At 46.4% G+C, this 57,671-nt stretch carries 55 protein-coding genes; 7 read left to right on the top strand and 48 right to left on the bottom strand.

Going from position 1 to position 57,671, the window contains the following annotated elements; translation table 11 throughout:
* Positions 1-6: 6 nt before the first annotated feature.
* Complete coding sequence (gene smrB / locus AACR11_RS14090; RefSeq protein ID WP_017817810.1) at positions 7-537, top strand: endonuclease SmrB; 531 nt, start codon at positions 7-9, stop codon at positions 535-537.
* Between the two features lie 103 nt (positions 538-640).
* On the opposite strand, the gene sixA is transcribed toward smrB, so the two are convergent.
* Positions 641-1,105, bottom strand: coding sequence for a phosphohistidine phosphatase SixA (gene sixA, locus AACR11_RS14085; RefSeq protein WP_029790287.1), 465 nt, complete (start codon positions 1,103-1,105; stop codon positions 641-643).
* Between the two features lie 377 nt (positions 1,106-1,482).
* Here sixA and AACR11_RS14080 point away from each other — a divergent pair, with 377 nt between their 5' ends.
* A complete protein-coding gene (locus AACR11_RS14080) occupies positions 1,483-4,260 on the top strand; it encodes an insulinase family protein (protein WP_029790286.1) in 2,778 nt (925 codons plus the stop codon).
* A gap of 70 nt (positions 4,261-4,330) precedes the next feature.
* On the opposite strand, the gene fadJ is transcribed toward AACR11_RS14080, so the two are convergent.
* The gene (fadJ, locus tag AACR11_RS14075) at positions 4,331-6,445 is read right to left on the bottom strand and encodes a fatty acid oxidation complex subunit alpha FadJ (RefSeq protein WP_029790285.1); all 2,115 of its coding nucleotides are present in this window, start codon (positions 6,443-6,445) and stop codon (positions 4,331-4,333) included.
* Positions 6,445-7,752 (bottom strand): acetyl-CoA C-acyltransferase FadI, encoded by a 1,308-nt coding sequence (gene fadI / locus AACR11_RS14070; protein WP_005433092.1) that lies wholly within the window; start codon positions 7,750-7,752, stop codon positions 6,445-6,447. The genes fadJ and fadI overlap by 1 nt, the downstream gene beginning before the upstream one ends.
* Positions 7,753-8,383: 631 nt before the next feature.
* On the opposite strand from fadI, the gene AACR11_RS14065 reads away from it, so the two are divergent.
* The 4 genes from AACR11_RS14065 to AACR11_RS14050 all read left to right on the top strand — a co-directional run bounded on the left by AACR11_RS14065 (position 8,384) and on the right by AACR11_RS14050 (position 12,861).
* Positions 8,384-8,959, top strand: a complete 576-nt coding sequence (locus AACR11_RS14065; protein WP_026000239.1) for a sigma-70 family RNA polymerase sigma factor — start codon at positions 8,384-8,386, stop codon at positions 8,957-8,959.
* The gene (locus AACR11_RS14060) at positions 8,952-9,683 is read left to right on the top strand and encodes a DUF3379 domain-containing protein (RefSeq protein ID WP_005447994.1); all 732 of its coding nucleotides are present in this window, start codon (positions 8,952-8,954) and stop codon (positions 9,681-9,683) included. The genes AACR11_RS14065 and AACR11_RS14060 overlap by 8 nt, the downstream gene beginning before the upstream one ends.
* A 298-nt stretch (positions 9,684-9,981) precedes the next feature.
* Positions 9,982-11,259, top strand: coding sequence for an outer membrane protein transport protein (locus tag AACR11_RS14055; protein WP_029790284.1), 1,278 nt, complete (start codon positions 9,982-9,984; stop codon positions 11,257-11,259).
* Between the two features lie 309 nt (positions 11,260-11,568).
* Positions 11,569-12,861 carry an outer membrane protein transport protein gene (locus AACR11_RS14050; RefSeq protein ID WP_029790283.1) on the top strand — a complete coding sequence of 431 codons (1,293 nt, stop codon included), beginning with the start codon at positions 11,569-11,571 and terminating at the stop codon, positions 12,859-12,861.
* A gap of 90 nt (positions 12,862-12,951) precedes the next feature.
* Here AACR11_RS14050 and AACR11_RS14045 read toward each other — a convergent pair whose 3' ends face one another.
* From AACR11_RS14045 to AACR11_RS13895, 31 genes are all read right to left on the bottom strand, one after another.
* Positions 12,952-13,731 carry an MlaA family lipoprotein gene (locus tag AACR11_RS14045; protein ID WP_009698566.1) on the bottom strand — a complete coding sequence of 260 codons (780 nt, stop codon included), beginning with the start codon at positions 13,729-13,731 and terminating at the stop codon, positions 12,952-12,954.
* A gap of 198 nt (positions 13,732-13,929) precedes the next feature.
* Positions 13,930-15,147, bottom strand: coding sequence for a c-type cytochrome biogenesis protein CcmI (gene ccmI, locus AACR11_RS14040; RefSeq protein WP_029790282.1), 1,218 nt, complete (start codon positions 15,145-15,147; stop codon positions 13,930-13,932).
* A complete protein-coding gene (locus tag AACR11_RS14035; RefSeq protein WP_005447981.1) occupies positions 15,147-15,632 on the bottom strand; it encodes a cytochrome c-type biogenesis protein in 486 nt (161 codons plus the stop codon). The genes ccmI and AACR11_RS14035 overlap by 1 nt, the downstream gene beginning before the upstream one ends.
* Complete coding sequence (locus AACR11_RS14030; RefSeq protein ID WP_005447979.1) at positions 15,629-16,183, bottom strand: DsbE family thiol:disulfide interchange protein; 555 nt, start codon at positions 16,181-16,183, stop codon at positions 15,629-15,631. The genes AACR11_RS14035 and AACR11_RS14030 overlap by 4 nt, the downstream gene beginning before the upstream one ends.
* Positions 16,184-18,169, bottom strand: coding sequence for a heme lyase CcmF/NrfE family subunit (locus tag AACR11_RS14025; RefSeq protein WP_079324800.1), 1,986 nt, complete (start codon positions 18,167-18,169; stop codon positions 16,184-16,186).
* Entirely contained in the window at positions 18,166-18,651 is a 486-nt protein-coding gene (gene ccmE / locus AACR11_RS14020) for a cytochrome c maturation protein CcmE (RefSeq protein WP_005447975.1), read from the bottom strand. The genes AACR11_RS14025 and ccmE overlap by 4 nt, the downstream gene beginning before the upstream one ends.
* Positions 18,648-18,854 (bottom strand): heme exporter protein CcmD, encoded by a 207-nt coding sequence (gene ccmD / locus AACR11_RS14015; RefSeq protein ID WP_005447974.1) that lies wholly within the window; start codon positions 18,852-18,854, stop codon positions 18,648-18,650. Before ccmD ends, ccmE begins: the two co-directional genes overlap by 4 nt.
* A gap of 11 nt (positions 18,855-18,865) precedes the next feature.
* Entirely contained in the window at positions 18,866-19,609 is a 744-nt protein-coding gene (locus tag AACR11_RS14010; protein WP_005447972.1) for a heme ABC transporter permease, read from the bottom strand.
* Positions 19,610-19,718: 109 nt separating this feature from the next.
* Entirely contained in the window at positions 19,719-20,387 is a 669-nt protein-coding gene (gene ccmB, locus AACR11_RS14005) for a heme exporter protein CcmB (RefSeq protein ID WP_005447970.1), read from the bottom strand.
* Between the two features lies 1 nt (position 20,388).
* Positions 20,389-21,006 (bottom strand): cytochrome c biogenesis heme-transporting ATPase CcmA, encoded by a 618-nt coding sequence (gene ccmA / locus AACR11_RS14000; RefSeq protein WP_029790281.1) that lies wholly within the window; start codon positions 21,004-21,006, stop codon positions 20,389-20,391.
* A gap of 199 nt (positions 21,007-21,205) precedes the next feature.
* Positions 21,206-21,697, bottom strand: a complete 492-nt coding sequence (locus AACR11_RS13995) for a DUF2802 domain-containing protein (protein WP_005447967.1) — start codon at positions 21,695-21,697, stop codon at positions 21,206-21,208.
* A gap of 14 nt (positions 21,698-21,711) precedes the next feature.
* Positions 21,712-22,206: a chemotaxis protein CheW gene (locus tag AACR11_RS13990; RefSeq protein ID WP_005438733.1), complete on the bottom strand. Its 495-nt coding sequence runs from the start codon at positions 22,204-22,206 to the stop codon at positions 21,712-21,714.
* 36 nt (positions 22,207-22,242) lie between these two features.
* Positions 22,243-23,328, bottom strand: a complete 1,086-nt coding sequence (locus AACR11_RS13985; RefSeq protein WP_079324798.1) for a chemotaxis protein CheW — start codon at positions 23,326-23,328, stop codon at positions 22,243-22,245.
* Positions 23,318-24,097: a ParA family protein gene (locus tag AACR11_RS13980; RefSeq protein ID WP_005448395.1), complete on the bottom strand. Its 780-nt coding sequence runs from the start codon at positions 24,095-24,097 to the stop codon at positions 23,318-23,320. Before AACR11_RS13980 ends, AACR11_RS13985 begins: the two co-directional genes overlap by 11 nt.
* An 8-nt stretch (positions 24,098-24,105) precedes the next feature.
* Positions 24,106-25,221: a protein-glutamate methylesterase/protein-glutamine glutaminase gene (locus tag AACR11_RS13975; RefSeq protein ID WP_029790279.1), complete on the bottom strand. Its 1,116-nt coding sequence runs from the start codon at positions 25,219-25,221 to the stop codon at positions 24,106-24,108.
* 29 nt (positions 25,222-25,250) lie between these two features.
* Positions 25,251-27,497, bottom strand: a complete 2,247-nt coding sequence (locus tag AACR11_RS13970) for a chemotaxis protein CheA (RefSeq protein WP_029790278.1) — start codon at positions 27,495-27,497, stop codon at positions 25,251-25,253.
* A gap of 9 nt (positions 27,498-27,506) precedes the next feature.
* Entirely contained in the window at positions 27,507-28,247 is a 741-nt protein-coding gene (locus AACR11_RS13965) for a protein phosphatase CheZ (protein ID WP_005448392.1), read from the bottom strand.
* A 119-nt stretch (positions 28,248-28,366) separates the two neighbouring features.
* The gene (cheY, locus tag AACR11_RS13960; protein ID WP_017635949.1) at positions 28,367-28,735 is read right to left on the bottom strand and encodes a chemotaxis response regulator CheY; all 369 of its coding nucleotides are present in this window, start codon (positions 28,733-28,735) and stop codon (positions 28,367-28,369) included.
* 45 nt (positions 28,736-28,780) lie between these two features.
* The gene (locus AACR11_RS13955; protein ID WP_005448391.1) at positions 28,781-29,515 is read right to left on the bottom strand and encodes an RNA polymerase sigma factor FliA; all 735 of its coding nucleotides are present in this window, start codon (positions 29,513-29,515) and stop codon (positions 28,781-28,783) included.
* On the bottom strand, positions 29,508-30,395 hold the full coding sequence (locus AACR11_RS13950; RefSeq protein WP_009696006.1) for a MinD/ParA family protein: 888 nt from the start codon (positions 30,393-30,395) through the stop codon (positions 29,508-29,510). Before AACR11_RS13950 ends, AACR11_RS13955 begins: the two co-directional genes overlap by 8 nt.
* A gap of 14 nt (positions 30,396-30,409) precedes the next feature.
* Positions 30,410-31,921 carry a flagellar biosynthesis protein FlhF gene (flhF, locus tag AACR11_RS13945; protein WP_005448389.1) on the bottom strand — a complete coding sequence of 504 codons (1,512 nt, stop codon included), beginning with the start codon at positions 31,919-31,921 and terminating at the stop codon, positions 30,410-30,412.
* A gap of 29 nt (positions 31,922-31,950) precedes the next feature.
* Positions 31,951-34,050 (bottom strand): flagellar biosynthesis protein FlhA, encoded by a 2,100-nt coding sequence (flhA, locus tag AACR11_RS13940; RefSeq protein ID WP_005448388.1) that lies wholly within the window; start codon positions 34,048-34,050, stop codon positions 31,951-31,953.
* Between the two features lie 226 nt (positions 34,051-34,276).
* Positions 34,277-35,407, bottom strand: a complete 1,131-nt coding sequence (gene flhB / locus AACR11_RS13935; RefSeq protein WP_005448387.1) for a flagellar biosynthesis protein FlhB — start codon at positions 35,405-35,407, stop codon at positions 34,277-34,279.
* 9 nt (positions 35,408-35,416) lie between these two features.
* Complete coding sequence (gene fliR / locus AACR11_RS13930) at positions 35,417-36,199, bottom strand: flagellar biosynthetic protein FliR (RefSeq protein WP_079324796.1); 783 nt, start codon at positions 36,197-36,199, stop codon at positions 35,417-35,419.
* A gap of 8 nt (positions 36,200-36,207) precedes the next feature.
* On the bottom strand, positions 36,208-36,477 hold the full coding sequence (gene fliQ, locus AACR11_RS13925; protein WP_005433008.1) for a flagellar biosynthesis protein FliQ: 270 nt from the start codon (positions 36,475-36,477) through the stop codon (positions 36,208-36,210).
* Between the two features lie 27 nt (positions 36,478-36,504).
* A complete protein-coding gene (gene fliP / locus AACR11_RS13920; protein ID WP_017817802.1) occupies positions 36,505-37,374 on the bottom strand; it encodes a flagellar type III secretion system pore protein FliP in 870 nt (289 codons plus the stop codon).
* A complete protein-coding gene (fliO, locus tag AACR11_RS13915) occupies positions 37,361-37,774 on the bottom strand; it encodes a flagellar biosynthetic protein FliO (RefSeq protein ID WP_005448379.1) in 414 nt (137 codons plus the stop codon). Before fliO ends, fliP begins: the two co-directional genes overlap by 14 nt.
* A 1-nt stretch (position 37,775) precedes the next feature.
* Positions 37,776-38,186: a flagellar motor switch protein FliN gene (fliN, locus tag AACR11_RS13910; protein WP_005448377.1), complete on the bottom strand. Its 411-nt coding sequence runs from the start codon at positions 38,184-38,186 to the stop codon at positions 37,776-37,778.
* Between the two features lie 100 nt (positions 38,187-38,286).
* Positions 38,287-39,333, bottom strand: coding sequence for a flagellar motor switch protein FliM (gene fliM / locus AACR11_RS13905; protein WP_005448375.1), 1,047 nt, complete (start codon positions 39,331-39,333; stop codon positions 38,287-38,289).
* A gap of 7 nt (positions 39,334-39,340) precedes the next feature.
* Complete coding sequence (gene fliL, locus AACR11_RS13900) at positions 39,341-39,841, bottom strand: flagellar basal body-associated protein FliL (RefSeq protein ID WP_029790275.1); 501 nt, start codon at positions 39,839-39,841, stop codon at positions 39,341-39,343.
* Between the two features lie 39 nt (positions 39,842-39,880).
* A complete protein-coding gene (locus AACR11_RS13895; protein WP_079324806.1) occupies positions 39,881-41,995 on the bottom strand; it encodes a flagellar hook-length control protein FliK in 2,115 nt (704 codons plus the stop codon).
* Positions 41,996-42,256: 261 nt separating this feature from the next.
* On the opposite strand from AACR11_RS13895, the gene AACR11_RS13890 reads away from it, so the two are divergent.
* Positions 42,257-42,571 (top strand): NIPSNAP family protein, encoded by a 315-nt coding sequence (locus tag AACR11_RS13890; protein ID WP_029790273.1) that lies wholly within the window; start codon positions 42,257-42,259, stop codon positions 42,569-42,571.
* A gap of 28 nt (positions 42,572-42,599) precedes the next feature.
* Here AACR11_RS13890 and fliJ read toward each other — a convergent pair whose 3' ends face one another.
* The 14 genes from fliJ to AACR11_RS13820 form a co-directional block, all read right to left on the bottom strand.
* On the bottom strand, positions 42,600-43,043 hold the full coding sequence (gene fliJ, locus AACR11_RS13885; RefSeq protein ID WP_005448369.1) for a flagellar export protein FliJ: 444 nt from the start codon (positions 43,041-43,043) through the stop codon (positions 42,600-42,602).
* A 6-nt stretch (positions 43,044-43,049) separates the two neighbouring features.
* Positions 43,050-44,369, bottom strand: coding sequence for a flagellar protein export ATPase FliI (fliI, locus tag AACR11_RS13880; protein ID WP_005448368.1), 1,320 nt, complete (start codon positions 44,367-44,369; stop codon positions 43,050-43,052).
* A 3-nt stretch (positions 44,370-44,372) separates the two neighbouring features.
* Positions 44,373-45,173, bottom strand: a complete 801-nt coding sequence (fliH, locus tag AACR11_RS13875) for a flagellar assembly protein FliH (RefSeq protein WP_005448367.1) — start codon at positions 45,171-45,173, stop codon at positions 44,373-44,375.
* Between the two features lie 116 nt (positions 45,174-45,289).
* Positions 45,290-46,345 carry a flagellar motor switch protein FliG gene (gene fliG, locus AACR11_RS13870; protein WP_005448366.1) on the bottom strand — a complete coding sequence of 352 codons (1,056 nt, stop codon included), beginning with the start codon at positions 46,343-46,345 and terminating at the stop codon, positions 45,290-45,292.
* Positions 46,338-48,080: a flagellar basal-body MS-ring/collar protein FliF gene (gene fliF / locus AACR11_RS13865; protein ID WP_005448365.1), complete on the bottom strand. Its 1,743-nt coding sequence runs from the start codon at positions 48,078-48,080 to the stop codon at positions 46,338-46,340. Before fliF ends, fliG begins: the two co-directional genes overlap by 8 nt.
* A gap of 14 nt (positions 48,081-48,094) precedes the next feature.
* Positions 48,095-48,406 (bottom strand): flagellar hook-basal body complex protein FliE, encoded by a 312-nt coding sequence (gene fliE, locus AACR11_RS13860; RefSeq protein ID WP_005448364.1) that lies wholly within the window; start codon positions 48,404-48,406, stop codon positions 48,095-48,097.
* Positions 48,407-48,532: 126 nt separating this feature from the next.
* The gene (locus tag AACR11_RS13855; RefSeq protein WP_005448355.1) at positions 48,533-49,942 is read right to left on the bottom strand and encodes a sigma-54-dependent transcriptional regulator; all 1,410 of its coding nucleotides are present in this window, start codon (positions 49,940-49,942) and stop codon (positions 48,533-48,535) included.
* Positions 49,942-50,979 carry a sensor histidine kinase gene (locus AACR11_RS13850; RefSeq protein WP_005448353.1) on the bottom strand — a complete coding sequence of 346 codons (1,038 nt, stop codon included), beginning with the start codon at positions 50,977-50,979 and terminating at the stop codon, positions 49,942-49,944. Before AACR11_RS13850 ends, AACR11_RS13855 begins: the two co-directional genes overlap by 1 nt.
* A 193-nt stretch (positions 50,980-51,172) precedes the next feature.
* A complete protein-coding gene (locus tag AACR11_RS13845; protein ID WP_005448351.1) occupies positions 51,173-52,639 on the bottom strand; it encodes a sigma-54 dependent transcriptional regulator in 1,467 nt (488 codons plus the stop codon).
* Positions 52,640-52,925: 286 nt separating this feature from the next.
* Positions 52,926-53,336 (bottom strand): flagellar export chaperone FliS, encoded by a 411-nt coding sequence (gene fliS, locus AACR11_RS13840; RefSeq protein ID WP_005438665.1) that lies wholly within the window; start codon positions 53,334-53,336, stop codon positions 52,926-52,928.
* A 12-nt stretch (positions 53,337-53,348) separates the two neighbouring features.
* Entirely contained in the window at positions 53,349-53,654 is a 306-nt protein-coding gene (locus tag AACR11_RS13835) for a flagellar protein FliT (RefSeq protein ID WP_005448349.1), read from the bottom strand.
* Positions 53,655-55,667, bottom strand: a complete 2,013-nt coding sequence (gene fliD / locus AACR11_RS13830; protein WP_005448347.1) for a flagellar filament capping protein FliD — start codon at positions 55,665-55,667, stop codon at positions 53,655-53,657.
* A 20-nt stretch (positions 55,668-55,687) separates the two neighbouring features.
* Positions 55,688-56,116, bottom strand: coding sequence for a flagellar protein FlaG (gene flaG, locus AACR11_RS13825; RefSeq protein ID WP_005448345.1), 429 nt, complete (start codon positions 56,114-56,116; stop codon positions 55,688-55,690).
* 79 nt (positions 56,117-56,195) lie between these two features.
* Positions 56,196-57,326 (bottom strand): flagellin, encoded by a 1,131-nt coding sequence (locus AACR11_RS13820; RefSeq protein ID WP_005448343.1) that lies wholly within the window; start codon positions 57,324-57,326, stop codon positions 56,196-56,198.
* Positions 57,327-57,671 lie beyond the last annotated feature (345 nt).

Below are 57,671 nucleotides of genomic sequence, written 5' to 3'. Positions count from 1 at the left end.
TACCTAATGAGCAAAAAAGACACCGAACACGATGACGATTTCGCCTTGTTTAAGGATGCAGTACAGGGCGTAAAAAAGTTGCGACAGGATACCATAATCCAGCAACCAAAAAAAAATTCTAAACAAAAAGAAATCAAACGCTCAAACCGTGAAGCGAGTGATTCTGAGTTTTACTTTTCTGATGAGTTTGTTCCACTTCTTAATGAAGAGGGACCAACTCGTTATGCGCGTGACGATGTCTCCACTTATGAAGTGAAACGTCTTCGTCGTGGCGTGTACGTGCCTGACGTCTTCTTAGACATGCACGGCATGACACAGCAAGAAGCCAAGCGAGAACTCGGTGCGATGATCGCGTACTGCGTGAAAAACGAAATCCACTGTGCGTGTGTACAACACGGCATCGGTAAGCACATTCTGAAGCAGAAAGCGCCGCTTTGGTTAGCTCAACACCCAGACGTAATGGCATTCCACCAAGCGCCTCTAGAGTTTGGCGGCGATGGTGCCCTACTGGTGCTGCTGTCTATTCCAGAAAAATAACTCACCAACTTCGAGAAGTACTTCTCGAACGAGCAAGAACGACAAAGGCAGGTTAACCCTGCCTTTTTGTTTTTCTCGAGCCATCATCCCGAGAGGTTTTGCTCTATGGCGTGATATGCCAAAGCACTTCCCCGCGTTGTGTTTGCGGATCAAATTCAATGCACACCAAGCCAGATGTCGGGAACATTGGCGGCGTCATGTCTTTCACAAATTCCGAGGTAAGGTAGCCCACCAGCGGCAAGTGCGACACAACCAAAAGAGATTCAAGCTTCTCAACTTCAATCAACGCATTAGCGAAATCAAACACTTGGTCGGATTGACCGTAAGGCGTGATGTCTTCACACGTTTCGATGCCCTTAGCCGAAAAGTGTGCGCTGATTTCTTGCCAAGTTTGCTGCGCTCGAATGTACGGGCTCACCAGTACTTTGTCGAATTGAGCAAAACCTTGCTCTTTACATGCTCGGGCAACTGCTTCCGATTCAGTTCTGCCTCTTGGGGTCAGTTGTCTTTCTGCGTCGGTGTTCGCAAAATGCTCTGCTTCACCGTGACGCAAGATAAATATTTTCATGTTATTTCCTAGGGATAGCTAACGCTACCAAAAGGTTGACTGCTATCTTTATACGGATAGCGGGCTAACTTTAATAATGTCGAAACAAAAATACTGATATAATTATCGGTTCATTATACCAATTCGCTTGCTAAAGATAGCGACTTTCTTAACAATCTATTAAAAAGAATATACTCAGTTCATCACATTCTACGATGAAGTTATGAACTCAGTGCATTCCTTCAAATAGCTCGAACCCCATAGCAATTTGCTGATGGGCTTATGCAGTACTCTTACGAATAACAAAAATGCGGCAAGCAGTATTTGTCGAAGCGCAAACTTTGCGCCTCCCCACTCGGGGATCATAATTACTGTAATGCGAAATCTGGAGACGCATCGTGCACCTAAGTCCAAACGATTCAAATCAATACCGCTACATTACATTGAGTAATGCCCTGCGCGTGTTGCTGATTCATTCCGACACGGCTCAACAGTCGGCAGCAGCCCTAGCAGTAAACGTTGGACACTTCGATGATCCGATGGATCGCCAAGGTCTGGCACACTATCTAGAACACATGCTTTTTTTGGGTACGGAAAAATACCCTAAAGTGGGCGAGTTTCAAAGTTATATTAGTCAACATGGTGGCACCAACAACGCTTGGACGGGCACCGAGCACACCTGTTTCTTCTTCGATGTCACACCAACTGCTTTTGAAACCGCGCTTGATCGCTTCAGCCAATTCTTTACTGCACCACTGTTTAACGAAGAAGCGTTAGACAAAGAACGCCAAGCGGTTGATTCCGAATACAAGCTCAAACTGAACGACGATTCTCGCCGTCTGTATCAAGTCAACAAAGAAGTCATCAACCCAGAGCACCCGTTTTCAAAATTTTCTGTCGGCAACTTAGATACACTTGGCGATCGCGATGGCAAATCCATCCGCGACGAGATAGTTGAATTTCACCACTCGCAGTATTCTGCCGATTTGATGACGCTGACTTTGTTTGGTCCGCAATCTCTTGATGAGCAGCAAGCGTGGGTAGAAACCATGTTTGCCGACATTCCAAACCACCAGCTACGCGGCAAGTCGATCGATGTGCCTATTGGCACCGAAGACAGCACAGGCATCTTGGTTCAAGTCGAGCCAATTAAAGAATTCCGTAAACTGATTCTCACGTTTCCAATGCCGGGAATGGATGCGCACTATAGCGTGAAGCCCCTCTCCTACTTTGCTCACCTGTTGGGTTATGAAGGCGAAGGCAGTCTGATGCTTCAACTCAAAGAGAAAGGCTGGATTACCTCCCTCTCAGCAGGTGGCGGTGCGAGCGGCAGCAACTACCGCGACTTCACCGTAAGTTGCACCCTGACGCCGAACGGCTTGGATCATATCGATGACATCGTTCAAGCGGTATTCCAATATCTCTCCATGATCAAACAAGATGGCATGGATGAGTGGCGCTATTTGGAAAAACAAGCGGTATTAGAGTCTGCTTTTCGCTTCCAAGAGCCATCGCGCCCAATGGACTTGGTCAGCCATTTGGTGATCAATATGCAGCACTATCAACCGGAAGATACGGTTTATGGTGACTACAAAATGGCAGGCTATGATGAAACGCTTCAACGCTCATTACTTCAATATCTTTCGGTTGAAAACGTTCGCGTTACATTGATAGCGAAAGGCTTGGAATACAACCAAACCGCAGAGTGGTACTTCACGCCTTACTCGGTAACGCCGTTCAGCGAAGAGCAGCGCCGTTTCTATCAACAAATCGACCCAAGTTGGCAATTCGTTCTCCCAGAAAAGAACCCATACATTTGCTACGAACTCGATCCAAAGCCGTTTGAAAACGGTGGCTCATTGCCGGAGTTGGTGGAAGATGTTGAAGGCTTCCGTTTATGGCATTTGCAAGACGATGAATTCCGAGTACCGAAAGGTGTCGTTTACGTCGCTATCGATAGTTCACACGCGGTAGCATCACCGAAAAACATTGTAAAAACGCGCCTATGTGTTGAGATGTTCCTCGATTCTCTAGCCAAAGAGACGTATCAAGCCGAAATCGCAGGTATGGGTTACAACATGTATGCTCACCAAGGCGGCGTCACGCTGACATTATCGGGTTTTAGCCAAAAGCTGCCTCAGCTATTGGAAATGATTCTGCATCGCTTTGCTGCACGTGAGTTTAGCCCAGCTCGCTTCGAGACAATTAAGCAGCAACTGTTACGTAATTGGCGAAATTCATCGCAAGATCGTCCAATTTCACAGCTTTTTAATGCATTAACAGGCTTACTCCAACCGAACAATCCTCCATTCGCAACATTGGTTGAAGCATTGGAAGAGATTGAAGTGGATGAGCTGTCAGTGTTCGTCGAATCGATTCTGGCTGAGCTACACGTTGAGATGTTCGTTTATGGCGATTGGCAGCGTCAGCAAGCTCATGACATGGCAAACACATTGAAAGACGCATTGCGTGTGAAAGAACAACGTTACGAAGAGGCGCTTCGCCCACTCGTCATGCTAGGTGAAAACGGCAGTTTCCAACGCGAAGTACACTGTAACCAGCAAGACTCAGCAGTAGTGATTTATCATCAATGTGAAGACATCTCGCCGCGTAATATTGCACTTTACTCGCTAGCAAATCACTTAATGTCGGCAACCTTCTTCCATGAAATCCGAACCAAACAACAGCTAGGCTACATGGTTGGCACGGGGAACATGCCGCTGAACCGCCACCCGGGCATTGTGCTTTATGTGCAGTCACCGAATGCAGCACCAGCCGAACTGGTAACCTCAATCGATGAGTTTTTAAATGCGTTCTACATGGTGCTGTTAGAGCTCAATGAATACCAATGGCACAGCAGTAAACGCGGATTGTGGAACCAAATTGCAACGCCTGACACTACATTACGCGGGCGAGCGCAGCGCCTATGGGTAGCAATTGGTAACAAAGACACCGACTTTAATCAGCGCGAAAAAGTGTTGGAAGAGCTTAAAGAGTTAACTCGCACTGACATGATTCGCTTTGTGGTCAATGAGCTTAAACCTCGTACTGCTAATCGTTTGGTAATGCATTCACAAGGCATCGCTCATGCAGACGAACCCCGTATCAATCTCGGTTTAGAAGTGGGCTCGATCGAAGAGTTTCAACTGCGTCCAAAAGACTTCGGTCTCGGGTAAATCATTGTAATTAGCACTGATACAAAAAAGGCTTGCATCACGCAAGCCTTTCTATTTTTGGCGCTAGCCATTAATCGTAGAAGTTACGACCTTCACCCGCACGAGTGAGTAAGCCATCACATGGCGCGTAACGATCACCGTATTTCGATGCAAACTCGTTCATTTTCTCAACCAGTTCTTTCAAACCGAATTGATCCATGTAACGGAATGGACCACCTAAGAATGGTGGGAAACCAATACCAAAGATCGCGCCGATATCACCATCGCGTGGAGAACGGATAATACCGTCGTCTAAACAGCGAACCGCTTCGTTTAGCATTGGCAGTACACAACGCAATGCAATGTCGTTGTCGCTCAGTTTAGATTCTGGCGTCAGGTTCAATAGCTTGTACACGGACTTATCGACTTCTTTCTTCTTACCTTTGTAGGTGTAGAAGCCTTTCCCACTCTTACGACCTTTTCGACCGTCATTCAGTAGTGTGTCGAATACGTCTGGACCTTTAAATCGTTCGCCTAATTCGTTAACCAAGATCGGCATGATCTTAGCACCGATATCAACACCGACTTCATCCAACAATGTGATAGGACCAACTGGGAAACCAAAATCAAGCAGCGCACCATCAAGTTGTTCGATTGGCTCATTTGCCAGCAAGATGTGCGCAGCTTCGTTCATGTAAGGCGCAAGAATGCGGTTTACATAGAAGCCTGCTTTATCTTTCACGACAATTGGTGTCTTGCCCTGCTTCTTCGCTAGTGCAACAACGGTAGAAATGGTCTCTTCTGACGTGGTTTCGTGAGGAATCACTTCCACCAATGGCATTTTTTCTACCGGACTGAAGTAATGCAGACCGACGATGTTTTCTGGACGCTCTGCTTTTTCTGCAATTTTGTGAATTGGTAACGAAGACGTGTTGGTCGCAAAGATGGTCTCTGGTTTTGCATTCGCTTCAATATCCGCAACCATCGTCTGTTTAAGGTCAAGATCTTCAAACACCGCTTCAATAACCACATCAATATGATTGAAGCTTGTGAAATCAACGCCCCCAGACAGTTGCAGCATTTTCGATTGCAGGCCCGCTTTAGAGATAATACGGCGCTTACGCTGCTTTTCGAACAACTTGTAGTTGTAGTTCAACGCATTAAGCACGCCATCATTGCTGACGTCTTTAATACGTACCGGCACTTTCGCCTTCGCAACAGATACATGGCTGATGCCTGCCCCCATTAGACCACCACCCAACACGCCAACTCTGTTGACAGCTGCTGGCTCGGCTTCCGCACCGTTTTCTTTCTTCATTTCAGTGGTAGCAAAGAAAATAGAGCGCAATGCTTTCGATTCCGAGCTCATCACCAATTCGCCAAAGCGCTTTGCTTCAAGCTCTTGACCTTGAGCAAAGCCTTTTTCAAGACCGTGCTGAATGACTTCGAGAATCGCAACTGTTGCTGGGTAGTTACCGCGGGTCTTCTCATTGGTTTTCTTCGCGGCTTGCTCAAACACAAACTTACGACCTAAACCACTGCCCGACATCAACTTCTCTTTTGTCGATTGCTTCTTCTTACCTTTGTTCTTCCCTTTTTCGATAAGCTGCTTAGCTACATCAAGAAGAATCGTCTCTGGTACACACGCATCAACAACGCCAAGTTTTTTCGCTTTCTTGGCACGCAGTTGTTTACCTGTAAGGATGAGGTCTAACGAAGGCAACAGACCAATCAGACGAGGAAGGCGCTGAGTACCACCAGAACCAGGCAACAAACCAAGTTGCACTTCAGGCAAACCAAGACGCGTTTTATCGGAATCGGTACACACACGGTAGTCACACGCTAACGCAAGCTCTAAACCACCGCCTAAACATGGACCGTGAATCGCAGCAACAACTGGATAAGGCAGATCAGACAGTTGCTGGAATAACTCTTGCCCCTGCTTAGCTAATGCTTCAGCTTCACTCGCCGTTGTGCACGCTTCAAGCATACGAACATCGGCACCGGCAACAAAGTTATCTGGTTTTAGGGAATGAATGATCACCCCTTTCACGCCGCTGGTGTCTTTTAGTTGAGCGAAGATCTCTTTCATCTCATCTGCAAACGCCGCTTGCAGCGTGTTCATTTTCTCATTTGGCACATCGATGGCTAGCCAAGCAATGTTCTGCTCATCAATCTTTAGACTAAATGCTTTTTGCTCGCTCATTACTCAACCTCCAAAATCATTGCTGCACCAAGACCACCTGCGGCACATGCAGTATTCAACGCAAGACCACCGCCACGACGTTTAAGCTCACGCAGCGTTTGCGTCATCATACGTGCACCAGTTGCGGCAAATGGGTGACCGTAGGCAATGGAACCGCCAAGGACGTTGAACTTATCCATATCGATTTCACCTATCGCTTTCGAGCGACCTAGGTTTTCTTGGGCAAATTTATCAGAAGCAAACATCTTTACGTTCGCCAATGCTTGGGCAGCAAAGGCTTCGTGCATATCGATAAGCGTCAGGTCTGAAAGCTCGAGACCTGTGTTCTCCAACACTTTTGCCGTCGCGTATGTTGGTCCCATTAGCATGTCCATTTCCACACCAATGGCTGAGAACGCATAACCGCGGATGTAGCCAAGTATTTCCATACCAAGCTCTTTCGCTTTGCCTTCACGCATTAGCATCACCGCCGCACCGCCATCGGTTAATGGTGTACTGTTCGCCGCTGTTACGCTGCCGTATTGACGGTCGAAAGCCGGACGCAGTTTTGCGTAGCCTTCTAATGTCGAATCATGACGAATGTTGTTATCTTCAGAGATCCATTTTTTGTAAGGTTCTGGGAAAGCCGTCATCACTTCGTCTTGGATTTTGCCGTCTTTCCAAGCTTGCGAAGCTAGAGAGTGAGAACGGTGCGCCAAAGCGTCTTGTTCTGCACGAGTAATGCCGTGTGACTTCGCCATTTGCTCAGCAGTTTGACCCATTGAAAGCCCAGTCGAGTACTCGGCTACCGCTGGCGGTACTGGCATTAAATCTTTAAAGCTGAGTTTTTTGAGAATGTTGAGCTTTTGACCCAGCGTTTTGGTTTTACTTAGCGCAAGCAAGTTCGCGGCAAGTTTCTTAGAAACACCAATTGGTAAAACAGATGAAGAGTCCGCACCACCCGCGATACCAACATCAATGCTGCCCGCCATAATGCTCTCAGCAACATTGACTGCAGCTTGGAAGCTAGTCGCACACGCGCGAGTAACACTGTAAGCGTCAGTGTGGATGTGCATTCCTGTACCAAGCACAATTTCACGTGCAATGTTTGGCGCTTCTGGCATTTGAACTACTTGTCCAAATACCACTTGTTCGATGAGTTTCGGATCGATGTCTGTGCGAGCAAGCATTTCGCTCACTACCATTTTGCCTAAATCGACCGCTGGCACCTGGCTGAACTCAGTGCTTTGACGAGCAAAGGGGGTTCGTAGCCCTGCGACAATAGCAACACGTTCACCGTGGCGTGTTTTCACTTCCTGCTTGCCCATTGTTTCTCCTTAAATACAAGAGGTCTGACCTGATGCATTGTAATCAGTTTGTTAAATTTATCAAACATGCGTTTAAATAAACGTGAAGCGAGTAGATCTATTGCTCTAGTTCGTTGATTCTTAGGCGATTAAGAATGATTAACTATAGTGAGTTAAAATGAAGAGAAGTGTGCGGAAGGTAAAATTGAAGCAAAAAAAAACCACACAAAACTGTGTGGTCGGAATATCTATAAAACAATTAACATACGCCAATTGTAAAATTAATCAGTTTCCTGATTAGGAGAAAGTAAAGTCAGCCTTCAAAAGGAAGTGTCATCTTGCTCAACATGTTAGTCGTCAATGACTAACTAGATGACAAGATGTACTATAGCCCCTTCACTGCATCAGATTTTGAAATAGATCAATTTTATGGTGATTTTATAGTTTCTGAACGTATCAAAGTACGAAAGAGTCTTGATCACTCTAAAATAGTTGCATGAAAACGCTTATTAAAACTATATAGAATAATTTATCATCACTTCAAATAAGTGCTTGATCATTGAAGAAGTATATTGTGCTGCTGCGACACTACATCTCGATGTAGTCGGATCGTTCATAAATACAATCGGTATATATGACCTCACAGAGCAAGATGGAGGCTCCTGTGGCAATATTTAAAATGTTTGGAAAGAAAAATTCCAACAGTCCGGTCAACTCTGATATGGACAGACAAAGAAAATACGAAGCTCTTGTTCGGGGCTATCACAGAGACTTGTATCGCTACGCTTACTGGTTATGCAAAGACAAGGCGATTGCAGAAGATTTGGTTCAAGAAACCTGTTTGCGCGCATGGAAGTCACTGGATAGTCTTCAAGATGAAAAGGCAGCAAAATCTTGGCTTATTACTATATTGAGACGAGAAAACGCGCGCCGCTTCGAGCGTAAACAATTTGATTTGGTTGATATCGATGACTACGGCAATGATGCTAAAGTTAGCGATGACCCACATCATCAGCAGGAATGGCTACAAGCTCAGATAATGAAGCTTGACGTCGAATACCGTGAGCCTTTGTTTCTTCAAGTTGTTGGTGGTTTCAGTGGAGAAGAAATCGGCAGCATTCTTGATCTAAACAAGAACACGGTAATGACGCGCCTTTTCCGCGCCCGTAATCAATTAAAAGAGATGTTGGATTCTCAAGATACTCAGAGAGGACAAAAAAATGGATGATTTAGAATTTCGTCGTCGTATTTTGTCGGATCCAAAACAGAAGGATGAAGAGATTCTTCAAGCTTTAGCTGAGAACGACGCTAACAGTAAGTTTGTTGATGACGTTTTGGATCTCGACCTTAAAATCAAGCAAGCCATGAATGTGGATGTGCCTGAAGATCTAGCCGACAAAATTCTGTTTAATCAAACGTCGAATGCGCTTGATAACGATAATGTGGTTAGACCGAACTTTGCTCGCAAAGCAATGGCGTTGGCTGCATCGGTTGCTTTTACTGCTGGTTTATTGGTAGGTCAAATCAACTGGGGGAACGTTATTGTCTCTCCAGCTCAAGCGAGCCTAGCAGATACCGCAATGAAACACGTGGTGGCGGAAGAGTCATTTGTACGCAACCTCGATGAGGATGTTTCAAGCAAGCAAGTAAACGCGAAAATGATGCCGTTCCATTATCAACTTAACGGTAGCTTTCCGTACCATGTTTACTACTTAAACCATTGCGGCTTTGGTGAGTCAAACGCCCTTCATATGGTTTTTCAAGGTAAAGAAGGCAAAGTAACCATGTTTGTTACTGACGTGAAGAGCGACCAGAAAGTCGATTTTGATAAAGATGGTATGAGCGGTGTTGTGAAGCCTGTGGGTAAAGCCAGCATGATTCTTGTTGGTAACAGCGGTGAAGACATCGATGCGATTGCAGCAAAACTTGCTCCAATGATGGAGCCGATGTAATAACTTCAGCGAAACGACACTACTAGCTACTAAAAAGCCGCTAAATTTCGAAATTTAGCGGCTTTTTGTTTATGAATAATACAAAAAGCATTCACGCTAACTATTGAGTTTAGAGTCAAAACTCTAAATTATGCACTTTAGATGCAATTTCCCGACATTTAGACATCATTTCTGCAATTTTTATTCAAATTTATCCAATGGTCGGATTTGTATGGTCCACTCTTAATACTACTATCTGCGCCACTGAGCAAAAGCTCAACTTATCGTCCAAAGAGACGAAACTAATAAGGAATAAAAAATGACTCAGAATACGCGTCTGTTTAAAAAGACTCTCCTAGCAGTGACGGTTGCAATGGCATCTGGTCAAGCAATGGCGGCTGGTTTCCAGCTAAACGCACAATCAGCGACTGGTATCGGTCGTGCATTCGCCGGTGATGCGGTAATTGCAGATAACGCTTCTGTAATGGCTCGCAACCCTGCGGCAATGGCTCTATTTGACAAAATGGAACTGTCAGTAGGCTTTGAAAGCATCACTTCGATGATTGAAGTTAAAGATGCAAAATACTGTGGTGTTCAATGCCAAGCAACAAACGGCTTGGTTAAACCAACAGATTCAAATTATGACGATGCTGGCGATACTTCTATTGCACCAAATATCCACCTTATCGTGCCAGTTAACGACAAGTTTGCATGGGGTGTAAACGCATACTCTAACTTTGGTACTAAAACAGAATTCGGTGATAGTTTTGTTGCAAAAGAATACGGCGGTCTTACCGACGTTAAAAGTGCAAACTTCGGCGTTGCGGGTTCTTACCGCCTAAACGATCAATGGAGCTTTGGTGCTGGTCTGGACCTAATCTATGGTGAAGGTACGATGAAGCGTGAACATGGCATGCTTGGTACACTTGTAGACGTAGATAAAGCTGATGGTTGGGCTGTAGGCTTCAACCTAGGCACTGTGTATGAATTAGATGAGAACAACCGTTTTGGTTTGTCTTACCGCTACAGCCCAGAAATGGAAGCAGAAGACGACAAAGGTCAGAAGATCACATTGCCTCTACCAGATATGGCTGAGTTCTCAGGTTTCCACAAAATCACCGACACTAAGTTTGCAGTTCACTACTCTATCCAATACATTGGTTGGAGCGACTTTGACCAAATTGAGTTCCGCAACCTTAAAGGTTCTCCACTTGGCTCAAGCTACGACAAGCAGTATGCATGGCAAGATGGCTGGCACTACTCAATCGGTGGTACTTACTACCTAAACAATAGCTGGACACTTCGTACTGGTTACATGTACGACACAAGTGCTCAAGATTCACTAACTTCAGTATCAGTACCTGACTCAGACCGTCAATGGTTCTCTGCAGGTTTCACATACCATATCGATAGCAAGTCTAACGTCGACTTCGGCTTTACTTACTTGATGGGTAAAGATGTGAAAGTCAATGAGTCAACACCAAATCCAAAGTACGATCCAAGCAACCCTCTAAGTCCTGCAAATATTTCATCATTGTCAGCGACAACGCATGCAGATGCTATCCTATTCGGCTTACAATACAGCCGCAGCTTCTAAGCATCACGTAGCAAGCTAATATAAACACTCTCTATATAAAAGGCTGGAATTCCAGCCTTTTTTCTTATCTATCGTTTTACATTCACCCAATTTGGGCGCACACGTGTAATCAAAATTCACGATTATGACTCACAAGTGTTCGCTGAGTTTTTTTCACACTGCCATTACAGTTAGTTAGATCTTCTGTATAGATTGAAATATATAGATAATTTACCTGAAAACACTGTTTTATTGGCTTTTCATTTTTAAAGTAATAACTCTAGACGTAAACTTTCGCCCCACGTTATAAATAACTCAGCGAACATTACAATGAAAACCAACAAGACTCTCCTATCAACAGCAGTGGCATTCGGTCTACTTAGTACTTCAGGCGTTGCAAACGCAGCAGGTTTCCAACTTGCAGAATACTCTGCGACTGGTCTAGGTCGTGCATACGCTGGTGAAGCGGCAATGGCTGATAACGCAAGTGCACAATGGCGTAACCCAGCTATGCTAACTTACCTAGAAGGCACACAAGTGTCTGTTGGCGCTATCTATGTAAACCCAAACATCGATGTTGATGGCACGTCGACTTACGTGAATGGTCCAAACGCTGCAAACTCTCATGACTTTGCACACGATGCTGTCATTCCGAACTTCTACTTTTCTCACCAATACAATGACAAATTTGCTATTGGCTTTGCCCTTGGCACTAACTACGGTATGGAAACGGACCTAGGTAAAGATTTTGCCGCAGCTAACTTTGGTAACGAAGCTAGCGTATTCTCAATGGAAGCGAACCTAAATGCAGCATACAAGCTAAACGAAAAGCTTAGTGTTGGTGGCGGTATCCGCTATGTCATGGCAGATGGCAGCTTCGGCGCAGTTATGCCACCACAGATGGGTGACAAGCTAGCAGGAACCACTCTTAAATACATGGAAGGTGACGATACGGCATGGGGCTGGCAAGTAGGCACTGCATGGCAAATCAACGCTAATAACCGTATTGGTTTTGCTTACAAATCTGAAGTAGATCTAACACTAGAAGGTTATGCAAAAGGTCTTGGTTTCAACCCAGCAGATCCAAATGCTCATAAAAATGGCTCGATGGACCTAGCTCTGCCAGCAACAGCGGAACTAGCAAGCTACCATCAGTTAAATGAACAATTAGCGATTCATGCGAGCATCAACTGGACTAATTGGAGTAGTTTTAAAGAGCTAGTAGCCGACTTCCCAGGTGAAGCATCAAATTTGATCAAAGAAGAAAACTGGGAAGATAACTACCGCTTCGCTGTAGGTACTACTTACAAACTTGACCAAAAATGGACGCTACGCTCAGGTGTTGCATACGACACTTCTGCTGTGAGTGACGAAAACCGTACAGCTACTATCCCTGAAACGGATCGTCTATGGTTAAGTATTGGTGCTGGTTACGAATGGTCTAAGAATCTAACACTAGACGCTGGCTTTACCTATATTTTTGCGAAAGATGCTTCAATGTATGAAGGTCGCACTGATGGTATGCCACCAATGAAAGATCCTGCTACATTTGGTGGAGAATTCTCTGGTGAAGTAACAGGTAACGTATGGCTAATCGGTGTTCAAGCGAACTACAAGTTCTAATCTGAACGCTATTTATCGATAAAAGAAAGTTACCGATAAAAAGAAAGGCTTGGTTTTCACCAAGCCTTTTTGTTTTTCTGTATAAAGCGATTAAAAGTCTTCTTCTAAATACTCGTCTAAGTACGCTTCTTCTTCCGCATCTACTTCATCAGTCGTACTGATTTCTGCTTTAAAGTTTTGACGTTGAATGTAAACGTCACGAGTTAATACATATGGATCAGGCGATGCTTCAAGCTGTGCTTCTTGTGGTACTAACAGAGCACGTTTTTCCATACCTTCCAGCGCCCATTTACCTAAGCCTGCCCAGAAGTTTAGGTATGAAAGTGGCAAGTACATACCATCCACAGTGTCTGTCACTTCACGCAATGTATATGGACCGTAGCCCGGTACCATAAAATATGGACCGTTACCTACACCATAGTGACCAACCACACTACTAAACTCTTTGTTGTCGTACTTGGTGATACCAGCAGCCGTTGCAACGTCAAACAGACCTAAGATACCGAATGTCGAGTTAATCCAGAAGCGGTTAAAGTGATCAACGGCTTTAGTGCCATTTCCCATAACTAGGTTATTCACCACACTCGCAGGTTCGTCTAAGTTAGCTAGGAAGTTAGCAATACCAGAGCGAATTGGCACAGGCGTGTAATCAACATACGCAAGAGACACTGGGCGAACTAAATACGGGTCAAGATAATCGTAGTTCAGTTCCCACATTGTGCGGTTGAAACTTTCCAATGGGTCATAAACATCAGAAGTTGTTTGATTAGTTTCGTTTTCTTCTGTTACCGCTTCCTCGGGTGCAGTTGAACAGCCAACCAGTCCAACAGCGAACAGCAACAAGAAGATGGATTTACCCTTGTTATACATTCTACGTTCCATAACGACGATTAATACCCCTAAATGACCTGTGTTTTACGTACGTTTAGTACTTTGGAAAAAGTCATTTGGGTATATAAGTAAAGGCCAGCATGTGCTGGCCTTTATTATTCTACTCGATAGTTGGTAGTCATACCACAAAACCGTCCTAACAATCCTTAAGTGTCAATTATTAGAGACGTTCATGAATTATTGATACTGTTTATCGATCATCACTTCTACTAGCTGACCAAAATCAACGACTTGGCTTTCACCATGCCAATCTTGGTCACGAGTTGCAACGTTACCATCCGAGTCAACACGAACGCGAACCATCAACTTATCTAAAGAAGATAGCTTCTGACCGTCCATCATCGCATTACCATCATCCAGTACGACTGTACGAGGGAACGTACCTAATGGGTAGCGAGCTGCCGCGACAGGCATCGGAGAACCATCTGCGCGATGTACTGACACAATCAATACCGCATTTGGATCAAGTTGAGCTTCTGGAGCTACGTTAATAGTCACTGCCACACTCTTGTCTGGAGAAACCGCTTCACCCATTTGCTTACGTGCACTTTCGATACTGCGACCTAGCATTTCATAGCGGCTGTCTTCAGGACCGATCATTTGCTGCATGATACCCCAATACTTAATCGCTGCTGGGAAATCTTGGCGCTCAAATGCATCAAACGCAAGTAGAGAGAAGACACGTAGGTCAACGTAATCTTGTTGCATCAGTTTACCAAGCAGAGAACGAGCCGTTGCTTGATCCATCTCGTCTTGGGAAAGCATCAGAGCTTGTGCGTAACCAAGTTGAACATCTGGATCTTTTGGTTCTAGCTTGTACGCTTTTTCCATTGCATCAATGGAAGTCGTCACATCTCGGTTCGCCAAAGCAATACGACCTAATAACAACCAACCGGTTGAGTCTTCAGGTTGGTAATGCAGGCGTGTGCGCAGAGCCAAAGAGAGATCAGCCATTTCATCATCACTGAGTGGCTCAGATGCTGCAGACATTAGCTTTTTAGAAAGTTCAGGAAGGTTATCGTTTACTTCCTGCCACTTCACAACGTCTTGAGATGCGCCAAACTTGTAGTAAAGACCGTAGCTCAATACCACTGTCAATATCACTGATGGGATCAAAACAGCAATCGGAGAAACATGTGTTTCCTTTTGCTTTTTATCACCAGGGATATCGTCCAGAAGAGATTGCTTCAGATCGGAAATCAAATCATCTTGGCTCTCGACTAGACCTTCGTCTGTTTCTTCAGCAAGCTCAGATAGGCGGTCTTTATAGAACGCTTTGTTAAGCTCATCACGTAACACTTCATCGTTGTTGGCTTTTTGCTTAAGCAGCGGCAGAGCAACTAAGACACAAGCTATCAGCGTAAGAACAACGGTAGAAACCCAAAATAGTGTCATTACTTCTTATCTCCGTTGTTCTCTTCATCAAGCAATGATTTGAGACGCGCTTCTTTTTCTTCGTCCCATTGTTCGTTACTTGCTTGAACTGCTTTTGCTTTTGATTTACGGCTACGCAGCACGATTAAACCAAAGCCACCTAATACCACTGCTAGTGGACCTAGCCACAGAATTGCAGTCGCAAAAGTAAACGGAGGATTGTACGTTACGAAGTTGCCGTAACGAGCAATCATGTAGTCCACGATCTCATCTTTCGACTTACCTTCTTTGGTCATTTCGTACACCTTATGGCGTAAGTCTTGAGCCAATTCTGCATTCGAATCAGAGATGGTGTTGTTCTGACATTTAGGACAACGAAGAGTATGACCAAGCTCTTTGAACTGCTGTTCTTGTTCTAGATTGTCAAACTCATACACTTCAATCGCTGCATGAGCAGCAAGAGAAAATGTCATCGCAGCAAAAGCCGCTAAGAAAAACTTTCTCATTGCTTCGCCTCCTCAACCAACTTGGTGTACAGCGGCTCCAACGTTTCCGCCCAGTTGCGAGGGTTTACATCACCAACATGACGGTAACGGATCACACCGTTTGCATCGATGATAAATGTCTCTGGTGCACCGTACACACCAAGGTCTAGACCTAGCATGCCGCTACCATCAAACAAGCTGATCAGGTATGGGTTACCCAAATCGTTCAGCCAACCTACCGCTTTATTGCGATCATCTTTGTAGTTCATGCCGATGATCTTCACACCTTTCCCTGCAAGCTCATTGAGGTACTTATGTTCAGCGTAACAAGTCGGACACCAAGTCGCCCAAACGTTAAGCAACAGTGGTTCGCCTTTAAAGATCGACTGATCGTACTGTTTACCAGGTTCAGCTAAATCCTCTAGATGGAACTCAGGTACTGGCTTACCAACCAGTACTGACTCAAGTTTTGTTGGATCGTCACCCTCTTGGTTTCGAACCAACTGAGTTGCGAAGATACCCGCCAATACCATGAAAGCTACCAACGGGATAAATAAGACTTTCTTATTCATTTATTTTGCCTCCTGCTCCGCTAGCTTTGACTTATCGCCTTTCTTAGCCGTTTTGCGGAAGCGGTAACGTCTATCAGAGATAGCAAGAGCACCACCCAAAGACATGATCAATGAACCAGCCCAGATCCAACGAACGAATGGTTTGTAGTAAATACGAACCGCCCAAGAACGGTTATCTTCTAGACGCTCACCCATCGCAATATATAGGTCGCGAGTGATACCGCGGTCGATTGCCGCTTCAGTCATCATCGACTTCGCCGTACGGTAGAAACGTTTTTCAGCGTGCAACGTGTTCACATACTTACCATCATTCGTGATTTCAAAGTCCGCGATGTAACCATCGTAGTTTGGACCATCTTTGTCACGTAGACCTGAGAAGTAGAAATCATAGCCGTAAATCTTGAAGTGCTCACCCGGAGCCAAACGCACGTCACGTTCGATACTGTAGTTTTGCACCATCGTAATACCAATCACAGTAACGGCTAGACCAATGTGACCAAGCATCATTGCCCAGTGGCTACGTTGAAGTTTACGAACACCTTCGCCGAAGCTGTGACGGTGAGTAGCACGCTCGTACAGTTCAAAGCCATGCATTGCAATGATCCAGATTGCCATTACCCAACCGATGTAAGCCATCGCTGAGAAGAAATCGGCGAACAGGAATACACACACAGCACCTAGTGCGAAAGCAAGCACACCAGAAACAATCATTGGCTTAATAAGCTTAGATAGATTGTCGCGCTTCCAACGAATCATAGGACCAATACCTAGTAGGAAGGCGAACGGCATCATCAACCACGCAAACAGCATGTCGAAGAATGGTGCACCGATAGATACTGAACCAAGACCAATTTGTTTGTGAACCAACGGCAACAAGGTACCAACCAATACTACGACTAGCGCAGCAATCAGAAGCACGTTGTTAGCAAGTAGCGCGTTCTCACGCGACACCAAATCGAAATTACCACGTACGCGAACCGCTGCCCCTTTCACTGCGAATAGCAGGAGTGAGCCGCCGATAACAAAGACTAGGAAACCTAGGATAAACATACCGCGTGATGGATCAGACGCGAACGCGTGTACCGATACCAAAATACCGGAACGCACTAAGAAGGTACCTAACAAACTCAAAGAGAACGCAGAGATAGCAAGAAGTACCGTCCACGCTTTAAATGTACCGCGTTTTTCGGTTACCGCTAGAGAGTGCATCAGCGCTGTACCCGCTAGCCAAGGCATGAATGATGCGTTTTCTACTGGATCCCAGAACCACCAGCCACCCCAGCCAAGTTCGTAATATGCCCACCAAGAACCTAGTGCGATACCTAGTGTTAGGAATACCCAAGCTGCCGTAGTCCAAGGACGAGACCAACGAGCCCAAGCCGTATCAAGACGACCAGTCATCAAAGACGCAATCGCGAACGAGAAGGCAACCGAGAAGCCTACGTACCCCATGTAAAGCATAGGTGGGTGAACAATCAAACCCGGGTCTTGAAGAAGCGGGTTCAAGTCACGACCATCTACCGGGAAGAACGGCAAAGTGCGTAGGAACGGGTTCGAAGTCAGGATGATAAATAGTAGGAAGCCCACTGAGATCATGCCCATTACCGCAAGTACACGCGCAACGGATTCTTGTGGCATACCACGGCTGAAAGTAGCGACCGCGACTGTCCACGCAGCTTGGATAAGTACCCAAAGCAGTAGTGAGCCTTCGTGCGCGCCCCAAACAGCCGTTAAGCGGTAGTACCAAGGCAGTTGGCTATTTGAGTTACTTGCAACGTATTGGAGCGTAAAGTCGTTGGTGTAGAATCCCCAACATAAAATCGCAAATGAGAAAAACAGCATGACGAACATCGACCATGAAAGTGGTCGTGCTGTGTTCATCAGCATAGTGTTGTTATTTGATGCGCCCCATAACGGCAATATGCTTAGCAACAATGCCATTGCTAGCGAAAGTATGAGGGCAAAGTGACCGATTTCAGCAATCATTGGCCGCTTCCTTGTTTCTGTTCTGATGTGTACTGCAGAGGCTCGTGAGTCTTCTTCATTGCTTCTGCAATTTCAGGTGGCATGTACTCTTCATCGTGTTTTGCCAACACTTCAAAAGCTTTTACGGTTGTTGCGTCTTCAAGAACACCTTGAGCAACAATACCCTGACCTTCGCGGAACAAATCAGGAAGAATACCTTCGTACACGATCGTCACTTTAGGGCCCACGTCGTGCAGATCAAAGCTCACTTTTAGTGACTCTGGGTCACGGCGAACTGAGCCTACAACCACCATGCCGCCGATACGCAAACGCTGACCAACTTCTGGTTTAGTACCGTCAGGTTTACCATTTACCAATTCCGTCGGCGTGTAGAATAGATCCATATTTTGGTTCAACGCATAAAGCATCAAACCAATGGTTGCACTAATACCGATAAAGATCGCCAGAACGATGCCTAGCCTCTTTTTACGTCTCGGGTTCATAACGTGTTCTCCATATTCTTCGCCGCGTCGACTCGCGCTTGACGATCAATTTTCGCTTTCACTTCTTTTAACAACGCATCCCCACGGCGGATACTCGAAATTAAAAGAATGATCATAGATAAGAAAGTAATACCAAACGCGCTCCATACGTAACCTGCGTAGCCACCCATGGCAAAGAGTTCGCTCAGAGATTCAAAATGCATATTCAATTACCTCACTGAGTTTTTTCAGCCGCGAGTTTTTGCACCCAAGGGCGATGACTCTCTTTGCTGATAATTTCGTTACGGAAGCGCACCATCGTTACCGCGCCAAAGAAGAACGCAAAACCAAAAATGTTTAGCAGCAACGGCCAAAGCATATTGGATGAGATGGATGGTTTTTCAAATTTAGTGATTGTCGCGCCTTGGTGAAGCGTATTCCACCACTCAACAGAGAAGTGGATAATCGGTAGGTTGACCACACCAACGATTGCCAAAATACCCGCCGCTTTTGCCGCTGTCTTTTGATCGTCAAACGCGTGGTAAAGTGCAATAACACCAAGGTATAAGAATAGAAGAATAAGTTCAGAGGTTAGACGAGCATCCCATACCCACCAAGTGCCCCACATAGGTTTCCCCCAAACGGCACCCGTTAACAGAGCAATAAAGGTGAATACCGCACCAATAGGCGCCATGGCCAGTGCTGCCATGTCAGATAGACGTACTTGCCAAACCAAGCCGATAAATGCAGCTATAGCCATCGACATGTACACGCCCATAGACCAAATAGCCGAAGGTACGTGGATGTAAATGATTCGGAAACTATCGCCTTGCTGGTAATCCGAAGGTGCAAATGCGAGCCCCCAGACGGTACCAACCGATAGGCATACGAGGGCCAATACAGAAAACCAAGGAAGAAACTTACCGCTCAGGTGATAAGCTGCTTCTGGCTTGGCATAAGGATGTAGCCATTTCCACATGTTAAGTTCTCACTCTTACTTCAGGGACACTGTCCAGAGGGTCGAGACCGTAGCAGTGCTTTAATAATAATTCTTTGATCAAACGTCGCTAAACGCGCACTTTACTGAGTTAGTTAACACTAACTCTCAATGCTGCGCTGATGGCGAATGGTGTGAGAGTGACAGCCCCCATCAACATTGCGCCTAAAATCGCTAATTGCCCGTTATACGCCATACCCAGTGCTGCGGCATCAATCGCGGACGTAGCGAAAATTAAAATTGGGATGTAAAGCGGGAGAATTAGCAAACTTAAAAGAACGCCGCCTTTTTGTAACCCAACAGTCAATGCTACACCAATAGCACCGATAAAACTCAACGTCGGTGTACCGATGACCAATGTCAGTACAACAGACAGCCAAGTATTAAAATCAAGAGATAATAGAATCGCCAACAATGGACTGATTAAGATCAGAGGTAATCCCGTTAACAACCAGTGAGCTATGACCTTGGAAATCACAACAAGTTGCAGTGGGATCGGCATTAGCATCATTTGCTCAAGCGCACCATCTTGATAATCATCACGGAATAGACGTTCTAATGATAATAAGGCGGATAGCAACGCAGCAACCCAAACAATGCCTGCTGCAATACGTGCTAACAAATTAGGCTCTGGACCGATGCTAAGAGGGAAAAGTGTGATAACAATGATGAAAAACCACAAAGGGTTCAAGATGTCTGCTTGACGGCGAAATGCAATCAAAAGCTCGCGGCGGATAATGGTCGACATTGCCGAAATCATATTAGTCACCCAGTTTTATTTTTCTAAGTTTCGGGCTGTCTGCAAACATATCTTGGTGTGTCGTTAAAATCACAATGCCACCATTGTCTGCATGATTTGCAAACAACGATTCAAGCACCTTCACACCTTGCTTATCGATTGCAGTTAACGGTTCGTCCAAAATCCATAAAATTTGATTACTTAGCCACAGTCTTGCCAATGCAACGCGACGCTGCTGTCCTGCAGAAAGTTGTGCTACAGGCACATCTTCTCTGCCTGCAAGACCCACTTGGGTTAAAGCAGCAAAGATTTCTTCATCTGAGGAACGATTATTATGGATAGATTGGTAAAAGCGTAGGTTTTCAAACGCAGTAAGTTCGCGTTTAACGCCAGTTTGATGCCCTAGGAACAAAAGGTCCTGATGGAAAACATCACGATACTTTTCAACCTCTTCGCCTTTCCATTTGATGATGCCTTCTTCTCTGTCCCCTAACCCTGTCACAATACGCAGCAATGTGGTTTTGCCTGTACCGTTACGTCCTTCAATCTGGACCAACTCTCCAGGTTTAATTTCGAATTGCAGGTTTTCAAACAGGACCCTGTCATCACGGATCGCAGTTAGGTTAGAGACTTCTAACATAGGGCTTCAACTAAAAAATGAACGAGTCGCTATATTAGCACAGCTTAGTTGTGACAAAACAGGATAAGAAAGCGATGATGTATGTAAGTTCGTGAGTTTTTGTTAACTTATAGTCACATTTTAATAAAAATAACCATAAGTGATTATAAGTTTTTATTTTAAAAATAAAAAAAGAAGCCGAGGCTTCTTTTTTCATTCTTTATCGACGTCGTCCACGAGGTGGGTATGTCGGATCATCTGATGGTTGACCGCTAAGTGGAGGGATCTTCTCTTGACCTGCCAGTTTTTTCTGCAGAGAAAGCATCAATTCTGCTTCTGCTTTTGGCAATTCACACTCTTCAATCAACTCATTGATGTCAGCGCCAAGTTGAACCATTTTAGAAGCACGGCTGTACAAACGACCATCTGTATCTGCGTGCTCAAGTTCACGAATGCGCTCATTAAGATGTTGAATCACATCTTGTTGCTCAGTGACCTTTTGACCTAAACCAACGACCACTGAACGCACTTCCAACAATTGCTTGTTTAGCTTTTGCACTTCTTTTTCTGCGTGACGTGCTTGCGCACGCTGCTGGTCCATTTGCTTTTGCAGACCCGCACGAACGCGAATTTGCAACAAAAGCAAAATCAAGAAGGCAAATGCTAGACCGCCCACTAAGAGCGGTAAAGATAGGAAGGTTTCGTCAGCCATGATTCATCAGCCAATTATAGGTGAGCCATCTCATCCCATTCGTCATCAGTTAGCAGCTTGTTCAGATCAACAAGAATAAGTAGCTTGCCATCACGGTTGCTTACACCCTGGATGAATTTCGCGCTTTCGTCCGTACCTACAGAAGGCGTAGTGTCGATCTCAGAAGAACGTAGGTAAACAACTTCAGCGACGCTATCTACTAAGATACCGATAACTTGACGCTCAGACTCAATCACGATGATGCGAGTGTTGTCAGTAACTTCACCTTCCATCAAACCAAAACGTGAACGTGTATCGATAACCGTTACGACATTACCACGTAGGTTGATAATACCCAGTACGTAATCTGGCGCACCTGGAACCGGAGCGATTTCTGTGTAGCGAAGAACTTCGCGAACTTGCATTACATTAATGCCGTACGTTTCTTCTTCTAGTTGGAACGTCACCCACTGAAGAACTTCGTCGTTCGATGTATCTTTCTTCACTTCTACTTCAAAAGCTTGAGACATAGTTAATCCTCGTAATTGTCGTTCCCGACCAAAAATCTAATTCAGTGATTTTACATCTAAACCAGCGTTTAGCATGTCTATAAGTGCTTGGACATGAATTAAAGCACACATTTTTTCTTTCACCATGCCCGCTAGCCAAGGGCGCTTACCTGCTTGTTCACGCCAACGGACTTTGTCGATATTGAGAGTCTCAGTACCCATTAATTGGTTACTTGCCAACCCCCACATGCTTTCACCAAGCATAACGACGTATTGGTAGTTATCTTTGTACTCTTCGTCATGAAGCTTATCAGCCATCACCCACCTCGCAGTGTCGACAACATCAAATTGTTGCTCACGACTGGTTTGCAAACCTAGGTACCATGCAGGACGACCAATCAAATGGTTCAGTTCCGTAATTTGATGGATACCACCGAGCTCATCAAGTGGAACGGCAAATGTCACACCATTAACATCAAAGTACAGCACCTGAAAATCTTCGCTACGTTGCGTGCTTTCCCAAGTGTTTGGCAACAGTGAGCCTGTTTCCGTTTCCAGTTCGGCTTCTGTCTCAATGTGCTGTTCGACTTCCACATCGGCTTCAACGTCAACTTCAGGCTCAAACGCTTCAGTTTCAGGTTGAGTCCAAACTGGTTCTGGCTGCTCGGTCTCAACAGCAGGAATCAATTCTTCTTCGATATCCCACTCTTGAATTTCATCCACGGCAACTGCCGCAGCTTCGATTTCAATTTCTGGTTCGATTGATTTAGCTTCGGCTGCGATATCAATCGTGTTTTGATCCAAAATGTCATCGATATCCAACTCTGCCACTACATTGGTGGATTCCAGCTGGCTTAACAATCGTTGAACGTCTTCCAAATTAGGCGCTTCTAACTCAGGTGAGTAAGTATCGCTGTATTGGTACGACTCTGGTTCCGCGTATTGTATTTGTAATTTTGGCTCTGGCTCTGGCTCTGGCTCTGGCTCTGGCTCTGGCTCTGGCTCTGGCTCTGCAGATGATAGTTCTTGAACGAGTAAGTCAAGCTCTTCTTCTTGCTCAATGACCTCGACCTCTTCGCCAAGCAATGCGCTGAAGTAATCATCGAGCGCCTGTTCACTGGAAAGTACGTCGTTATTGCTCATCGAACGCCAACCTCTCCAAGTAAATCAGCAGTTGCTTGTAAGCAAACACACCACGACTACCAGAAGCAAAGTGTGATGCTGGTAAATGCTTTAAGCTTGCATCACGGAATTTCGTGTCAATCGGCACCGCAGAAGTCCATACCTGATTCGGATAATCTTTCTTAAGCTGAGTCAGTGTCTGCAACGAAGCTCTTGTGCGCTTATCGTACATGGTTGGTACGATCGTCACTTTAAAGCCACCTGGACGAGACTTCTGCATAATGGTCAAAGTGCGCATCATACGCTCAAGACCTTTCATCGCTAAGAACTCAGTTTGAACAGGGATAAGGATACGATCACTGGCTGCTAGCGCATTGACCATCATTACGCCAAGAATTGGCGGGCAGTCGATCAACACATAGTCATAATCTTCTGCTACGGCTTGAAGCGCTCGTTTTAAGATCAAGCCCATGCCGCTGCGGTTTCCCATCACGCGGTCAAGCGTTGCAAGTGACATATGTGCCGGGATGATGTCCATTCCTTCAAGTTCTGTCTCGACGATTAACGGCTTTACTGTCTCACGTGAAAACGTCTTCAATTGGAACAAATCAAACAAGCTCGACGTTACTGCATCCGGATCATAACCAAGGTAAGTCGTCAGTGACGCATGAGGGTCTGTATCAACCATCAATACACGATGACCTTTTTGGCTCAATAGCCCAGCCAACGTCACAGTTGATGTCGTTTTCCCTACCCCACCTTTTTGGTTAGCAACACTCCAAACGATCATGATCTTTCCTACGCTAAGCCCACTTCTACCAACATGCGTTCCGCAATGCGGTCGAGAGGTAAATCTTCTGTAGAGATGCCCGCTTTCGCAACCGCTTGTGGCATACCGTAAACCACACAACTATCTTCATCTTGAGCCCAAATTGTTGAGCCTGCTGATTTCAACATGCGTGCGCCTTCACGACCGTCAGCCCCCATACCTGTCAGTACCATCGACAATACTTTGTCACCGTATACTTTTGCAGCAGAGCCAAACGTAACATCCACACAAGGTTTGTAGTTCATGCGGTCGCCGCCATCGATAATGCGCAGACGAGCAGCACCTGCACGACCGTCGATCATCATTTGCTTACCGCCTGGCGCCAAATAGGCAACGCCAGCTTGCAATACATCACCATCTTGAGCTTCTTTTACTTGGATCTTACAAAGCGTATTTAAACGACTTGCAAAAGCAGCAGTAAAAGTAGCTGGCATATGTTGGATCAGCACAATTGGATGCGGATAGTTTACGGGTAAACGAGTCAGAATTTTTTGCAGAGCAACAGGACCACCAGTGGAAGTACCGATAGCTGTTAACTGATATTTCTTACCTGAAGCGCGGTATTTTGCTGCCACAGGGCGACTTGCAGTTGCTGCGACAGGCGCAGTATTGCGTGATGCTAATGGGCGAGTTGTTGAGCTCGGTGCAGTCGCAGCAGGTTTCGCCATTGGGCGACGCATAAATGCGCGCTTAGAAGCAATTTGAATGACACGTTGTTGGAGTAGCGATACCGCTTCATCACGGTTACGAGCAATATCTTCAAATTTCTTCGGTAAGAAGTCCAATGCACCAGCGTCTAGTGCGTCAAGCGTAGCCTTCGCCCCATCATGAGTCAGGGACGAAAACATTAGGATTGGCGTAGGAGACGTAGCCATAATTTCACGCACGGCAGTAATACCGTCCATGACTGGCATTTCAATATCCATAGTGATGACGTCAGGTTTTAGAGTTTTGGCTTTCTCAACCGCTTCTCTGCCATTAACCGCAACGTCTATCACTTCTAGGCGCGATTCTGAGTTGATGATTTCGCTAACGCGACGACGGAAAAAACTCGAATCATCAACGACTAGTACTTTAATCGCCATCTTATTCCTTTTTTCAACTCCAGCTTCGCTTAAATGCGCGAAGCTGCAGCGTATTGCTTAAGTAGATCTGGCACATCAAGAATCAATGCGATGTGACCGTCACTGGTAATCGTTGCACCTGCCATACCTGGCGTGCCTTGCAATAGGTTATCCAGTGGTTTGATAACCACTTCTTCTTGACCGATCAATGTATCCACCACAAAGCCGACACGTTGGCTACCAATTTGAACGATAACAACATGACCATGACCAATGCGCTCTTCTACACGTGGCGACTTAGAAGCTAACCAGTTTTGTAGGTAGAACAGTGGGATAGACTTATCACGTACGATAATGGTTAGTTGACCATCAACAACGTTGGTACGGCTAAGATCTAAGTGGAAGATTTCATTAACCGATGCAAGAGGCAGTGCGAACGGATGACCGCCAACACCAACCATTAGTGTTGGTAGGATCGCAAGCGTCAGTGGTACTTTGATGGTGATCTTAGTGCCTTTACCCAACTCTGAATCGATATCGATAGAACCGTTCAAGGTGTTGATCGCCGTCTTAACCACGTCCATACCTACACCACGACCAGAGATATCAGAAATCTTCTCTTTGCTCGAGAAGCCTGGTGCAAAAATGAGGTTGAAACACTCTTTATCCGATAAGCGTGCTGCTGCGTCTTCGTCCATCATGCCGCGTTTTACTGCGATACCACGGAGTTTATTTGGATCCATACCGCCGCCATCGTCAACGATAGCCAGTTCTATATGGTCACCTTCTTGCGATGCAGACAGAATCACTTTACCAGTACGAGATTTACCCGCTTTCGCGCGGTCGTCTGGCATTTCGATACCATGGTCAACCGAGTTACGCACCAAGTGGATCAATGGATCTGCAAGTGCTTCTACTAGGTTTTTATCAAGATCGGTTTCTTCACCGCGCATTTCAAGCACGATGTCTTTATTTAGGTTACGCGCCAAGTCACGAACAACGCGTGGGAAGCGACCAAACACTTTCTTGATTGGCTGCATACGCGTTTTCATTACCGCACCTTGAAGGTCTGCGGTAACAACATCTAGGTTTGCTACTGCTTTCGACATTTCTTCGTCGTTGCTATTTAAACCAAGACTTAGTAGACGGTTACGCACCAATACAAGCTCACCCACCATGTTCATGATGGTGTCTAGAGTTGAAGTATCAACACGCACTGTGGCTTCTGCTTGTGGTTTCTTAACCGCAGGCGCTGCTGCTTTTGCTTCTTCTTTTACTGCAACCGGTTTTGCTTCTGGCTTAGGTGCCGGAGCTGGCGCTGGAGAAGGCGCAGCCGCTACTGGAGCAGGCTGAGGTGCTGGAGCTGGAGCTGCTTTTGGCGCTTCAGGCGTAATATTTTCTGATGCTGGTTTAGTCGCAAAATCTAACTCTTCGATAGATGGACCTTTACCCGAACCATGTAATTCGTCGAGAAGTTTTTCAAACTCTTCATCGGTCATCAGATCGCCGTCAGTTGATGCTGACGCAGTAGGAGCAGCAGGCTCTGGCGCTTTAGGCGTTTCTACTGGTGCCACTTCTGATGCCGATGGGCTCTTACCTACGCCATGCAGCTCGTCAAGAAGACGTTCAAATTCATCATCAGTGATATCACCACTGTCTAATGAAGGTGCACTTACTGGCGTTGGAGCCACTGGTGCTGCTGGCGCAGATGCACCCGGAGCAGAACCTTTACCGTGTAACTCATCCAGCAGTTTCTCAAACTCGTCTTGAGTGATTTCATCAACAGAACCCACGCTAGAAGGTGCTGCTTCTACTGGCGCTGCTGGTTGTTCGATAACTGGCTCTGGAATAACTGGTTCTGGCTCAGCAACTGGCACTTCAACCGCCGCAACGACTTCGTCTTCAGACTCAGGTTTGCATAAACGATGAAGTTCTTCCAACAGTGCAGGATCGGCTGCATCCAGTGGTTCACGGTCTTGAACCGCTTGGAATTGATGGTTAACCGTATCAAGCGCTTTTAGCATGGTGTCCATCAAACTTGGCGTGACTGAACGCTGACCGTTTCGCAATACGTCGAACACGTTCTCAGCACCGTGACAAGTGTCAACCAGCTCTGCCAATGATAGGAAGCCTGCACCACCTTTTACAGTGTGAAAGCCGCGGAAAATCGCGTTTAGGAGATCTTTGTCTTCTGGATTATTTTCCAGTTCAACCAACTGCTCAGACAGCAGCTCAAGAATTTCCCCAGCCTCAATTAGAAAGTCCTGAAGAATATCTTCGTCTAAATCGTAGCTCATACGTTACCTTTAAAATCCAAGACTGGACAACAAGTCGTCGACTTCGTCCTGCGATGAAACCGCATCTTCCCTGAGTTCAGGGTGAAGAATCGGGCCTTCTGCTTCGCTTGATTGTTTAATCTTTTTATCTGACGGTTCTGGCAAAACTTGAGTCTGTTCTTCTGGTTTATTTCCAGAAAACACGGTCAAGATCTCAACCAGGCGATCTTCCACTTCATTGACAAGCGTGATCACGCGGCGAATGATTTGACCCGTTAAGTCTTGGAAGTCTTGTGCCATAAGAATTTCGGTCAGCTGACCGCGCAATTCAGTGCTATCGCCTTCGACTTGAACTAACAGCCCATCGATACGGTGGCAAAGTGCTTTGAAATCGCTTAATTCGATGCGTCCGTGCATGAGTTCGTTCCACTGAGGGCGAACTTGTTGAAGGCACTCATGCAGGTTGTCGGCGATAGGTAAGCAGCAATCAACCGCATCCATCGTTTTATTCGCTGCCAACTCAGTTTTATCAATCACGTATTGCAGACGGTCCCTTGCGTCCGGGATTTCCGCTTTCGCAATTTCTGTCATGCGTTGATCGATGTTGAAGTGCTTAAGTGAATCATGAAGGTCGCGGGTTAATGTTCCGATTTCTTTTAGCATCGGATTCCCATCGCTTTCATATATCGAGGCAACAAGCTCATTGGCTTGGTCCTGTTCCCCGTTTTCTAGCATCTGAACGAGCGACTTCGCCTGCTCTAGTGAGATCATCCTGAATAGACCCTTTTTTACGTTTAGTTCTTTCTTATCGCTTTTTAAACGTCAAGCGAGCCACCCTTTAGTAGTAGGTATTAGAAGTGATGACTCGATTAACAAAGAGAAAGAGAGAGTTATAAACGTTCGAAAATTTTATCTAATTTTTCTTTAAGCGTTGCAGCTGTAAATGGCTTAACGATGTAGCCGTTAACGCCTGCTTGCGCTGCTTCGATGATCTGCTCACGCTTTGCTTCCGCTGTGATCATTAGCACAGGCAAGTGCTTCAGTTCAGCGTCAGCACGGATGTGTTTCAGCAAGTCGATGCCTTGCATACCTGGCATGTTCCAGTCGGTTACAACAAAGTCGAAGTCACCTTTTTTCAGCATAGGTAATGCAGTTAAACCATCGTCCGCTTCTTGAGTGTTATTGAAACCCAAGTCACGAAGCAGGTTTTTAACAATACGGCGCATTGTTGAGAAATCATCAACAATAAGGATCTTCATGTTTTTATTCAAAATTGCCTCCACTGAATCGTAAAATCAGTGTGTTTAGTCATTTTGTGTCCACGCACTGAGCTTGGTGCGTAAACGTTGCATCGCTTGACTCAGTATTTGGCTTACGCGAGATTCGCTCACACCCAACACATCGCCAATCTCTTTCAAATTGAGTTCTTCGTCATAATAAAGCGAAAGTACTAAAGCTTCACGCTCTGGAAGCTGTTTTATTGATTCAACCAGTGCTTTTCTGAACGATTCATCAGCTACGCCCTTAAACGGGTTGCTGTCATCGGTCTCATCAGCCGGTGAAATCACATCATCAGAGACGCCTAAATCTTCAATTCCCACTAATTTTGAACAGTTTATATCGGTGAGAGCACTATGATATTGGTCTAGTGTCATACCAAGATGCGCTGCTACTTCAGCATCAGATGGGTCGCGATTTAGTACACCTTCCAGCTCTGCGATCGCTTGGTTAATTTCGCGATTGTTCTTATGAACAGAACGAGGTACCCAGTCGCCTTTGCGAATGTCATCTAACATTGCACCGCGAATACGGATACCCGCATACGTTTCAAAGCTCGCACCTTTAGAACCATCATAATTCTGCTGAGCTTCGATAAGACCGATCATGCCGGCCTGAATTAAATCCTCTACCTGAACACTCGGCGGTAAACGGCCTAACAGGTGGTGAGCAATACGCTTAACCAACACCGAGTAACGTTCAATGAACGCCTGCTGGCTATTAAATTTGCCATGTTGGTTATAGGTAATCGCTTTATTCACCAAAAGGGTCCTCTGCGAATTCAGTACGATTTAGCAACCTTTCCACAAAAAACTCTAGGTGTCCACTTGGTGTTTTAGGTAGTGGCCACGTTAGTGCTTTGTTCGCTAATGAGCTGATCGCTAAAGCCGCAGGAGAACGTGGGAATGCGTCCACAACGATCTTCTGTCTTTTCACGGCTTGACGTACTTTGTCATCCAATGGAATACATGCTACGAGTTCAAGGCTGACATTCAAGAAGCGCTCTGTGACTAGAGTCAACTTTGCGAATAATTCTCTGCCTTCACGGTAGCTTCTGACCATATTTGCAACAACTTTGAAGCGCTGAACCTGGTGTTCTTTACTCAACAGCTTGATTAATGCATATGCATCAGTGATTGAAGTTGGCTCATCGCAAACCACAACCACAACATCTTGAGCTGCTCGTGAAAAGCTAATCACCATGTCAGAAATGCCCGCAGCTGTATCAATCAACAGTACGTCCATTTCCTCTTCAAGACTACCAAATGCACGGATGAGTCCAGCATGTTGAGCGTGAGACAGCTCAGTCATGCTTTGTGTGCCAGAAGTTGCAGGGACTATCTTTATACCATAAGGGCCTTCAACAATCGCATCTTTTAGCTCACATTCACCCGCAAGGACATGCCCTAGGTTACGTTTTGAACGAATTCCGAGCATAACGTCCACATTAGCTAGACCTAAATCTGCGTCGAGAACCATCACTTTTTTGCCTTGGCGTGCCATGCAGATCGCCAGACCCAGTGTTACGTTTGATTTACCCACACCACCTTTGCCGCCAGTAACAGCGATTACTTTAGTCAATGATGGTTGTGTTAAGCGACGGAGGCCGCTTGCTTGATCGTGTATCATATTCTCAGTCATAGTAGTCCGCCGCCCTAGAGTCCTTCGTTATCACTATTCCAAAAGTGAGGTTCGTTCTCTGTCGACTTCTCTAACAGTTCATTTGCTTTCGCAATCATGTATTTTGGTTGTGCTATCACAATGTCTTCTGGTACGCGCTGACCGTTGGCAATGTATGCCACTGGCATCGCGTTCTGAATCACCACGCTGATGAATTCGCCTAGACTTAACGACTCGTCAAGCTTAGTCAAAATACAACCCGACAGCGGAATGCGTCGGAAGTGATCCAGAGTTTCCTGCAGAACTCGACGTTGTGCAGTAGCTGGCAAAACAAGGTAGCTGTGAATCACTTCTCCGCTTTCTTGCATTAAGGTATCGAGCTGCTCAGAGAGTCTTACGTCTCGTTGCCCCATCCCTGCCGTATCGACCAAAATCAGTCTTCTGTTTCGTAGCTGATATATAACATCGGCTAACTCGTTAGAATCTTTAGCAACTCTTACAGGACAACCCATAATTCTTCCATAAATTGAGAGCTGCTCATGTGCACCTATACGATATGTGTCCGTTGTCACAAGGGCAACATTATCGGCACCAAACTCCATTGCCGCACGTGCCGCTAACTTAGCCACCGTAGTCGTTTTACCCACTCCAGTTGGACCAAGTAATGCGACGACACCGCCACGCTTCAGAATGTCTTGTTTCGGAATGTTGATCTGATCCGCCACAAGAGACAGCAGTGCTTTCCACGCTCGCGCTGGTTTCGTATCTTCTGGAATGTAGCAAGCCATTTGGTCGGCAAGTTCAGGTGAAACACCCATACGCTCCAAACGCTTAATCAGCATTGCTCTTAATGGCTCGCGGCGTTCGACCTCTTGCCACATCAAACCCGACACTTGATGTTCCAACAAACGACGAATCGACGTCATCTCTTCACGCATGTTCTCTAGCTCATCGGCAGAGTCATCGCGTTCATCCGATGGACGGCGACGGTCATAGCGCGTTGGATCCAACTTAGGAGTTGGGCGGTCAAATCGGTTGTCTTGCGCAATCAGTTTCGCCAGTGGCGAGTCTGGTTGGTAAGGCGCAGGTTTCTCTTGGTTATAGCTTTCACGGTGCTTATTTTGGCGCTGCAGCAATGCGGACAAAGAATCTTCATTCTCTGCGACATGGTCATCTGACTCGGCTGCACCGCTGCTGTATTGCTTGAGCATGTTCGCGAAACGTTGCGTCATTGAGCCTGATTTATCTTTGTTCGCGTTTAGGCTAATTCTGTCATCATCTAAACGGCGATCTTGGAAACGCTCTGAAGCAGATGACGGCATTTGACGTTGTTCGCTATAACGATTTGATTGAGCTGCGCCACGGTTAGGAAGCGATTGCGCTTGTGAGGTTGGTGCTGCGTTAGACTCACCGTCAATCGCTGCAACGATCTCTACACCGCCCGCCACTTTCTTGTTCGACATGATCACCGCTTCTGCGCCAAGTTCTTCTTTCACTTGGAGCAACGCAGTTCGCATGTCTTTGGCAAAAAATCGTTTAATTTTCAAACTATGAATCCATTAATGATGCGAAGGGCTTAGTTGCCCACCGCTTGCACAATTCTGATCTGTTTCTCGTCCGGTATTTCTTGGTAAGACAGTACGCGGAGGTTAGGTATTGTGTTCTTAACGAACTTAGCCAGTGTTGAACGCAATACACCAGATGTCAGCAGAACCGCAGGTTCCCCTTTCAGTTCTTGCTCTTGTGTCGCTTGGCTCAGAGAGGACTGAAGTCGCTCTGCCAATCCCGGTTCGATACCAGCAGATTCGCCACCTGATGCCTGCATTGTTTGATGCAATATTTGTTCCAGTTCAGGTATAAGCGTTATCACTGGTAACTCTGGCTCTATACCATTGATTTCCTGAACAATTAGACGTTTCAAACTGATACGAACGGCAGCAGTCAAAATGTCAGGTTCTTGACTCTTGCTTGAGTACTCCGCCAAGGTTTGCACAATGGTTCGAATATCACGAATCGGAATGGCTTCGTTAAGTAAGTTTTGCAGTACTTTCACTACCACACCAAGCTGAAGTTGGTCTGGGACAAAATTCTCAACCAACTTAGGTGCACTGCGCCCTAGCATTTCCAATAGGTTCTGTACTTCTTCGTGACCAATCAATTGCGACGCGTTATTGGTAAGCAATTGGCTTAAATGCGTCGCTAGCACGGTTGAAGAGTCAACCACCGTGTAACCTAACGCTTGAGCATGTTCACGCTGCTCTTCACGAATCCAAACCGCTTCCAGACCAAATGCCGGGTCCATGGTTGGCTCACCTTCGATCATGCCGTAAACCTGTCCAGGGTTAATCGCCAGTTCTTGGTCTGGGCGAATTTCTGCCTCACCAACGGCAACTCCCATTAGCGTGATACGATAGCTATTAGGTGTCAGCTCAAGGTTGTCACGAATATGAACCGCAGGGATCAAGAAACCAAAATCTTGCGAAAGCTTCTTACGTACCCCTTTTACACGTTCTAGCAACTCACCGCCTTGGTCACGGTCAACCAAAGGAATCAAACGGTACCCAACTTCTAGACCGATGATATCGACGGGTTGCACATCATCCCAAGACAGTTCACGTTGAGAGATCGGCTCACTGCCATCTTCAGCTTTCGCTGGTAATGCTGGCTCTTTGGCTTTTTGTTTCTGTTTTTTGTCCAGCCAATAGGCACCACCACCCGCGATTGCCGCCAGTGACAAGAACGAGAAGTGCGGCATGCCCGGAACGATACCCATCACGCCAAGGATAGCAGCAGTAATCATCAATGCTTTTGGGTTGTCGAACATCTGAAAAATCAGCTGCTCACCCATATCTTCATCGGTATTTTGACGCGTTACCATCATCGCCGCAGCGATAGAAAGTAATAGCGATGGAATTTGCGCCACCAAGCCGTCACCAATGGTCAGCAAGGTATAGATTTGCATCGCTTCAGAGAAGCCCAAACCATATTGCGCCATACCAATCGACAGACCGCCAATAATGTTGATAAACAGGATTAAGATACCTGCAATCGCATCACCTTTTACGAATTTTGATGCACCATCCATTGAACCGTAAAAGTCGGCTTCTTTGGTAACTTCAAAACGGCGTAAACGCGCTTGGTCTTGGTCAATCAAACCGGCGTTCAAGTCCGCATCGATCGCCATCTGCTTACCCGGTAAGGCATCCAAGGTAAAGCGAGCACTTACCTCAGAAATACGACCAGCACCTTTGGTAACAACCATAAAGTTAATGATCATCAAGATGAGGAAGACCACAAGACCGACGGCGTAGTTACCACCGATAACTACGTTACCAAACGCTTCGATAACATTACCCGCAGCGTTACCCCCTTCATGACCATAAAGCAGTACCACACGAGTAGATGCAACGTTCAACGCCAGACGTAATAAGGTTGCAATAAGCAGCACCGTTGGGAAAGCCGCAAAGTCGAGTGGACGACGTGTGTAAACGGTCACTAACAACACCACCATGGCTAAGGCGATGTTAAAAGTGAAGAACAAATCCAACAGAAACGCTGGTATGGGTAGTACCACCATTGCAAGGGTGGCCAATACCATAACAGGCGCACCAATGGCAGGCATGGAGCGCTGTGGGATTCGTGGTAATTTATCTGCAAAAGGCAGGCTTAACTTCATACTGCGAGGTGTCTCAATCGGTCTGGAGCATCACGTTAGTACAAACATACTATTAGTATTACGCGACAGCTTTCGCCTAAAAGTTTAGGTATTGTTGTTGATTAGGGCGATATAAGCAATGTGTGTACCATGATTAACGCCAAAATAATGACTAGTTGCTCAAAGAAATTACAATCCTTTGATCTAATGTGAATTTTTGTCTAATCCATCAATGCAATTATTTTCATTAGTGGCGATGTTCAGGAGGGATAGGCAGGTCATAATCTTGAATCTTAGGTCGTTGACCGCCACGTTTGCGATACTGCTTAAGTTGGAACACAAACGCGAGCACTTGTGCTACGGCAGTAAACAGTCCATCTGGGATTTCTTGTTCCAACTCTGTGGTGTGGTAAAGCGCACGCGCCAAAGGTGGAGCAGGAACAATAGTAATGTCATGTTCGCGCGCCACTTCTCGAATCTTCATCGCCATATGGTCGGTACCTTTGGCGATCACTACAGGCGCACGGTCGGTTTTCTGTTTATAACGCAGTGCGACGGAAAAGTGCTCCGGGTTGGTAATGATAACGTCCGCCTGAGGGACATCAGCCATCATTCGACGCTGAGCCGCTTCTCGTTGCAGCATACGAATACGACCTTTGACCTCCGGTTTACCTTCGGTCTCTTTGTATTCGTCTTTGACTTCTTGCTTAGTCATTTTTAGTTGATCGGCGTGCTGCCAAATCTGAAACGGAATATCGATCGCAACAACGATAAGCAACGAGCAACTGATCAGTAAAATAAAGTTAAGCAAGATATCCAGCGCATGGAATATGTTCTGCGGATACACGTCCATACTAAGTTGAATCAAATCCGCTTGTGAGGCTTGGATGAGGTATATCGCCATTCCCGTCACAAGTGCGACTTTTAAGATGGACTTGATAAGCTCTACCCAACTCTGCATGCCCACCATACGCTTTAAGCCGCTAAGCGGGTTCATTTTGGAGAGTTTTGGCATCGCCGCTTCAGCAGAAAAGCTAATGCCCCCCACACCAGCCGCGCCAATCATAGCAGCAATAAACAAGGTAATGAGGATAAGAAAAAGCGGAAACAGCAGATCGCCCATCGCACCAAATGCAATATCGAACAACTTAGCCGTATCAAAAATCTCATCGCGTTTGAGATCAAATAAGCGGCTCATAATGGAAAACAACGAGCGTGCCAAAGACTCGCCAAACCACATTAAGGCGATAGCACCAACAATCAATACCGATGCTGATGCGAGCTCTTTAGACCGAGCAACCTGTCCCTTTTCTCTGGCTTGTTGTAACCGTCGGGGCGTGGCTTCTTCGGTGCGTTCTTGACCGTCTGACTCTGCCAATCCAGCCTCCTAGCAATCTAAGCGAATGAGGTTACAAATCTGCTCCTCACCCACTGCCCAGAACAATTCATAATGACTGTACAAACCCGCCAAAATGTACCAACAAAGCAATAAACCGACCATCAAGGCAAACGCAAAACCAAGCGAGAAGATATTCAACTGAGGCGCGGCACGGGTCATTACACCAAATGATAAGTTAATCGTAAGCAGCGCGATAATGCCGGACAACGACATACTCAAAGCGGTCTTAAACATGATGCCAAGCCAGCCCGCCATTTCGCGAAAATCCACCGCATTAAGCGAGCCAGAACCTATCGGCAAGGTTTTAAAACTGAACACCACCAGTTGCAGCATTTTCAAATGCCCATCGGTAGCAAGGAAGAACATGGTTGCTAAAAACATAAACAGCTGACCAAGCAAAGGTGTGTTTTGGCCGTTCGCTGGGTCGACCATGGACGCAAAACCCAAGCTCGATTGCATACCCAAGATCTGACCAAGTAGAACAAAGGTTTGAATCATAAACTGGGTCACCATGCCCATCGCAACACCAATTATGATTTGTTCCGCAATAGTCATGAAACCACGAAAAGAGAGCAGCTCAATATCCTGCGGCACAGCTGGAATCGCCGGAGCAACGGCAAAAGTGATCGCTAAACCTAGGTAGAGTCGAATTCGAGGCGAGACAAAACGTGCCCCTGTCACCGTCATCACCATCAACATGGCAAAGATACGTGTGTAGGGCCAGAAGTAATTCGCGATCCAGTCGAGGACTATATCGGTAGGATACTCCATATGCGCCTCTAGTAGAGCACCTGTGGAAGACGTTCAATCAGACCGAAGAAATATTCCATCAACATCTGCGTCATCCAGTGACCAAATAACATCAACGCCAATAAAGTCACAATCAAACGAGGTAAGAAACTCAACGTTTGTTCGTTGATAGAGGTTGCCGCTTGGAAAATCGCGACAACAAGACCGATAAGCAAGCTTGGGATAATAATGGCACAGACCATGATCAGCACCATCCAAAGTGCATCACGGAAAAGCTCGACAAACATTTCAGGAGTCATGTCTTACCCTCTTCTCTCTGTGCCAATCTAAAGGGCAAAACTGCCGGCGAGTGTCGACAATATCAGGTTCCACCCATCCACCAGCACAAACAGCATCAGCTTAAATGGTAGCGATACGATCATTGGTGATAGCATCATCATACCCATAGCCATCAACACCGACGCAACAACTAGGTCGATGATCAAGAATGGTAAGAACAGCATGAAACCAATTTGGAAAGCGGTCTTAAGCTCAGAAGTAATGAAAGCAGGAATCAACACCGCCATCGACACATCTTCTGGGTTTGTCACCTCTTCGCCAGACATATTGACGAAAGTTTCCAAATCTTTGATTCGAGTCTGCTTGAGCATGAACGCTTTCATCGGCACTTGAGCCGCATCAAAGGCTTCACGCGCCGTCACTTGTTCATTCAAATAAGGCTGAACCGCTTTATCGTTGATCTCATTTAACACCGGTGACATGACAAAAAAGGTAAGAAAGAGCGCAATACCGATGATGACTTGGTTGGAAGGCGTCTGTTGCAAACCCATGGCTTGCCGTAAGATCGACATCACGACCACAATGCGAGTGAACGAGGTCATCAAGATCACCATCGCTGGCAAGAAGCCAAGCATCGTCATCAACGCAAGGATTTGTAAGGTAACCGAGTAATCTTCGCTGCCATCGGCGTTGGTGGTCATAGTGAAAGCAGGAATACCGCCCCCATTGGTCACCGACATAGTGCGACTTGAGCCTGATTCACTTTCCATCGCTTTCACGGTCACGCTGTCACCTTGAGCGAGGTTAGCAGGTAGCGGCGACTCCTCTGCCTGAGCAAACGAAAGTGAAGAAAACAGCATTCCGACCATCAGCACAAACACGCTGAACATCAGGCGGATTGAATTATCCTTTGTCATGTTTTTTTATTAGCTGGCTGAACTGGCTAGCAAAAGCGCCGGTGGCCAACTCTTCCTCTTTCAGTGGCGTTTCAAGTTTGGCAAGCGTTTGAATGGATTGGCTAGTAATACCAACCAAGAACTGCTCTTCCCCTACTTGAACAACCGCAATTCGTTCTTTAGTACCAACCGGTAACTGGCTAATAATACGCAGCCCTTTTTGTTGACCCAATGCTGGTACTTGCATGCGTTTTAGCATCCAAGCGAGCAGAAGAATCACACCAATAACCAGCACCAAAGAGCCCAGTGTCGTCGCCAAATCTAAGTTGCTTGGCGCGGCAGCAAATGCATAAGGAGCACTTAGCATTAAGCCAAGTGCTCCCGTGATTTGCTTCAATCGAGTTTTGATTGAACTACTCATATTAGCGTAGCTTTTTAATGCGTTCAGTTTGGCTGATCACGTCAGTAAGACGAATACCAAACTTATCGTTGACGACCACGACTTCACCGTGAGCAATCAAAGTACCGTTAACCAATACATCGAGCGACTCACCAGCCAATCGGTCCAACTCCACAACCGAACCTTGGTTCAATTGCAATAGGTTACGGATGCTGATCTGCGAACGACCGACTTCCATCGAAATAGTCACGGGGATATCCATGATGGTGTCGAGTTTACGACGCTCATCATCAGAGATTGGGCTAGAGGTGTCTTTCAACTCTTCCAGTGGCGCTGCCAATACTTCATCAACATCAATTGAAGGCGCAGACGGGTCCTCGCCAAGAGCGGCTGCCCATTCGTCTGCTAGCTTTTGATCGTCACTCGGTTCCATTTTTCTGTCCTGTGTTAAACCTTACTTGCGCACTGTGAGCTTGCTTTGTCCCTGTTGTGTGAGTACTAGCAGCTGTTGCGACTTAGGGAGTAAGGATTTCTTAATCGTCTGTATCGTCGTCATTCTCAAGCTCAGACATAATGTCTTTACCTAAGAAGGCTAAATCGGTTTTCACTACGTGTGGGCGTTCAATTTCTTCAGAAACTTGCACCGCAAGCTTGTCGTCAGAGCGTCCCATCTTCACGCGGTAAGTCGGTAAATCTTCGATGAACATGGTCGCATGTTCTGGCATTTCAATCGGGATCACATCGCCCGGTTGCAACTCCATCAAGTCACGTAGGGAGATGTCTTTCTCAAGCAGATTGACGCGGAAGTTAACCGGACAATCCATGATCTCTTCACGCAGTGCAGAGCTCCAACGAACGTCGGTTTCCATCTTGTCAGATTGAACACCAGCATCGAGCAATTCTCGAATAGGCTCAACCATTGAGTACGGCATCACCACATGGAAGTCACCACCGCCGCCATCCACTTCAATATGGAATGAGCTTACGACAATCACTTCAGTCGGGCTGACAATGTTCGCCATGCTTGGGTTTACTTCTGAATCAAGGTACTCAAATTCCACCCCCATGACCGGCGACCACGCTTCTTTGTAGTCCTCGAAAACAATCTTCAATAGAAGTTGGATGATGCGACGTTCAGTTGGGGTAAATTCACGACCTTCAATTTTGGCGTGGAAGCGACCATCACCGCCAAAGAAGTTTTCTACCAAGATGAAGACTAAACGCGCTTCCATGGTGATCAATGCCGTACCTTTTAGTGGACGGAAACGCACCATGTTCAAACTGGTTGGAACGTACAGAGTATTTTGGTATTCACCAAACTTCATCATCTGTACGCCGTTAATCGAGACCTCAGCGGTTTTACGTAACATGTTAAACAGGCTGATACGCATGTGTCGTGCAAAACGCTCGTTGATAAGTTCGAGCGTCGGCATTCGACCACGTACAATCCTGTCTTGAGACGAGAAATCGAAATTGACGGCACCTTCGGTGTCGTTATCTATGGGTTCATCAACGTCATCGACATCGTCAACCCCATGCAGAAGCGCATCAATCTCGTCTTGGCTTAATAGATCGGTCACGTTTTACCTATTGAATCACAAAATCTGTAAACAGTACTTTTTCAATCACTGGCTTACCAACAGCAGCATTGAGTGCAGCTTTGATATCGTCAGAAGCGCGGTCACGCAGCTCAACACGTCCCGTAGGGGAACGAAGCTGCTCAACGGTTGCCGATGCAAAAGTTGACAACAATGAACTCTCAATCAACGGAGAGTGGTAACGAGCTAATTGCTCATTTTCACTGCCACGCACCATCAATTGCGCTTTGATTTGTACCAGTCTGTCACGACGGTCGCCCGTCACGTTAAAAATAAAGGGTTGCGCGATATTCACATAAGCGATCGGCTCAGCCGCTGTTTGCGCTTGTGCTTCCTCGGTCTGCTCCGCTTGCGCTGGCTCATCAGAGCCCATTAAGAAGAAAGCGGCGGCACCACCACCAACCAGCAAAACCACCACTGCGATAATGATGATCAGTAATTTACTTTTTCCTTTTGGCGCATCCGCACCTTGTAACTGTTCTTCTGCCATTACTGTCTCTTATTGTTCTGCTTTTTCTAGACCGCTATTTTATGCGTAAAAACTAATTCCATCACGCTTTGAAACGACATTCAAATCAAGATTCGTGTCGGCATCAAAGTTTTCATCTGACTGACCAGAAAATCCACGACCTTGCCCGCCTTGACCATTCTGTTCAGCATTTGCGTAACCACTTTGCTGCTGTCCACTGCTCTGCTGCTGTACAGAAGAATCCGCCAACTGCATACCTTGTTGTGCCAGCATCTCTCGAAGGCGTGGCATTGTCTGTTCGATCAAATCACGAGCCTGTGGATTCGCCACTGTAAAATGCACGTTAGCGAGATCGTTGTTCATTGTCATGCGAATTTGCATGCGCCCTAACTCAGGTGGGTCAAGACGAATATCGAGGTTTTTCAAGTTCTTCGACATCATCATTTGTACTTTTTCTGCCACCTGGTCATTAGCGAGCTCTTTGGTAAGCTGCAAAGGCAGTTGGGCTTGTTGAGCTGCATCCACTCGCGCTTGTTGCTGAGTCGTCACACCTTGTTGACCTGCTGCAGCTTGAAGTTGCCCCGCCAGTCCATGTTGTAGTTCTGACTTATCTTGTTTACTGCTTGCTCCTTTCAGCGCACCGGCTGCAAGGCTCGCGTTCATAACTTTCTTACTCAACTCTGCGCTTGATGTTGCGTGCGCGGTCGGATTCATGTTTGCAGTAACCAAAGCTTCTGGCATGGCTGACATAGCAGCTTTATCAACGTTGGTCGCCACGGCTGGCTGCGCAGTGGCATGTGCGACTGCGTGTTTAGCGTCCTGAGCAACAATATGATGTGCTTGCTGAGCCGCCACTGCTGATGCTGCAATACGAGTCGGAGTGTGGGCCACCTGATGCTCCACCATCGCAGCTTTAACATCACTTGGCAAGGCGACAAACTGAGCAAGATCTTGTTCTGGAATATCCGCAACTAACTCACCCGTTTTTAACCCTTCAATCACATCAATTTCTTGTTTTGAAAGTGGTTTACCTTGTGCCAGTTTGGTATCGATGATGTGTAACTCATCAAGCGTAATTCGTTTAACAGGTACCGCTTCTACGTCACCAGATAAGCCTTGTTGTAGTGCAGCCGAAGCGGTTAGTGCTTCAGCACCAGCAAATACTTCAGCGCCTTGCATTGTTTGAGGTTGCACGCCTTGCGCAACGACTTGACCATTCACTGCGGCTTGCGTAGTTGCATTCACCGTTGCTTCCGTATGGGCAGCTTGCGCACTAGGTGAATTCCAATCGATTTGCCCAGAAGCTTGAGCACTTGTTTGCTGTTGCACTAGGTTTGAGGCTTGTTGCTCAGTCATGTCTTTAGAAGCAACGACGACAGGCTTACCATTAGCATCGAATACGACCTTCTCATTACCAGTCGAAGAAACTGCTTCCCCTTGCTGGATAGACTTAGCAGCAAGAATCGCCTGCTGCTCAGGAGTGAGTGGTACACGTTGCGCCTTATCGTTCCCTGCTTGTGTAACATTAAGTTCTGGTGGCAAGGCTTTGCCGCTATCAACTGAAGACTCAGTAGGTTTAAGAGTCTGGTTGGCCTGTTCTATACGACCAAGAAGTTGCTCACCTTCTCCCATCGCGTTTTTTACATGAGCACTTTGAACTTGTTCTGTATCAGCAACTTTTGCGTTTTGAGTTTGGCTTGTCGTTGATGATGTCGCTGGAGCCGATACAGACTCAGACCCGTCTTCACTTTTCACAACATGCCCGTCTACCGACGAATTTACCGCAGCCACTTTTGCTGCCGAGCCTGGTTTTTCTGAATTGGCAGCTTGCTCATTATCTGCCCCCTCTGACGACTTCGTTGACTGATTATGTGTCAGCAGCGCATCGGTGGACTCTGACGATGTTGTTTTTTCACCGTCTGCCACGACTTTTTCTTGGCTCTCACCTTCTGAACTTACCGATGCTACCTTTGCAGCGTCATCTGTGGTTTCTGCCGAAGCTTCTGACGCATCAGGTTTTGCGACGGCTTTTTCTGATTTTTGTGAATCGGTAAACACCCCTGCTAAGGTTTCAAAAAAACCTTTGCTTTCAGGGTCTTCTGCAGCAACTTTATTCGAAGAATCGGAGACCGAGACCTTACTGGTTGCAGAAACATTAGATAAATTCACATTCATATAGAAACTCTCGTTATCGGCAGCGTTGAGCATGGCGCTGTCGGATTGCTCATTGGCGGCAAACTTGGGTCATGAGACCCGTTACTGTCGGTTAAACTGCAAAAATCACGCCAACCTATAGTGTGGAATTTCTGACGGAGTAAAGAAGGGATACGGATGGAACAAAGATCAAACTTGCCGTAAATCTAGTGACTTTATTAATTTGACTACAGAGTCGTTGAGGAGTAAATAAAAACCTCGCTCAACCTTTAAGGAATCGCTTTGAAAGTCACAGAATTACGCCAATACAAAATCAAAACTGGCAAAACAGAGCAATGGTTAACGTGGATGAAGGACGAATTACTTCCCTATCAACGCTCCAAAGGCATGCGCGTATTAAACACGTATGTTCATACAGGCGAAGATGGACATGACTACTTTGTTTGGCTGCGCGAATTTGACAGTGAACAAGCACGCCAAACACTTTACGCCGAAACCTACAACGAGTGGTGGATTCGAGAAATTCGACCAAAAGTGTTTGAGTTAATTGAGCAAGATTCCGTCAAAGTGACCTTGTTGGAATCGGTAGAAATGTAATCTACGCCAACATCGAGAGTAAGAACATTTAGAATCGTTGCGGTTTCCGGCTGTACAGTAAGGTAGAAAACTCATCCATCTGCTTTTGTTCGCGCTTGGCTTCCGCAATTTGCTTTTCCTTCTCGCGCTTTTCGATCATCCACTCATAAGACATACGCTCTTTACGCATGTTTAACCAGTAATCTTGGCAGTTAACCACCTGTTCTTTAAAGTGGCTTTCGGCTTGCTTTTGTTTGGAAAGCGTTTCATCAAGCTGGGTTAAAAAGCGATTCAAGTGACCGTATTGGCTCGCAGTGAGTCCTGCCATACCACGATCTACCAGTTGCTGGCAGTAATCTAAACGGTACTTTTCAATCTGCTCAACTTGGCGGTAATAATCTTCTAGCTCTGTGCGGGCTTTATTGAGCGCTAATACTGCTTGGTCTTCGCGCTCTTTTGCCTGATCAAGTAGGAACTCCATGGCGTTATTCATGCGCTATTACCCACCCAAGATGCTCTTCAACATATTGACACACATGTCATAAGGCACAGACTCTTTCATGCGTTGCTGCAAGTATTCATCTAGTTTTGGCTTGAGGGTAAACGCGCCATCGATAGCAGGATCAGTACCCGGTTTGTAAGCGCCAATCGATACCAGATCTTGGTTCTTACGGCAAATCGACAACACCTGACGGACCGCTTTCGACATCAATACATGCTCTTCAGTGGTGATTTGCGGCATAACACGACTCACCGATTTCTCAACATCAATGGCTGGATAATGACCTGCATCCGCCATTTCACGAGACAACACAATGTGACCATCTAGGATCGCACGTGATGCATCGGCGATCGGATCTTGCAGATCGTCACCTTCGGTCAAAACAGTAAAGAAAGCGGTAATTGATCCTTGATCATCACCACCATTACCAGCGCGTTCCACCAGCGCTGGCAGTTTAGCAAATACCGAAGGCGGATAACCTTTGGTTGCAGGCGGCTCACCCACAGACAATGCAATCTCACGCTGTGCTTGAGCAAAACGCGTCAGAGAGTCCATTAGTAGGAGAACATCTAGTCCTTGGTCACGGAAGTATTCGGCAATCGTCAGTGCCGTTTGACAGCCTTTCAAACGCATCAAAGGAGAAGCATCGGCAGGTGCAGCCACCACCACAGAACGGCGGCGTCCATCTTCACCCAAAATCTCTTCGATGAATTCTTTTACTTCGCGTCCACGTTCACCAATCAGACCAACGACAACGACTTGTGCTGTCGTGCCTCGCGTCATCATACCGAGTGTGACCGATTTACCAACACCCGAACCAGCAAACAGACCGATACGTTGGCCTTTACCTACGGTCAACAAACCGTTAATGGCTTTTAAGCCGACATCAAGCGGCTCAGAAATAGGTTTACGTGCTAGGGGGTTTATTGGTTCGGCATTGAACGAAGCTCGATGCTCCGTGTAAAGAGGACCAAGACCATCAAGTGGGTTACCCACACCATCAATCACACGCCCAAGCAGTTCCATTCCGACAGGCAAACCGGCTTCACTGGTTAAGGGCGTCACTTTCGCGCCCGGTAAAATGCCCGTGATTTGCTCACTCGGCATTAAGAAAAGGTTATCACCAGAAAAGCCCACGACCTCTGCTTCCATATGACCGGACATGGTCTCGACTAGACACAAACTACCAATCGGAGCACGACAGCCTGTCGCCTCTAAGGTCAAGCCTACAACGCGAACGAGCTTACCTGAAGCAACTGGGCGCGTGGTTAGCCCTTCGATTTTGTAGTTTTTTAAACGGTCGGCCAAGGCTTGCATGAATTACTCGCCCCCTTGATGGCGGTTTGCGCCACAGAAGCTGTTCAACACACTTTTCACGCGTTCTTCCATACGATAGTTGATGCTCGATTCGCCAGCAGCAATCTGTACGTCGCCACGGTTTAATGACGGCTCAGCCACCAAAGTCCAGTTACGACAATCAAGTTCTTCTTCACCGTATGCAGAGCGAATGATCGCAACATCATCAGGGTTCAGGTGCAAGGTGATTGGGTGACCAGAAATTGGAAGTGCTTCAACTGACTGCTTTACGGTATCGAGAATAATTTGAGGGTTGGTTTGCACTTCCACGTGCACCACTTCTTTAACTAGGCATAGCACCATGTCGACCAATTGTTTTTCAACCTGAGCATTCATCAACTCCAAAGGTTGAGCGAACTGGTTTGCCAAGTTCATAAAGGTTTCCACTTGCTGCTGGATATATTCTTGTCCAGCCGTTACACCTTCGGCTTTGCCCAGTTCCAGACCTTCTGCATGACCAGCTTGAACGCCTTCTTCTTTACCTTTGTCGTAACCTTGCTTAAAACCCGCTTCTTGACCTTGATAGAGACCTTCTTGATAAGCGCCTTGCTTGATCAGTTCAATTTGTTCTTCTGTCAGTTCAAGCGCTTGTTCTTCTTCCGGTTCGTCAAAGTTTGGTACCCAACTCGGATCGTAGTTAAACGCAGTTTGCTTGGCTTGCTTTGCTTTTGGCTCGCCATAATCAGGCAAGCCCCAGCGCTGAGGTTCGATCATCGCATCGTCTTCATCAGGACGGATAAATCCACGTTTTCTATCGCCAGCCATGCTTAACCTACAATCTGTTTATGTTGAAACTTATGTTGAAAATAAAGTGCGTTATTTAAGGAAGTGCTTGCTCCTTTTCTCCCCAGCTTGAAGGAAGAAAAGGAACGAAGAAATGATTATAAGAACTCGTCCGCGCCACCAGATAGCATGATCTCGCCAGCATCTGCCATACGACGAGCAATTGCCAGGATCTCTTTTTGCGCCGCTTCTACGTCTGCTACGCGAACTGGCGGCATTGCTTCGATATCGTCGCGCATCATCTCAGCTGCACGTTTAGACATGTTCTTGAAGACTTTCTCACGTAGAGAGTCGTCGGCACCTTTAAGTGCACGCTGTAGGACATCTTGAGGAACGTCACGCAGCAACTTCTGAATGCCTTGGTCGTCCACTTCCACCAAGTTCTCGAATACGAACATAAGGTCTTGGATTTGTGTCGCCATGTCTTCGTCTTGGTCGCGAATTTGCTCCATCAAGATACCTTCGACGTTGTTGTCTAGGTAGTTCATGATTTCTGCTGCTGCCTTCAGACCGCCAATCTTCGCGGCTTGCGCACCCGCTTGACCTGCGAACTGTTTCTCCATGATCTCGTTCAGCTCTGCCAGTGCCGATGGCTGAACTTCTTCTAGGTTGGCAATACGCATCATCAGATCTAGACGCACACGCTCTGGGAACTGAGAAAGAATTTCTGCAGACTGATCCGCTTCCAAGTACGAAAGCACGATGGTTTGGATTTGCGGGTGCTCGTTGACAATGATGCTTGCCACTTGGCGAGGGTCCATCCATTTAAGTGAATCCAGACCTTTCGAGCCTGTACCCAACAGGATTTGATCAACCAAGTTGTTTGCTTTGTCTTCACCCAGAGCAGCCACCAGCGCATTACGCATAAAGTCTTCGCTGCCCATACCGATGTTGGTGTATTTCTGGATGTCTTCTAAAAACGCGCGGTGCACACCAGACACTTTGTCTTGGCTTAGATCTTTAGCACGTGCCATCGCACTACCAACACGTTGAACTTGTTTTGGTTCTAAGTGACGAATAATGCCGGCGGCATCACCTTCATTCAGGCTGAGCAGCAAGATCGCCGCTTTTTCTTCGCCTGTCATGCTAGAGACATCAAACTCCGCAGGAACGCCTGCGCCGTTTTCATCTTGAGGTACGATATCGTTAGCCATTTTCGTTCATCCAGTTTTTCACAACTTGAGCGGCAAGCTCTGGCTCATTCGCCACCAGAGCGCGCACTGCTTTGAGTACATCTTCATCTTTGTGAAGGTTAGGTAAATCGATGCTTGAGCCAAACTCAAACAGTTCACCGCTTTCGATGTCGCTACCAATCAGGCTGGTTTCGCCATCCGCACCAATTGGCAAGCCATCTGGTCCGTACATTTCGTCTTCGTCGTTGTTGGCTGGGTTGAGCAGTTTCTTCATTGCTGGGCGAACCAGTACCAAGATAACCACGATGATCACTAACGCGCTTGCAAACCAACGAACCCAATCGTTGAAGTTTGGATGCTCCCAAATTGGTGGATCAACCATTTGCTCAAGCTCTGGTTCAGCAAACTTGACGCTCAGAACGTTGAGTAAGTCACCACGACTTTGATCGAAACCAACCGTGCCGATCAGAACTTGGCGAATTGCATTAATTTCAGATTCAGACAATGGTGTATAAGTCACTTCACCAGTATCAGGATTCACGGTACGGCGGTCTTTGATCGCAACAGAAACCGTTTGACGAGCCAGCGTACCGGTTTGCTTACGTTCATGACTGATCGTGGTATCAAGCTCAAAGTTACGCGTTGATTCTTTACGTACCGAACCCTGACCAGTCAATGTGCCATCTTTCATTTGCGCCACATCTTGAGGAATAGACGCATCCGCTGGCGGCTGGTTGCTCAATGCACCAGGGATGCCCGCGACCATGTTGCCATTGTTGTAATCTTCTAGCGCGTATTCGCTACGGGTTGCCGGAGTATTCGGATCGAAATTCTTACGGGTTTGCTCAACAGTACTGAAATCCATTTGGATATCCACCTGAGCGGTGTAGTTACCGAAACCCAAAATAGGCAAAAGCACAGAATCGATTTTCTCACGCAGGGCTTGCTCTTGGCTTCGCTCTAGCTCTTGCTCTTTACGACGAGCCGCAGACGCAGGGTCTTGAGAACCCGAGCTAAGCAGGCGACCGTGTTGATCAGTTACCGTAATACGAGAGGTCTTCATGCCCGGAACAGCACTCGCGACCATATCGACGATAGAATCCACTTCTTGCTGTTTAAGGTTCGCACCTGTGGAGAGCGTCAAAAATACCGAAGCAGACGCTTCTTGATTGTGGCGAACAAACACACTGTGTTTTGGCAGAGCAAGCAGCACACGAGCTTTACGTACCTGCTTCATCTCTTCAATCGCTTGAGCAAGTTGGCGTTCACGGCTGAGCTTCAAACGTTCTTGTTCCAAACGCTGTGATACACCAAAACCCATATCTTGCAACAGAATATCATCGCCCGCCGCCGTCGCTTGGTTTACACCAGCACGCACCATGCCGAGCTTGATCGAGTTATAGTCGCTCGCTTCTACCGAAATGGTATTACCATCTAGCTTGTAATTGATTTTTTGCTGGTCGAGGTAGTCCAGCACAGGGATCAGTTCTTCCGTTTCGTAAGCACCTAATGGGCGCATTTCCGGCTCTTTCACCCAGAAGAACAGCATCACGATCAGCGCAACACAGATAGAGATAGACAGCACTAACACGACCTGACGAAGTAAATCGAGGTCGCCTACTGCCATATCGAATTTTGACGCACTGCGCTCTTCAAGATCTGGGTTTTGGCTTTCCACATCCAGATCTGAGCCAGCAATCAGTGCACCATCTGCGCCGCCATCAGTGACGGTTAAATCTGTAGACTTGTCTGCCACACTTATTACCTAAATTACACTGGCATATTCATGAGATCCTTATAGGACTCAACGAGCTTGTTGCGGATTTGAACAGTGGCATCGAAAGCAACACTGGACTTGTTACGAGCAATCATAACGTCAGAAAGGGAAACATCGGCATCACCACGGTCAAAACGCGTTTGCAGGTCACCCGATGCTTTTTGAAGTGAGTTTACGTTATTGATGGCTTTTGTTAGGAGATCACCAAAATCTGCACCAACTTTCGCGCCTGTCGCCGTAGGAGCAGTGTTACTCGCTTCCACCATCATGGCGCGCATTTCTGCCTGAATACCATCAACCTTCATTGTCACCTCTAAGCCAAAAGTTTGACTATTAACTAAAACTGATTATTGACACAGCAATTACTGTGCCATAAGACAATAGTGCCGTAGTTTACCCACACTTTCGTCTTATGGCTATTTATGTGATTACTAAGCCGGAATATCGATACCAGCGTCACGCATTTTAGCAAGTTTGTAGCGCAGAGTTCGTGGGCTAATACCCAGTTTTTCTGCCATTTCTTTACGACGTCCGTTACATTCGATCAATGTTTCCAAAATAATGGCGTATTCTTGGTCACGGAGTTCCCCGCCTAGACCTTCGCCACCAGACGCTACTCGGTTGATTGGCTCAGCTTGTGCGACTGGCTTGACATCCGGTACGACCATTTCTGCATTCTGAACAACATGTTGCAGACTGTTTGCATCTTGCCAATCTACACCTTCTAGCAAAATATGTTCAGCATCTATGTCACCGTTTTCACTCAAAATCAACGCACGTTGAACCACATTATCCAGCTCACGAACGTTACCCGGCCATGGGTATTGAAGCAGCTTATCTAATGCAACTTGAGAGAACTTAGGCACAGGCATACCCATCTTGCTGCAATGGCGCTCAGCAAGATGCTGCGCAAGTGGCGAGATGTCACCTTTACGTTCGCAGAGTGCTGGCCATGCGATTGGGAAAACATTCAAACGGTAGTACAAGTCTTCACGGAAGTTTCCTTCTGAAACGTACTGTTTAAGATCGCGGTTGCTGGTTGCAAGTACGCGAACATCAAGCTTGATACTCTTACGACTGCCCAGACGCTCCACTTCACGCTCTTGTAAAACACGTAGTAACTTCGCTTGCAGACTCAAGTCCATCTCGCTGATTTCATCTAGCAAGATGGTACCGCCTTGTGCTTGTTCGAATTTGCCTGGACAAGCTTGAACTGCCCCAGTGAAGGCACCTTTTTCGTAGCCAAACAGCGTCGCTTCAAGCATGTTATCTGGGATCGCAGCGCAGTTAATGGCAACAAATGGACCATCTTTACGGTTTGAAGCGTTGTGAATGTAACGCGACATAACCTCTTTACCAGAACCGCTAGGACCTAAGATCATAACGTTGGCATCAGTGCGCGCTACTTTGTCAGCTAGAGCAAGCAGACGCAGACTTTTCTCATCTGCAACTACCGCGTCACCATTGTCGTCACTTTTAATTGGCGCGTAGCGACTTACCATGTTGAGCAAGACTTCTGGTGCAAATGGCTTCGCCATGTAATCAATCGCACCTTCTTTCATTGCCGACACGGCGTCTTCAATGTTTGCATAAGCCGTCATAAGCAGAACGGGCATATTTGGCCAATTCTGTTTGATATTACGGAGCAGCGCTAAGCCACCCATACCTGCCATCTGTACATCTGAAACCACGATGTCTACCGCGTTCGACTTCAGTTTCACCAAAGCGTCTTCTGCACAATCGGCTTCTAACCACTCATACCCAGCCAGAGCCAGAGTATCCACTAGGGCTTCACGAAGACCTTCATCGTCTTCTACGATCAGCACTTTGCTTTGCGCCATTATGATTCTCCAGTATGTGCTTGCACTCGCTCTAGCGGAATGCACATGGTAAAGCAGGCTCCATCACCCTGCTCTGAAATGAGTTCCAATCGACCGTCATGGGCACGGCAAACCATTTGAACAACAGCAAGTCCCAACCCCGTTCCTTGAGAACGCGTGGTAAAGAAGGGCTCCATAATTTTGGCTTGTAGTTCTTTTGGTATACCCGGTCCGCTGTCTTGCACAGAAATGCGCAGTTCACCGTTTACCGGGCGGAAAAAGACATCAATTTGCGATTCTTTGCCTGACATCTGAATCGCGTTCATCACTAAGTTACTCAATGCTGAAGCAATGGCATTCGCGTTACCTAATAGCTCAGTCTGCTCTTCCTCAACTTCTAGGAAGTAATCGATGCTGTTGTTTTTCAGTGCGGTTTCCACCATGGGCTGATATTCAGCCACCAGCTGAGCAATGTTAAATGGCTTAATGACTTTATTATCACCACCTTTGGCAAAAAGCAGCATATCATTAACCTGCTTCTCCAAATCGTGCAGTCGATCCATTAATTTGCTCTGAAATCGCTCTCTTGTCGCAGGAGGGAGATTCGGCGCACCTAAATTTGATGCATATAACATCGCACTTGATAAAGGCGTTCTAACTTGATGAGCGAGCGACGCCACCATACGACCGAGTGATGACAAACGTTGTAAGTCACTCACGCGAGATTGCAGTAAGCGGGTTTCTGTTAGGTCAGTGATCAGGATAAGCTGACCCGTCGCCGAGGCAGAGATAGCCAAACGCACTTTGCGACCATTGCGCAGTGAAATTTCATGACCATCATCTTCACGCGGATCAAAAACCGCTTGGATGATGTTGAACCATTTCTCGTTGACTAATGGAATCTCAAGAATTCGATGCGCTTCCGGGTTGGCTTCACGGACCACTCCGTGCGTGTCTAACAAGATCACGCCAGCCGGCATTACGTCCAGAACCTGTTTATAACGCTCTACCTGATTCTCTACTGAGTCTAAATGGGATTGGTTAGTGTTGTTGTCCATTCACTGCCTGTCGAATTGTCGCCACTTACAAACTAAAATAGCTTGGCAAGCAATTAGCGTACCAAGCTATTTTCTATATTTATCATAGCGTTATGCGAACGACAAGAAGTTGACACTAGGAAAATGGCGCTTTCGTTATCAGAAAAGATAACCAATCACCGTTGAAAGTGTGAACTTTGGCTATCAGATAAACCTAGCGCTGTAGGTTGTATTTACGCATTTTCTCAACCAATGTCGTACGACGCATACCGAGCATATCTGCCGCTCGCGCCACTACACCGCCTTGCGCTTCTAACGCTTGGCTGATCATGTTGACCTCCATATCGGCTAACAACTCTTTCAAGTTGACTCCTTCCGGTGGCAGTGCTTGAGGTGCATTCATGTTGTGGTCAAGATCGCTCTGCTCTTCAAAGCTGAAGTTTTCAGAGAAGATATCTTGGAATACATCACGCTCTTGCTCTTCCACTGTTGTGAATGGGTTCCCTTCAGGTTGGAACTCAGGAATATCACTGTAGCGGTATTTAGTCGGAAGATGATTCACGTCGACCAAGCTATTCGGGTATAGGATCACCATACGCTCAACAAGGTTAGCAAGTTCACGTACGTTACCTGGCCAGTTGTGTTCCATCAGCGAGTTGATAGCACGAGGAGTGAAGCAAATTGGTTGTCCGCCTTCAGCTTCAAGACGCGTCATTAGCTCTTGCAGCAGCAAAGGAATGTCTTGCTTACGCGCTTTTAGCGCAGGCATTTCAATTGGGAATACATTCAAGCGGTAGAAGAGGTCTTCACGGAACGTGCCATCGTCGATCATGGTTTCGAGATCACGGTGAGTTGCAGCTACAACACGAACGTTTACTTTGATCGTCGTATTGCCACCAACACGCTCAAAGCAGCGCTCTTGCAATACGCGCAACAGCTTCACTTGCATAGACATTGGCATATCACCAATCTCATCAAGGAAGATCGTGCCACCTTCTGCTAATTCAAAACGACCTTTACGTGCCGTTAAAGCTCCGGTAAATGCACCTTTTTCATGACCAAACAGCTCACTTTCTAAAAGCTCTGGTGGGATCGCACCACAGTTAATTGGCACAAACGGACCGTTGCGGTAAGCAGAATGATAATGGATATTGCGCGCCACCACTTCTTTACCTGTCCCTGATTCCCCCAAGATCAAGACGTTTGCCTCTGTACCTGATACTTGTTCAATCAAATGACGAACTTCTTGGATACCACGGCTTTGACCAACGAGACTGCGGAAAAGAGTGTTTTTGCGAGCACTTGCAACAACGTTCACACCTTTGCGACCAAGAAAGTCTTTGCAGTGACGTAACGCTTCGCTAAGTTGCGGGTAGTTTAGAGGTTGCTCTAATTCACCGACAAAATTTGGCAAGTCATCAACAGGCAATGGGAAAGAGCCCATGACGAGAAGAGGGATATGGTACGCTTCGTTGAGTTGTGTCATTACTGCTGTCGCAGCCTGACCGGCAGAGATGTTAGCCACAATACAACCTGACCAAACACTAGACCAGTCTACATCGCCTAGCTGATCAGAACTGACAGCTTCGCAACTTTCTCCAACAAATTCCAATATATTGCTTATATTTAAACGACTTGGTGCGTCGTCATCGATTACAAGCAGCTTTGCCAAACCTTGCATAAGTAAGAATGATTGCCTTTATTATGGGGTTGTTGCGGCCAGACCTTGATTTGCGCAATTGAGTGTCAGAAAAGGTGGGACCACTCTCAATTAACGATAGACAAAATAGGAAAATCAGCAACAAAAAAAAGCCATTAGGGCCACTAATGACTTCTATTTTATTTGAATAAAAAAATAAGGCAACCAAGCAATAAAGAGGTGTGAGCTTGATTGTAACTTTGCTGAACGACTTGATGTGCAATCAGACACAATACCCTACCAAATCAGTAAGGTATTGTTTTCTTTATTAAATGCCTACTTCTGCAGCAGTTAGGTTGTGGAACTCAGTTGGGATCTGGTCCCACGCTGATTTGATCTCACGGATGATGTCGATAACGTCGTCGATCGGTTGAGGATCGTTTTGGTGGTTCGCGGCAGAAATCTGAGTGATCATAAACTCGTAAAGTGAATCTAAGTTTGAAGCAATGTCACCACCATCGTCCATTGAAAGGCAGCTGCGTAGCGCAATAATGATGTCTAACGCTTTACCTAGACGCTCGCCTTTTGCTGGAATGTTGCCTGCTTGCATTGCTGCTTTACCTTGGATCAGACGCTCAATCGCACCTGCCATTAGCATTTGAATGACTTTGTGCGGAGACGCCGCACTCAGCTGGCTGTCGACTGATACCTTTTTGTATGCTTGCAAAGAACCGCGCATAGTATTCCTCTTTTATATAAATTTTTTGTACTGCTGAAGCGAACGCTTACCATAACGGAACTTATGTAGCTCTTTACCAACGTTCGTGGTTTCGTTTTGCATCAGCTCAACAATTCTTTTGGTACGAGTGAGCAAGTCTTGCCACTCTGCTTCCTGCTTCACCAACGGATTGCTCTCGACAATGGGTAGCAGGTTTTGCAATAACCGTTCCCTGATATCGACCAAGCGAAGAATTTCTTCAGCATTAAAGTCGACTTTTTCTAGTTCTTGCGCAATTAGTTGATCAATATCACTAATTTCAATGAGTTCACTTCGCATCTATTGACCCAACGCGTTCATCAATGCGCCCAACTGCCCTTGCATCTTACCCGTGGCATCTTGCATAGCGGCAAACTTAGCGTGGGTGCGTTTTTCAAGGCTATCCATACGGCGATCTAATGCCGCTTGGTCATCACCTAAACGATAGTTCTGCTCAGTTAAGCTTTTTTCACGAGTACGAATACTGCCAGTAAACCCTGTAATGCCCTGAATCGCGTCTTCCACGCGTTTGGCAAAACCGGTATTACCGCCAAAGAACTTTTCCAACTCGTTAAAGTTGCTGTTCAACTGGCGATCCAGCATGTCGTAGTTAATCTCTAATGTGCCCTGGCGTGTGGTCGTGATACCGAACTCAGTCAGGGATTTTAAATCTTCTGGTGCTTTGTCAATCGCCGTTGAGAATACCGCTTTCAGCCTCGCATCGGCATTACGCACTGTACTGTCGCCCGCAAGCGGTCCTTTCTGACCAGTGGTAGGGTCAACACTCGATAGTGCTTTCGATGTTTGGTAGAACGAGTTGTAAGCAGAGACAAAGTTTTCAATGTCATTACGCACGCTGCCGCGGTCGTATTCTACGCCGATTTCAGCAGGAGGTTTACCTACTTCGGACTTGCCTTTAAGGGTCAAGTTGACACCTTCAATAGCATCTTCAATCACGTTGTTGTGACTAGATAGCTGTGCAACGCCATCAAGCATCACTTGCGAGTCTTGCCCAGCTTGTACTTCCATCATGCCCGAGTACGCTTCAAAAGACTTCTCTGCTTCTGCGATTTTGGCTTCTGCTACGTCTATTTTTTCAAGACGTTCGCGCTCCTCTGGCTCAAGCTTGGCTCGATGAATTTGTTTTGCTTGCGCTTCAGTTAGCTCACCTCGTTCAACCTTTTGGTCAAGCTCTTGTTTTTCATCCGCAATCTTTTGCTCAATTTCCGCTTTTTCTTGTTCGAGCTGTTGTTTCGCTTCTTTCGTTGTTACGTATGAATCGGTGAGTGTGCCTGAGGCGGTGTTATCCCACCCAGGAACATCTGGCGCTTTCTCAATCGCTTTCTCATCCAGTTCGAGTTCCGGTGGACGGTAAGAATCGAGAAGTGTTCCTGAAGCCGTTTCAGTCCAACCGGGAATACTGTCTTGTGGGCGCATACTTGCACGCTTGTTAGCGGCATCAATCGCTTCTTGTCCAGCTTTCGCCGCAGCAGCGCCGGATGCAGAGATCGGTTCATCGGATGCGCCATCTTGCGCACTTTCTGCCGCTTTTTGTTCTTCAGGAGGTATAGGATTGCCGTCTGCATCCACCTGTTCTGGTTGGTCTGCATCGGTTGTTGATTCTGGTTCTTTTAGAGGTCCAAGTACGGCTTCAGCCGCTTCACGAGCTTCTTCAAGCGCGTTCACTCGGTCTTCTAGAGTTTTGTATTCGAAATGTTTCAGCGGGTTACCTGCATCGGCATCCACACTGACTTTAATTTGATGGTCCTTGCCCGATAGATTCGAAGCAAGGATCAAACGCGGCCCTTCTACGTCGTTAATAACGGAAGCACGTACGCCAGGGTTATCCTTAGCGCCGTTAATTCCACGAACGACATCAACTAGCTTAGAACTAGAACGGACATTAACGTCGAAGGTGTCATCACCAAGAGAAATCTGCAGCTTACCAGGTCCAAACTTAGCATCTTCTGGCAAAACGTCAGAAGCCACTTTATGACTCTGTGCAAGCTGCAACACATCGATAGCATACTTACCGGCTATAGCGTCTGTTGTTGCGGTCGCAGATACCACTGCATCGTCGGTAGTATCTACCGTACGAACAGCAAAAGCCTTCTCCTGACGAAAGTTCGTCATGAGATTCTTCATCGTATCCAACGATTCTCTGAGTCGCCCGTAGGCACTGATGCTGGCGTCAATTGTCGCACGCTCGTTGTCGATGCGTTGCTGCTTTGGCACACGCTCGGCATCCACAATTTTGCTGACCATGGAATTGATATCCATGCCGCCAGACATCCCCAAAGGGCCTAAACTCATCAAATCACCTCAAAAACGACTTACACCTTTTCAACTAACAAACCGCTGTTAGCTGTGTGTTCAGCTAGGCGACGCAAAACCACTAGCATTTCTTCATCAGGAATTTGACGAATAACATCACCGGTTGTGGCTTCGTATATCGTCACGACGTCTCGACCCGATTCTTCATCAACACGAAACGCCACTCCCTTATTCATGGCGTCGACAAATTCATTCATTTGCTTAACCATTTTTTCGCGTTCTTCTCTGTTCAGCTCTTGGCGGGTATCCGCCATTTCAAGTGCAGCTTGAACAGAGAGATCGCGTTCGGCATCGTTCGCTTTTACAGGCGAAGCGGTACCGTTTGAACTTGCTGTGCTAGGCGCGCCTACGCCATTTTCTTTAGCAACTTTTGTGCCACTCGGTGTGCCGTAAGGCTGGATGTTCGATGTGTAGGAGGATATTTCCATTACAATCTCCCTTCCACCTTATGGGCTAACGATAGGTCTATCGCTTTGGTGACGTAATCACTAGGCTGAGTCGACCCGATTAGCCCAACAAGCTTAGCGCTGCAGATGGTGACTGCTTCGCTTGAGCCAAGATTGAAGTACTTGCTTGTTGAAGGATTTGCGACTTAGTCATTGCCGTTGTTTCCTTCGCGTAGTCAGTATCTTTAATACGGCTGTTAGACGCATTAACGTTCTCGTTAATGTTGTCTAGGTTGCTGATAGCGTGGTTGAAACGGTTTTGGAATGCACCAAGAGACGCACGTTGGCTGTCTACTGATTTTAGTGCGCCATCAATGATAGCTACCGCTTCTTGAGAGCCTGCAACGCTTGTTACGTCGATGTCTTTAACCGTTACGTCTTTTGCGTCACCGAAGCCGATCTCACCCGCTAGGTTACCAGAGAACTCAACGTCACCCGTTACTTTTTGAGAAGAAGCAAATACTTGTAGTTTGCCATCTTCACCAACAGACGCTTTTACATCTTCGCTTTGACCGTTGATGTAAGTCGCTAGCTGCTCAATATCGTCGCCTTGTTTTGCTTGGACAGTAAGCTCTTGCTCTTCGCCTTGCTTGTTGGTGTACGTCATTTTAAGTTCAGTTTTATCGCTCACTGTCCATGACGCATCTTTACCGTCTTCTGCTGCGTAGCTCTTACCGCCCATTGCAGAAGTATCAGAACGTAGGTTACCCATAGAAAGCATTACTGCTTCACCAGAGTCCGCACCGATTTGGAAAGATTGAGTACCGTAAGTACCGTTTAGAAGCTTGTTACCACCGAAAGAGGTTGTTTCAGCGATACGGTTTAGCTCGTCGTTAAGCGCTGTTACTTCTTCTTGGATCGCTACACGTTCTGATTTTGAGTTCGAACCGTTCGCAGATTGAAGCGATAGGTCACGCATACGTTGTAGGATGTTGGTAGATTCATTCATTGCACCTTCAGCAACCTGTGCAATAGAAATACCGTCGTTCGCGTTTTTCACAGCCATGTCTAGACCACGGCTCTGTGCGTTCAAACGGTTAGAAATCTGTAGACCTGCAGCATCATCTTTCGCGCTATTGATTTTATAACCCGAAGACAAACGCTCCATTGATTTTTGTTGACCTTCAGCCGCTTGGTTTAGGTAACGCTGTGCGGTCATCGCAGAAACGTTAGTATTAACGTTAATCGCCATAATTGATCTCCTTAAGGCTTTAGTTGATGCACCGTCGTGTCTCTCACCTCACTTAGGTACATCTCATTTCTCTCAGTCCCTTTAACGGCGACCTATAAATATCCTTTAGGAGAAATTTTCAATTTTTTGCGATTATTTTCTTTAGCTTACTGAAGTGTGATGAATCTCTAATATTCAATGGGTTGGCTAGCTGCTGGGTTATTAATCTAAAACAGGCAGAAAAAAACCCAGCCGAAGCTGGGTTTACTCGCTCATCTCTCACCACGAGCCAATGAGGTTCTTGCCTTTAGGTTAAAAATTAACCTAGTAGGCTTAGCGCTGAGTTAGGCGCTTGTTTCGCTTGCG

The sequence above is a fragment of the Vibrio sp. L85 genome (genome assembly GCF_963871815.1).
Taxonomy (GTDB): Bacteria; Pseudomonadota; Gammaproteobacteria; order Enterobacterales; family Vibrionaceae; genus Vibrio; species Vibrio harveyi.
Note: the sequence above shows the minus strand (reverse complement) of the source record. Positions and strands in the feature narration are given on the sequence as shown.

Bases quoted from the DNA above. Each gene is read 5' to 3' on its own strand.
- smrB (WP_017817810.1), top strand. From the start codon at position 7: ATGAGCAAAAAAGACACCGAACACGATGACGATTTCGCCTTGTTTAAG.
- sixA (WP_029790287.1), bottom strand. From the start codon at position 1,105: ATGAAAATATTTATCTTGCGTCACGGTGAAGCAGAGCATTTTGCGAAC.
- fadJ (WP_029790285.1), bottom strand. From the start codon at position 6,445: ATGAGCGAGCAAAAAGCATTTAGTCTAAAGATTGATGAGCAGAACATT.
- fadI (WP_005433092.1), bottom strand. From the start codon at position 7,752: ATGGGCAAGCAGGAAGTGAAAACACGCCACGGTGAACGTGTTGCTATT.
- AACR11_RS14065 (WP_026000239.1), top strand. From the start codon at position 8,384: ATGGAGGCTCCTGTGGCAATATTTAAAATGTTTGGAAAGAAAAATTCC.
- AACR11_RS14060 (WP_005447994.1), top strand. From the start codon at position 8,952: ATGGATGATTTAGAATTTCGTCGTCGTATTTTGTCGGATCCAAAACAG.
- AACR11_RS14055 (WP_029790284.1), top strand. From the start codon at position 9,982: ATGACTCAGAATACGCGTCTGTTTAAAAAGACTCTCCTAGCAGTGACG.
- AACR11_RS14050 (WP_029790283.1), top strand. From the start codon at position 11,569: ATGAAAACCAACAAGACTCTCCTATCAACAGCAGTGGCATTCGGTCTA.
- AACR11_RS14045 (WP_009698566.1), bottom strand. From the start codon at position 13,731: ATGTATAACAAGGGTAAATCCATCTTCTTGTTGCTGTTCGCTGTTGGA.
- ccmI (WP_029790282.1), bottom strand. From the start codon at position 15,147: ATGACACTATTTTGGGTTTCTACCGTTGTTCTTACGCTGATAGCTTGT.
- AACR11_RS14035 (WP_005447981.1), bottom strand. From the start codon at position 15,632: ATGAGAAAGTTTTTCTTAGCGGCTTTTGCTGCGATGACATTTTCTCTT.
- AACR11_RS14030 (WP_005447979.1), bottom strand. From the start codon at position 16,183: ATGAATAAGAAAGTCTTATTTATCCCGTTGGTAGCTTTCATGGTATTG.
- AACR11_RS14025 (WP_079324800.1), bottom strand. From the start codon at position 18,169: ATGATTGCTGAAATCGGTCACTTTGCCCTCATACTTTCGCTAGCAATG.
- ccmE (WP_005447975.1), bottom strand. From the start codon at position 18,651: ATGAACCCGAGACGTAAAAAGAGGCTAGGCATCGTTCTGGCGATCTTT.
- ccmD (WP_005447974.1), bottom strand. From the start codon at position 18,854: ATGCATTTTGAATCTCTGAGCGAACTCTTTGCCATGGGTGGCTACGCA.
- AACR11_RS14010 (WP_005447972.1), bottom strand. From the start codon at position 19,609: ATGTGGAAATGGCTACATCCTTATGCCAAGCCAGAAGCAGCTTATCAC.
- ccmB (WP_005447970.1), bottom strand. From the start codon at position 20,387: ATGATTTCGGCAATGTCGACCATTATCCGCCGCGAGCTTTTGATTGCA.
- ccmA (WP_029790281.1), bottom strand. From the start codon at position 21,006: ATGTTAGAAGTCTCTAACCTAACTGCGATCCGTGATGACAGGGTCCTG.
- AACR11_RS13995 (WP_005447967.1), bottom strand. From the start codon at position 21,697: ATGGCTGACGAAACCTTCCTATCTTTACCGCTCTTAGTGGGCGGTCTA.
- AACR11_RS13990 (WP_005438733.1), bottom strand. From the start codon at position 22,206: ATGTCTCAAGCTTTTGAAGTAGAAGTGAAGAAAGATACATCGAACGAC.
- AACR11_RS13985 (WP_079324798.1), bottom strand. From the start codon at position 23,328: ATGAGCAATAACGACGTACTTTCCAGTGAACAGGCGCTCGATGATTAC.
- AACR11_RS13980 (WP_005448395.1), bottom strand. From the start codon at position 24,097: ATGATCGTTTGGAGTGTTGCTAACCAAAAAGGTGGGGTAGGGAAAACG.
- AACR11_RS13975 (WP_029790279.1), bottom strand. From the start codon at position 25,221: ATGGCGATTAAAGTACTAGTCGTTGATGATTCGAGTTTTTTCCGTCGT.
- AACR11_RS13970 (WP_029790278.1), bottom strand. From the start codon at position 27,497: ATGAGCTACGATTTAGACGAAGATATTCTTCAGGACTTTCTAATTGAG.
- AACR11_RS13965 (WP_005448392.1), bottom strand. From the start codon at position 28,247: ATGATCTCACTAGAGCAGGCGAAGTCGCTCGTTCAGATGCTAGAAAAC.
- cheY (WP_017635949.1), bottom strand. From the start codon at position 28,735: ATGAAGATCCTTATTGTTGATGATTTCTCAACAATGCGCCGTATTGTT.
- AACR11_RS13950 (WP_009696006.1), bottom strand. From the start codon at position 30,395: ATGACTGAGAATATGATACACGATCAAGCAAGCGGCCTCCGTCGCTTA.
- flhA (WP_005448388.1), bottom strand. From the start codon at position 34,050: ATGAAGTTAAGCCTGCCTTTTGCAGATAAATTACCACGAATCCCACAG.
- fliR (WP_079324796.1), bottom strand. From the start codon at position 36,199: ATGGAGTATCCTACCGATATAGTCCTCGACTGGATCGCGAATTACTTC.
- fliQ (WP_005433008.1), bottom strand. From the start codon at position 36,477: ATGACTCCTGAAATGTTTGTCGAGCTTTTCCGTGATGCACTTTGGATG.
- fliP (WP_017817802.1), bottom strand. From the start codon at position 37,374: ATGACAAAGGATAATTCAATCCGCCTGATGTTCAGCGTGTTTGTGCTG.
- fliO (WP_005448379.1), bottom strand. From the start codon at position 37,774: ATGAGTAGTTCAATCAAAACTCGATTGAAGCAAATCACGGGAGCACTT.
- fliN (WP_005448377.1), bottom strand. From the start codon at position 38,186: ATGGAACCGAGTGACGATCAAAAGCTAGCAGACGAATGGGCAGCCGCT.
- fliL (WP_029790275.1), bottom strand. From the start codon at position 39,841: ATGGCAGAAGAACAGTTACAAGGTGCGGATGCGCCAAAAGGAAAAAGT.
- AACR11_RS13895 (WP_079324806.1), bottom strand. From the start codon at position 41,995: ATGAATGTGAATTTATCTAATGTTTCTGCAACCAGTAAGGTCTCGGTC.
- fliJ (WP_005448369.1), bottom strand. From the start codon at position 43,043: ATGAATAACGCCATGGAGTTCCTACTTGATCAGGCAAAAGAGCGCGAA.
- fliI (WP_005448368.1), bottom strand. From the start codon at position 44,369: ATGCAAGCCTTGGCCGACCGTTTAAAAAACTACAAAATCGAAGGGCTA.
- fliH (WP_005448367.1), bottom strand. From the start codon at position 45,173: ATGGCTGGCGATAGAAAACGTGGATTTATCCGTCCTGATGAAGACGAT.
- fliG (WP_005448366.1), bottom strand. From the start codon at position 46,345: ATGGCTAACGATATCGTACCTCAAGATGAAAACGGCGCAGGCGTTCCT.
- fliE (WP_005448364.1), bottom strand. From the start codon at position 48,406: ATGAAGGTTGATGGTATTCAGGCAGAAATGCGCGCCATGATGGTGGAA.
- AACR11_RS13855 (WP_005448355.1), bottom strand. From the start codon at position 49,942: ATGGCGCAAAGCAAAGTGCTGATCGTAGAAGACGATGAAGGTCTTCGT.
- AACR11_RS13850 (WP_005448353.1), bottom strand. From the start codon at position 50,979: ATGGACAACAACACTAACCAATCCCATTTAGACTCAGTAGAGAATCAG.
- AACR11_RS13845 (WP_005448351.1), bottom strand. From the start codon at position 52,639: ATGCAAGGTTTGGCAAAGCTGCTTGTAATCGATGACGACGCACCAAGT.
- fliS (WP_005438665.1), bottom strand. From the start codon at position 53,336: ATGCGCGGTTCTTTGCAAGCATACAAAAAGGTATCAGTCGACAGCCAG.
- AACR11_RS13835 (WP_005448349.1), bottom strand. From the start codon at position 53,654: ATGCGAAGTGAACTCATTGAAATTAGTGATATTGATCAACTAATTGCG.
- fliD (WP_005448347.1), bottom strand. From the start codon at position 55,667: ATGAGTTTAGGCCCTTTGGGGATGTCTGGCGGCATGGATATCAATTCC.
- flaG (WP_005448345.1), bottom strand. From the start codon at position 56,116: ATGGAAATATCCTCCTACACATCGAACATCCAGCCTTACGGCACACCG.
- AACR11_RS13820 (WP_005448343.1), bottom strand. From the start codon at position 57,326: ATGGCGATTAACGTTAATACTAACGTTTCTGCGATGACCGCACAGCGT.